Genomic DNA, 57,019 nt, shown 5'->3' with positions numbered 1-57,019 from the left:
TTCATTTTCCTGGAGACCTTCATCATCCGTCCGGGGGTTATGTGGAACGCCGTGGAGGACATCCTGAAGGAAAAAGCCGCCGCCGGCGTGGACGTCCGGGTGATTTACGACGATATGGGCTGCCTGACCACCGTGCCTTCCGGCTTTGTGGTCCGGCTGGAACGGGCCCATATCCGCTGCATCCCCTTTAACCCGGTGGTGCCTCTGGTGTCTTTGGTGATGAACCACCGGGATCACCGCAAAATCGTCTCCATCGACGGCAATATCGCCTACAATGGCGGCACCAACTTTGCCGACGAGTATATCAACGCCGAGGAGCGGTTCGGCTACTGGAAGGACGCCGCCGTCCGGCTGGAGGGCAGCGCCGTCTGGAACTTCACCCTCATGTTCCTGAACTTCTGGAACTCCTTCCGCCCCATGGAGGAGGACTACAGCGCCTTCCGGCCCACCGTGCAGGCCCGGCCCGACGGCGTGATCCAGCCCTATGCGGACAGCCCTCTGGACGAGGAGCGCCTGGCCGAGAGCGTCTATCGGGATATCATCGACCAGTCCCGGGACTATGTCTATATCTTCACCCCCTACCTGGCCATCGGAGAGGATTTGATGAACTCCCTCAAGCTGGCCGCCAAGCGCGGGGTGGATGTGCGGCTGGTGCTGCCGGCCATCCCGGACAAAAAGATTGTTTTCCGGCTCAGCCGGTCCTATTATCTGCCGCTGCTGCGGGCGGGGGTCAAGATCTATGAGTTTACCCCCGGTTTCATCCACTCGAAATGCTATGTCAGCGATGACCGGGTGGCGGTGGTGGGCAGCATCAATATGGACTACCGCAGCCTGTATCTGCACTTTGAGTGCGGCACCCTGCTGATAAACAACAGCCAGGTGGCGGCGGTGCGGGCCGACGCCGAAAAGACCTTTGCCCAGAGCCGCCGGATCACCATGGACGACTGCCGTACCAGCCTCATGGGCACCCTGCTGGACGATGTGCTCCGGCTCGTCAGCCCCATGATGTAAAAAGGTTTGTTCCCTGCGCCTTTTCTTTGGAAAGGGCGCTTTTTGCGTGGCGGGTGTGTATAAAACCGGCGCCGGCCGGGCAGACTACCCGCAAAAGAGCCCCAGCCGGGGCGTCAGCAATCAGCAAAGGGAGCGAAAGAATGAGAGCAAATCAATATCTGGCAGCGCTGGCCGCGGCGGCCCTGCTGCTGACCGCCTGCGGAAAAATGGACGACAGCTCGTCCAGCAGTTCGTCGGGAAGCAAGCCGGGCAGCGGGTCGGCCTCCGGGCAGAAGGATGACGCATGGAAAACCGGTCTGGCCATCCGGACCGAGACCGAGGCGGGGGATAAATCCGGCAAAATCCACTCCATTGCGGCGGCGGTTCTGCTGGATGAGGATGGACGGATTGTCCAGGTGGTGCTGGACGAGCTGGAAGGCAAAATCAGCACCACCGAGGCCGGCGCCGTGACGGTGGCCGAGGACCTGCGGACCAAGCGGCAGAAGGGGGATGAGGATTACCCCCTGTCGGCAGTGTCCTCCATCGGCAAGAGCTGGGCCGAACAGGCGGACGCCTTTGGGGAATACCTGATGGGGATGACCGCCGATGAAGTCAGCCGCCTGTCCACCGATGCGGACGGCTACGCCAAGGATGCAGACCTGCTGTCGGGCTGCACCATCAAGGTGGACGGCTACCGCGAGGCGGTGGAGGCAGCCTGCGCCCAGGCTCAGGCCATGGGCGCCGCCGAGGGGGACAGCCTGGCGCTGGGCATTGAGACCACCGACGCCAGCACCACCCTCCAGGCCACTTCGGACAAGAATGCCATGCCTCAGCTGGACGTGACCGCCGCCGCCCTCACCGTCAACGGCTCGGGCCGGGTCACCAGCGCCGTCTGCGATATGGCGGAGCCTTCTTTGAAGGTGGATGCCAAGGGCATGGTGTCGGGAGACGGCGAGGTCAAGAGCAAACACGTGCTGGGGGATGACTACGGCATGCGCAAGGCCTCGGCCCTGGGCAAAGAGTGGTATGAACACAGCGACGGCTTTGCCGGTTACCTGAAGGGCAAGACCGCCGAGGAGATCGAGAAGATCCCCGACGACGGCAGCGATGCGGACCTGGCGTCCATGTGCACCATCGATATCACCGACCTGCAGAAGGCCGCGCTGCGGGCCATGGACACCCTGCGGAGCTGACCGGACAGCGGCCCCGGCGGGGAGGTAAAAATAGATATTTTTCCGCCCGAAATAAACGCGCAGATTGTCCAAAAAGACGCTTGCTAATTTCAGCATCCTGCACTATAATAGCAACCAATCACACAGCGTCCTGCCCCATTTTGGAGCAGGGCGCTTCAGCGTGTCAGAGACACGCTCCAGGGGGAACCCATTTCTGCCTGCATACGCAAGTCAGAAATTCCTTCCCCCTGGTATCCCCCTGGGGACAAAATTTCGAGCCAAATCGCGCACTAGGCCTTCGGCTACGCACACAATTTGGCTCAAAATTTCCCTGGCGGTATCCAGACCGTACGCACATGTCGTCCGGTCTGGATTTTTCTGTGGCATGAAACGTCCTGCCCCATTTTGGAGCAGGGCGCTTTTCGTGGGGATTTTTTGGAAAAAACGATTGGATGCACCCGCCAAAGGGGCGGGGCCTTCCGCAACGGCGGAAGGGCTAAGGAGGATGTATCTATGACAAAAGACATGACCCAGGGCCAGCCCCTGCGGCTGATCCTGCTGTTTGCGGTGCCCATGATGCTGGGCAGCCTGTTCCAGCAGTTCTACAACATGGCCGACACCATCATTGTGGGCCGGTTTGTGGGTGTGGACGCCCTGGCCGCCGTGGGCAGCGTCGGCGGCCTGAGCTATCTGGTGCTGGGCTTTGTGAACGGCATCGCCTGCGGCTTTGCCATCCCGCTGGCCCGCTGCTTTGGTGCCAAAGATGACACCGAAATGCGCCGCTACACCGCCAATTCCGTTTGGCTGTCCCTGATTTTTGCCGCTGTGCTCACGGTGGTGACGGTGGCTCTGACCCGCCCCATTCTGGTCCTCACCAACACCCCCGCCGACATCATCGACCTGGCGGATGTGTATATCCGCACCATCTTCGCCGGGATTCCCTTCACCCTGCTGTACAACGTCACCAGCGCCTTCATGCGGGCGCTGGGAGACAGCCGCCGCCCCCTGTACTTCCTGCTGGTGGCCAGCGCCCTGAACATTGTGCTGGACATCGTCTTTGTTCTGTTCTTCCACGCAGGGGTCTTTGGCGCCGCCCTGGCCACCGTCATCAGCCAGGCCGTGGCCGGTCTGTGGAGCCTGGCGTACATGGTCAAAAACTTCCGGATGCTGGGCTGGTCCCGGGAAGAAGGCCGCTTCAGCACCGGCCACTGCGCCAAGCTGTGCATGATGGGCCTGCCCATGGGTCTCCAGTGCAGCATCACGGCGGTGGGCAATATCGTCCTGCAGACGGTCGTCAATGGTCTGGGCAGCTCGATTGTGGCCGCCATGACCGCCGGCAGCAAGGCGGGACAGATTCTGTCGGTGCCCCTGGAGAGCATTGGCACCGCCATGACCACCTACACCAGCCAGAACCTGGGCGCAGGCAGCCTGCCCCGGGTCAAGCAGGGGGTGCGGACGGCGCTGGGCATCAGCATTCTCTACAGCATCGCCTCCTTTGTCATCCTGCACTTCTCGGATACCCTGCTGATCGGTCTGTTCCTGGACAGCGCCCAGGACGCCGGCGGGACCATCATGTCCAACGCCCAGGAGTTCCTGTTCTGGAACAGCGTATTCTATATCCCTCTGGCGGTTCTGATTATCTACCGCTATTCCATCCAGGGCCTGGGCTATTCCGGCCTGGCCATGTTTGCCGGCGTGTTTGAGATGTTCGCCCGGGCATTGGTGGGCTTCTGGATGGTGCCGGTGTTCGGCTATTGGGCCGGCTGCATCGCCAGCCCGGTGGCCTGGTTTGCGGCCTGCTTCTTCCTGATCCCGGCCTACCAGGTGGTGATCCGCCGCCTGGACAAAAACCGCGGCGGCAGCCAGTCCGCTGCCGGGCATGCCGGCGTTCGTCTACGCAAGGCCTGAAATTGATACAGAGTCCGTCCGCTCCGGCTGGTGCCGGGGCGGATTTTTTATACTGGTCCCAATTTACAAAATCCGCCCGAAAGGGTATACTTATCTATTATGAGCTTATTAGGGGAAGGGGGCGTCCGCCCATGGAAGACCAGCAGCTGGAACAGCTGGAAGGAACCATTGAGGACATTATTTTTGAGAACAGCGACAGCGGATATGTGGTGTTTGAGCTGTCGGGCGGGGGCACCCTGACGGTGGTCTGCGGCACGCTGGGGGAACTGCACGTGGGCCAGAGCGTGGTGTGCCGAGGCAAGTACGAGACCCACGCCACCTATGGCCGCCAGTTCCACGCCGTCGAGTGCATCACCGATATGCCCAAGGACCTGGACGCCGTCTATGCGTTCCTGGCCAGCCGGTCCCTGCCCTATGTGGGCCCCGCCACCGCCCAGAAGATCATTGAGAAGTTCGGCGCCGCTTCTCTGGACGTCATTGCCAACGAGCCCGCCCGCCTCACCGAAATCAAGGGCATTTCGGCCGACAAGGCCGACCGCATCCAGCAGGAATTCAAGCGGATGTTCGGCATGCGGGAACTGATTGCTTACCTGGCCCAGTTTGAGATCGGGCCCCGGCGGGCCATGGAGGTGTTCCGCACCTTTGGGCCGGGGGCGGCTCAGGCCATCGCGGCCAATCCCTATCTGCTGTGCGGCGAGCCGCTGCAGCTGGATTTTCGCCACGCCGACAGCATCGCCCAGTACTATCAGATGGAAGGGGACTGCGCCCAGCGCCTGGAAGCCGCCCTGCTGCGGACCCTGCGCCACAACGCCGGCAACGGTCACACCTGCCTGCCTCGGGAGCGCCTGGTGGCCACCGCCTCTTCCTTTATCCATCAGCCCCCCGAAAAGCTGACCGACGCCCTGGAAAGCTGTCTGGTCAGCGGGGAACTGGCCTCCCGCACCTGGAACGGCGGGGAATACATCTGCCTGCCTGACCTGCTGGCTGCGGAGGAGGCCATCGCCGACCGGCTGGCGTCCCTGGTCCGCCGGGAGCCCCAAAAGGCCCACCACATTGAGCGGGACATCCAGGTGCTGGAACTGTCCCAGGGCTTCGCCTATGCCCCGGAACAAAAGGAGGCCATCTGCCGGGCCGTCACCGAGAACTGTCTGGTGCTGACCGGCGGCCCCGGCACCGGCAAGACCACCACCGTCAACGCCATCCTAAATATTTTGGAGAGCCAGGCCGAGCGGGTGGCCCTCTGCGCCCCCACCGGCCGGGCCGCCAAGCGTCTGAGCGAGCTCACCGGCCGCAAGGCCTCCACCATCCACCGCCTGCTGGAGGTGGATTATTCGGGGGGCGTGGTCAGCTTTATCCACAACGAAAAGAACCTGCTCAAGTGCGACGTGGTGATTCTGGACGAGATGAGTATGGTGGATGTCCAGCTGTTCCAGAGCCTGCTGGCAGCCCTGCGGCCCAACTGCCGGATCATTATGGTGGGAGATGCCGACCAGCTGCCCAGCGTGGGCCCCGGCAATATCCTCAGTGAGGCCATCCGGTCCGGGGTGGTGCCCACCGTCTGCCTGAAGCGGATTTTCCGCCAGGCCAAGCGCAGCCTGATTGTGGAGAACGCCCACAACATCGTCAGCGGCCGCCCCCTGCAGAAGGGCGGCAAGGAGGACGATTTCTTCTTTCTGGAAGCGGACGGCGAGGTCTGCCAGAAGCTGGTCTGTGACCTGGTGACCACCCGTCTGCCCCGCAGCTATGGTTTTGACCCGGTGCGGGACATCCAGGTCCTTTGTCCCACCAAAATGGGCCCCTGCGGCACCCAGGCCCTGAACAGCCTGCTGCAGGATATGCTGAATCCGCCCGCCCCGGGCAAGCCTCAGCTGCAAAGCGCCTCCCGGGTGTTCCGGGTGGGGGACAAGGTGATGCAGGTCCGCAACAACTACGAGATCATCTGGCACCGGGACGGCGGCGAACAGGGGGTAGGGGCCTACAACGGCGATATCGGCATTGTGGAGTCCATCAATACCCGGGACCGCTCCATGGTGGTGCGGATGGATGACCGCCGCCTGATCTACCCCGCCGAGAACCTCAGCGAGCTGGAAACCGCCTACGCCATCACCATTCACAAGAGCCAGGGCAGTGAGTTTGCGGCGGTGGTGCTGCCGGCGGCCCAGGTGCCGCCCCGGCTGTGCTACCGGAACCTGTTTTATACCGGGGTGACCCGCGCCCGCAAACTCTGCGTGACGGCGGGCCGGCGGGACACGGTGGCCGCCATGATGGCCAATGTCCGCCAGAACCTGCGGTATTCGGGCCTGGCCGCCCTTCTGCGGGAGGCCCTGCCCCCCGAGCAGCAGGCGCTGGAAACAGGGCCAAAAACTGGGGCGTGAGCTGCGCCCCGATGAGAAATTGCTATACTTTTGGCCCTGAGTATGGTATACTGAAAGCTGGATTTTTACAGCTCAACCTGAGCTTTCATCAAGATAGGCTGTTTCGTGGATAGAGAAAGGAACGTTTGGATTATGGCACAGAATGATATCGGGATCGATCTTGGTACAACCACCATCATCATCGCACAGGAGGGCAAGGGCGTGGTCCTGAACCAGCCCAGCATTGTGGCCATCGATACCCGCAAAAATACCGTCCTGGAGGTGGGCGACAAGGCCCTGGCCATGGTGGGCCGCACCCCCAACTACATTTCGGCCACCTTCCCCCTGAAGGATGGCGTCATCAGCGACCACACCATGACCCGTGAGCTGATCTGCCGCTTTGTGAATCAGGTCTACAGCTCCCACATGGTCAAGCCCCGCGTGGCGGTCTGCGTGCCGGCGGCCATCACCGGCATCGAGAGCGACGCCGTGGTGGAGGCCGTGGTGGCGGCCGGTGCCCGTCAGGTCTACCTGATCGACGAGCCCATCGCCGCGGCCCTGGGCTCGGGCATCGATATCACGGTGCCCGACGGCCGGATGATCATTGACATCGGCGGCGGCACCACCGATATCGCCGTCCTGTCCCTGGGCGGCAAGGTCAAGGCCACCAGCGTCCGGGTGGCAGGCAACCACTACGACGACGAAATCCTCAAGCATGTGCGGGCCAAGTTCAACATCGCCATCGGCCAGCGCACCGCCGAGGAACTGAAAAAGCGGGTGGCCTGCTGCCCCCAGAAAACCGATTTTGACGAGACCATGGAGATCAAGGGCCGCAGCCTGCTGACCGGCCTGCCGGTCCGTGTCAATGTGTCCACCAGCGACCTGTATGAGCCGGTCATGATGCTGAGCGAGCAGATCGGCACCGCCGCCCATCAGGTGCTGGAGAAGACCCCGCCCGAGCTGGCCGGCGATATCTACAAGAACGGCGTCATGCTGACCGGCGGCGGCGCCCAGCTCCACGGCCTGCCCGAATACCTGAGCCAGGAGCTGAAGGTGGACGTCTACGTCTCGCCCGATCCGGTCAACTGCGTGGCTCTGGGCACCGCCATGAGCCTGAGCATCGGCGACAAGCTGGAAGTGGGATTCACCGATGCAACCCCCCGCATCGGCCGGCGCTGAGCGTCCCCGGCCTGCAAAAAACAAACGGTCCGCCGGACCAAGTAAAGGAGGATGAAGGATGGATTCCAGTCTGATTATGTTTGTGGTGGTTTTGGGAGCCGTGGTTCTGGCCTATGTGCTGCTGCGGGGCAAAAACCAGATTCCCTCGCCTGAAATCTCTTCCAAGCCGTCCCGGCCGGCGCCCTCGAAAGCCCAGCCCGCTGCGGCTCCGGCTCCCAGCATTGAGCCGGGCATCCCGCCTGAGGTGGTGGCCGTCATCGCCGCTTCGGTCTGCGCCATGAGCGGCGGCCAGTACACCCTTCGGGCTGTGCGCCGGGCCAGCCGGGCCACCTGGGCCCGTGCGGGCGCAGTGGATGTCACCGCACCCTTTTGAACCTTCTGAAAGAAATCAGCACCAACAGCGCCCGCTCCAGAGACTTTGGCCCGGAGCGGGCTTCTTCTGATTCGCGCCGGAGGATGGCACAGAGGCCGCAGGAACGGGCGGATATTACGATACAAGGAGAAGTAGTACGGAATGGCAACCGATTTACAGACAGAATTTTGCTCCCTTCGGGACACTTACATTGAAAAGCAGTTTGGCCGCCTGAACGAGATGCAGCGGCGGGCGGTGTTTACCACCAGCGGCCCGCTGCTGATTCTGGCCGGCGCCGGCAGCGGCAAGACCACCGTCCTGGTCAACCGGATCGCCAACCTGATCCGGTTCGGCAGCGCCCATGGCAGCCGCTGGACCCCCCGTCCCGCGGTGGATGAGGACCTGCGGGCCCTGCGCACCGCCATCATGACCGGCACCGACGTGCCGGCCTGGCTGGACGATATGATGCGCTATAACCCTACCCGCAGCTGGAACATCATGGCCATCACCTTCACCAACAAGGCCGCCGGAGAGCTGAAAGACCGTCTGTGCTCCATGCTGGGGGACGAGGAGGGCAAAGAGGTCTTTGCCTCCACCTTCCACTCGGCCTGCGTGCGGATTCTGCGCCGGTACGCCGAGGAAATCGGCTGGCCCCGCAGCTTCACCATCTACGACACCGATGACGCCCAGCGGGTCATGAAGGCCATCTACAAGGAACAGAGCGTGGATGACAAGTTCTTCCAGGTCAAGGCGGCCCTGAACCAGATCGGCCGCTGGAAAGACCAGCTCATCGACCCCGCCGAGGCCGCCAAGGAGAGCGTGGGCAAGACCAAGCTGGAACTGGCCGCCAAGCTGTACGGCATCTACGAAAAGCGCCTCCATGAGGCCGGCGCCTTTGACTTTGACGGCCTGATTTATTACACCGTCCGCCTGCTGCAGGAGAACGCCGAGGTCCGGGACTACTACCAGACTAAGTACCAGTACCTGCTGGTGGACGAGTACCAGGACACCAGCGTGGCCCAGTTCCGCCTGGTGAGCCTGCTGACCGGCCCCGAAAAGAACATCTGCGTGGTGGGCGACGACGACCAGAGCATCTACCGGTTCCGCGGCGCCACCATTGAGAATATCCTGAACTTTGAGCGGTATTACCCCGGGGCAAAGGTCATCCGGCTGGAGGAGAACTACCGCTCCACCTCCAATATCCTGAACGCCGCCAACTGCGTCATCAGCCACAACACCGAGCGCAAGGGAAAGACCCTCTGGACCAAAAACAGCGAGGGTGCGCCGGTTCATGTCTACCAGGCGGAGGACGAGCGGGACGAGGCCAGCCACATCGCTGAAATCATCGGCCAGCACCTGCGGGCCGGGGGCCATCTGTCCGACCACGCCATCCTCTACCGGATGAACGCCCAGTCCAACCCCATCGAAAACTATTTCACCCGGGCCGGCATTCCCCACAAGATTGTGGGCGGCCAGCGGTTCAATGACCGCAAGGAAATCAAGGACATCCACTCCTATATGTCCATTGTGGCCAACCCCAAGGACGACGTCCGCCTGCGCCGGATCATCAACGAGCCGGCCCGGAAAATCGGCGCGTCCACGGTGGATGCCATCGCCGAGCTGGCCGGTCTGGAAGGGGTCAGCATGCTGGATATCATCAGCCGCGCCGACCAGTACGCCAAGCTGTCCCGGTCGGTGGCGCCCCTGTTCAAGTTCTGGCAGATTTACCGCCAGCTGCAGGACGCGCTGGACACCTGCCCTCTGGACCTGTTCGCCCAGAAGGTCATCGACCTGACCGGCTACGGCCAGATGCTGGAACAGCAGGCGGCCCAGGGCCATGAGGATGCCCAGGACCGGCTGCAGAACCTGGGCCAGCTGGTCAACAACGTCAAAGCTTACTGCGACACCCGCGGGGTGGACGCCAGCCTGGAGGGCTATCTGGAAGAAATCGCCCTCATCAGCGACATCGACAGCTACAACGAGGACGCCGACCAGGTGGTCCTGATGACCATTCACTCGGCCAAGGGCCTGGAGTTCCCCTATGTGTTCCTGGTGGGCATGGAGGAGAGCGTGTTCCCCAGCGAGATGAGCCGCTACTCCCCGGAGGACCTGGAGGAGGAGCGCCGCCTGGCCTACGTGGGCATCACCCGGGCCAAAAAGGAGCTGTATATCTCCCACAGCGTCACCCGGATGCTCTACGGCCGCACCTGCCGCAATGAGCCCAGCCGCTTCCTCAACGAGATCGAGCCCGAATACCTGGAAACCACCCGCAGCCCGTCCCTGGACCGCCCCGCACGCAGCTGGGGCAGCATGGGGGATGGGGTGCCCGGCGGCGCTTCGGGTTACTCTGGGCCGTCCGGATGGGGCCGCACCGCCTCCGGCAGCCGCAGCAGCGGCTACCTCAACCGGGAGTACAACGCCGGCGCAGGCCGTGCCAAGGTGGCCTTCCCGGGCGCACCGGCGGCAGGCATTTCCCGCCCGGCGGCGCCCCGGCCGTCCACTCCCTCCAAGCACTATGAACCGGGGGAGACCGTGTTCCACAAGGTATTTGGCCGCGGTATGGTCACCCGCGTGACCCCGGCGGCAGGGGACAGCATTGTGGAGATTCGCTTTGAGAAGGTCGGCACCAAAAAGATGATGGCAAACCTGGCCCCGCTGACCAAAGGAACGGAGGATTAAACGCCCATGATGACAGTTCGACTGATTGCCCATACCCCGGAGCCCGAGAAGGTGGTGGCCGCGGCGGCCAAGCTGTGCTATTCAGACAGCCACATCACCGACCTGCTGGACGGCCTGGACGACGAAAAAACCGCCCGCTTCCTGAATATGCTCAGCGACCTGGGCCACGCAAGCCCCATTGAGCACGCCAGCTTTACTTTTGGCATCGAGGGGGTCAGCCGGTCCCTGCTGGCCCAGATTACCCGCCACCGGATCGCTTCGTTCAGCGTCCAGAGCCAGCGGTATGTCCGGCTGGATGACTTCCGCTATGTAGTGCCCCCCGCCATTGAGGCGGTGCCCGAGGCCAAGGAGGCTTTCCTGGCCAGCATGGAGGAGGACGCCCGCCGCTACCTGGACCTGGCCCATAAGCTGGAGGAGGGCCACGCCGCTCGCCTGATGGCCGAGGGTGTGCCCGAAAAGGAGGCCCGCCGCAAGGCCGAAAAGATGGCTAACGAGGACGCCCGCTTTGTGCTGCCCAACGCCTGTGAGACCAAGATGGTGGTCACCATGAACGCCCGCAGCCTGCTGAATTTCTTCCGGCTGCGGTGCTGTGAGCGGGCCCAGTGGGAGATCCGGCAGCTGGCCGATGAAATGCTGCGCCTGGTCTACCCGGTGGCGCCCCATCTGTTCCGTACCGCCGGCCCCGGCTGCCTGGAAGGCCCCTGCCCCGAGGGCAAGATGTGCTGCGGCCATCCTGCTGCCGTGCGGGATAAATACCAGGCCCTGCGCGAAGGCGGTGCAGAGGTATGACGACAGAGGGAACCCGGGGCCGCCTGCTGGTGATTGACGGCCTGGACGGCAGCGGCAAGGCCACCCAGGCCCGGCTGCTGGCCCAGCATCTGACCGCCCAGGGGCGGCAGGTGCGCCAGATCAGTTTCCCCAACTATGCCAGCGATTCCTCGGCCCTGGTGCGGATGTACCTGGCGGGACAATTCGGGGACAAGCCCGACGACGTCAACGCCTACGCCGCTTCCAGCTTTTTCGCCGTGGACCGCTATGCCAGCTATAAGACCGACTGGGGCACGTTTTATCAGGAGGGCGGCATCGTCATTGCCGACCGCTATACCACCTCCAATGGGGCCCATCAGTGCTCCAAGCTGCCCCCCGAGGCCTGGGACGCCTATCTGGACTGGCTGTTTACATACGAATACAAACTTCTGGGCCTGCCTGCGCCGGATGCGGTGATTTACCTGCGGGTGGACCCTGCGGTCAGCCAGCAGCTGATGACCAGCCGCTACCACGGCGACGAGAGCAAAAAGGATATTCAGGAACGGGACCTGGAATATCTGGAGCGGAGCCGCCGCGCCGCCGAATACTGCGCCCAAAAGCTGGGCTGGCAGACGGTGGAGTGCACCGAGGCGGGCCGGATGCGGACGGTGGAGGATATCGGCCGGCAGGTTCTGGCCCTGGCGGAGGCTGTGCTGGAATAAACGAAAAACCGAAGAATTTGCAATAAAATCAAGAAAAAGGGGGTATCTTAAAGATGTTTCGGCTGATGGAGCCGTCGGATTGGGCGGCTGTGAAAGAGCTTTGGGCTGCCCAGTGGGATGAGCCCGCCGACCAGGCCGAAAAGGCAGTCCGGCAGTTTGCCGGGGAAGAGAACACCTACCTGGCGGAGGAGAACGGTGTGCTGCAGGCGCTGGTCCTGGCAGTCCCGGTCACTTTGCAGGGGCGGCGGGGCTGCTACCTCTATGGCCTGTGCAGCCGGGATGACAACGACGCCGCTGGCCTGGTGGACTATGTGTTCAGCCAGAAAAGCCGGCAGGGCGCCGACTTTGTGGTGACGGTGCCCTCGGGCCCCCAGCGTTCGGCCTTTTATGCCGCCCGCGGTTTCAGCTGGGCCTTTGGCCTGCGCTGCCTCACCCGGGAGGTCCGCCGCAATCTGTGGAGCCAGGCGGACTTTGACGCCGTCACGGCCAAAAAGCTCTGTGAGCTGCGCCGGCAATACTGCCCCGACAGCGTGGAGGTGGACCCCGCCCGGATGACGGTGGTGCTGGGAGAACTGTATGCCCGCGGCATCACCATCGTCTCCAATGACCACGGCTATGGCCTGTATTTCCGCAGGGAGGACACCCTCTTTTTTGTGGAGCTGATGGCCGACGATGACCGCGCCGCCGAAGTGCTGATGGAAGCCGCCCGCCAGAAGGAAGTGGTGGTGGAGAAAGCGGTGATTACCGTGGGCGCCGCCCAGCCCCTGTTTCTGGGGGAGGGCACGCGGCAGGAATACGGCATGATCCGGTTTGCCTGCGCCCCCTTTGACGTGAGCGGCAGCTATATGCGGCTGATGATGGAAAAGTAAGGCGGGCCCCTCCGGGCCCGGTTCCGGCCTGGCCGGACCTGCACAAGGAAGGAAAACGTTGTATGAAGGACGCGAAAACGAGCAAGCATTCTGCCCCGCACCCCAAAAAGCACACCCTGCGCCGGGTGATTCTGGTCCTGCTGCTGGTTCTGGTGCTGGCGGCGGGGGCGGTGGCCCTGCTGTTCCGCCGGGAAATCACCGGCGGCGGTGCCTCCGGCCAGACCGTCACCGTCACGGTGGATCAGGGCAGCGGTGTGGCCGCCATTGCCCGCAACCTGAAGCAGGCCGGCGTCATCCGCTTTCCGCGGCTGTTCCGCTGGTATGTGGGCCGGCAGGGCGCTGCCTCCAAACTGCAGTACGGCACCTTTGAGCTGGAGCAGGGCGCGTCCTACGACGAACTCATTCAGGCCCTGTCGGTGTACGCGGCCGCCGAGTCCACCCGTCTAACCTTCCCTGAGGGCACCACCGCCATCGCCATTGCACAGCAGATGGAAAAGGCGGGCCTGTGCACCGCGGAGGAATTCCTCACCGAGGCCAACGAGGGCGATTTCAGTGAGTACCGCTTCTGGCAGTATGTCCCCAGCGATGAGGAGGCCCCCGGCCGGTTCATGAAGTGCGAGGGCTATCTGTTCCCCGACACCTATGAATTCCTCAACGACGGCACCGTCCACGACTATGTGGCCACCTTCTACGCCCGGTTTGATCAGATGATTACCGACGAGATCTACGCCAGCCTGGAGGAACAGGGGATGACCCTGCATCAGCTCGTCACCCTGGCGTCCTTCGTCCAGGAGGAGGCCGGCAACGACCAGGACAGCAACGTGGCCCAGGTGTTCCGCAACCGCCTGGCGGAGGGCTCGCCCTATCCGCGGCTGGAGAGCAACGTCTCCAGCTATATCCAGAGCGACGAGGACAACAACTACCTGTGGAACTGGGTGGCCCCCTGGTATGGGGGCTGGGACGCCATTCCCCAGGAGATCATCGACGCCTACGACACCTACAGCCGCAGCGGACTGCCGGCGGGTCCGGTGTCCAACCCCGGCCTGGAAGCCATCCGGGCTGCCCTGAACCCCCAGCCGGATGAGGAGGCCAAAGACGCCTATTTCTTTGTCACCGACCTGACCGGTCACTATTATTACGCCAAAACCCTGGCTGAACATCAGGCCAACGTCAAGACCGCGCGCCAAGTCAACGCCGGCCTGTGAGATGGAACAATCAGAGAGGAACCGTTTTATGCTTGAGATTCCTGAGCTGCTGGCCCCTGCGGGGGACCTGGAGCGGCTGCGCTATGCGGTCTGCTATGGAGCAGACGCCGTGTACTGCGCCCTGCCCGAATTCGGGATGCGGTCTGCACCCGCCAACTTTACCCCCGAGGAGCTGGCCGACGGCGTGATTTACGCCCACGCCCGGGGCCGCAAGGTCTATCTGACCCTGAACACCCTGCCCACCAATGAGGAGGCCGACCGACTCCCCGACGCCATCCGTCAGGCGGCCGCCGCCGGTGTGGACGCTTTTATTGTGGCGGACCTGGGGGTGCTGGACGCCTGCAAGACCTACGCCCCTGACATTGACGTCCATATGTCCACCCAGACCGGCATCACCAACTATGCCTCGGCCATTGCCTGTCACAAGATGGGAGCCAAGCGGGTGGTGCTGGCCCGGGAGCTGAGCCTCACCGATATCGCCGTCATCCGGGACAAGACCCCGCCCGAGCTGGAGCTGGAAGCCTTTGTCCACGGCGCCATGTGCATGAGCGTGTCGGGCCGGTGCCTGCTGTCCAATTACCTCACCGGCCGGGATGCCAACCGGGGCCAGTGCGCCCAGCCCTGCCGCTGGAAATACTACCTCACCGAAGAAACCCGCCCCGGCCAGCTCTACGAAATTGGGGAAGGGGAGGGCGGCAGCTATATCCTGAACGCCAACGACCTGTGCACCGCCCCCTTCCTGGATCTGATCTGCAAGGCCGGCGTGGACAGCCTCAAGATTGAGGGCCGGGCCAAGACCTTCTACTATGTGGCCAGCGTGACGGCGGCCTACCGGCGGGCGCTGGACCAGTACCTGGCTGACCCCTTCGCCGAGGACTTCGACCTGGCCCCGGAGGTGTTCACCGAGCTGACCCGCACCAGTCACCGGCCCTATTCCCCCGGCTTCTACTTTGGCGCCGACAAGGCCCATCAGAATACGTCCAGCGCCGCCTACATCCGGGAATGGGAGTTTGTGGGCACGGTGGACGGCTGGGAAAACGGCGTTGCCTCCTGCCAGCAGCGGGGCAAGTGGTCTCTGGGTGACACCATCGAGGCCCTGACGCCCGACGGTTCCAGCATCCCCCTGACCCCCGCCTGGATTCGCAACGAGGCAGGGGAGGAGGTCACCTCCACCCCCCACGCCATGGAAAAGTACACCATCCCCACCCCCGAGCTGCCTCCCATGAGCCTGCTGCGCCGGCGCACCGCCGAGGGTTAACGATTCCAATACATGAAAAAACAAGCTGCCCCGCTCTCCCGGAACCAGTCCGGAAGGGCGGGGCAGCTCGCTGTATAAGGAGAAAGAAAATGACGTTTTAGAGGCTGTCCAGAGCCTGACGGGCGCGGCGGACCGCTTCAGGGTCGGTCTGCCACAGCTCAAATTCCTCAAAGCCCGGCAGGCCCATGGGCACGCCCGGCCGCCGGAAGATCATCCGGCTGGGAATGGTCTTTTTGCCCGACAGATGGTAGGACAGGATGCCGGTTTCCCGGGCCAGCAGGGGAATGTTGTCAGCGTGGACGCCCGACCCGGCCAGAATCTCAATCCGTCCGGCGGCCTGCTGCTGCATCCGGGCCAGAAGCGCCCGGCCGGTATAGGCATCGGCGGCCTGGCCGCTGGTGAGGATGGTGTCCAGGCCCAGGGCGCAGGCTGCTTCCAGGCAGGCCGAAGCGTCCTGACAGACGTCGAAGGCCCGGTGCAGGGCCAGAGCCACCGGCCGGCCCTCGGCGGCCCGGCGGGCGGCGGCGCAGATCCGCTCCATGGCGGGGACATTCAGCGCGCCCTCGGGGGTCAGTACCCCGGTGACGATGCCGTCCGCCCCGGCCCGAACCAGCTCGGCGGCCAGCTCTTCCATCTGGGCCAGCTCCCAGTCGTCGTAGCAGAAATCCCCGGCCCGGGGCCGCAGCAGGGCCCGCACCGGCAGGCCGGTCTCGGCCTTGACCTGGCGCACCAGGGCCAGACTGGGGGTGGTGCCGCCGATGGACAGGTCGGCGCAGAGTTCCAGGCGGTCGGCTCCGCCCTCCCGGGCGGCCCGGGCGCTGGCAGTGCTGTCCACACAGATTTCCAGAACTTTACGGGACATATGGGTCCTCCTTGGGATAGGATAGGCGCCCGCCGGCCCGAATATGCAGCCGGCGGGGCCAAATCTTGTTCAGGGGGCAGAAAACTCAGCGGACGCTCTCCAGGAAGCGCACGAAGCCGGCCTGGCCAGCCTCATCCCGCTTGTAGACGCCGGCGTCGGCCAGAACCTCGGCGAACACATGGCCGATCTCCTCCTCCACGATGGCGTGGACGTTGTCGGCGTTCAGGTCGGGGTGCTTGGCCAGCAGTTCACCGGCCCACTCGGCGTGCTTCTGGATGGCTTCGCCGTACTGGTCCACCGGGGTCCGGTTGACCAGAGCGGTCTCCAGCTCGGCGATTTCGCCCTTCAGACGGCTGGGCAGAACGGCCAGGCCCATGACCTCGATCAGGCCGATGTTTTCCTTCTTGATGTGGTGGAGCTTGGCGTGGGGATGGAACACACCCAGAGGATGCTCGGGGGTGGTGATGTTGTTGCGCAGCACCAGATCCAGCTGGAACTTGCCGTCCCGCATCCGGGCGATGGGGGTGATGGTGTTGTGGGGCTCGCCGTCGGTCTCGGCAAAGACAAAGCAGCTTTCGTCCGAGTAGCCGCGCCATGCCGCCAGAATCTTGTCGGCCAGGTCCACCAGCTTCTCGTCGTCGGCGCAGGTCAGGCGGATGCAGCTCATGGGCCAGCGGACAATGCCTGCCTCCACGTCCTCATAGCCGGGGAAGGTCCAGGTCTTTTCGATGGGAGCCTTGGCCATGGCGAACTCATAGCAGCCGCCCTGGAAGTGGTCGTGGCTCAGGATGCTGCCGCCCACGATGGGCAGGTCGGCGTTGCTGCCCACAAAGTAGTGGGGGAACTGGGCCACAAAGTCCAGCAGCTTGCGGAAGGTGGCCCGCTCGATCTTCATGGGGGTGTGCTCGCTGTTGAAGACGATGCAGTGCTCGTTGTAGTAGACGTAGGGGCTGTACTGCAGGTTCCAGTCGCTGTCGTTGATGGTGATGGGGATGATGCGGTGATTTTCACGGGCGGGATGGTTCATCCGGCCGGCATAACCCTCGTTTTCACGGCAGAGCTGGCACTTGGGGTAGGCGCTCTGGGGGGCCAGCTTGGCGGCGGCGATGGCCTTGGGGTCCTTTTCCGGCTTGGACAGGTTGATGGTGATGTCCAGGTCGCCGTAGGGGGTCTTGGTGACCCACTTCATGTCCTTCTTGATGCGGTAGCGGCGGATGTAGTCGGTGTCCTGGCTGAAGGCGTAGAACCAGTCGGTGGCAGCCTTGGGGCTTTCTTCCTCGTACTTCTCCCAGAAGTTGGCCCGGACGATGCTGGGCCGCGGGGTCAGAACGCCCATCAGCTTGGTGTCGAACAGGTCCCGTGCCACCGAGTTGTCCTCGCAGATGCCGCGGGCCACCGCGTCGTCCACCAGGGCGGTGAGGATGGACTCCAGGTCGATGTAGTAGCAGTCGCCCTCGGGCTCCTCAAAGCTGTCCAGCTGCATGGTCATCAGGAGCTGGTTGCGGATGTAGATTTCGTCGTCGGGCAGGATCAGCCCGGTGTCCAGCCCGTAGTTGACGAGCTGCTGAATTGCATTGTAAATCACAGTACAGCGCCTCCTTCAGGACGGATGGAAAGAACGTGGCAGCGGCCCTGGCCGATGATGGCCTCGATGCCGGCTTTGAAGGTGTCCAGTTTGTCCAGGGGGACAAAGGCCTGGACGGTGCCTGCGAATCCGCCGCCGTGGACACGGACGGCGCCCTCGCCGGCCAGCAGATGCTTGGCGGCGGCGATGGTGACGGCCACCTCCTGGTGGGCGGTGTAGCCTGCGGGGATGACGTTCTGCAGGTACTCCCAGCTGCTGCGGCCCGACTCGTTCACCAGGCTCAGGAAGGTCTCAAAGTCGCCGGACCGGAGGGCGGCCACCTGACGGGCCACGCGGTCGTTGTCGGCGTAGATGTGGAAGGCACGCAGGACGGCGCGGTCACCGCAGGCAGCGCGGCAGGCGGGAATGTTGGCCAGGAAGGTCTCAAAGGGGACGTCTCGCAGCACTTCGCCGCCGCAGACCTTGGCCACGCCACGGCAGTCGGCGGGGATGGCGGCGTACTCATCGGTCAGGTCGGCGTGGTCGGCGCCCGAATCCAGGATGCACAGAGCCAGGCCGGCCTTGGAAAAGTCCACGTCCACCGGCTCCACCACCGGGTTGGCGGGATCGGCAAAGTCGATGGTGATGATGTTGCCCACGCTGGAAGCCATCTGGTCCATCAGGCCGCAGGGCTTGCCGAAGTAGACGTTCTCAGCCCACTGGCCGATCTGGGCGATGGCGATGGGGGAGACCTTCTCCTCCATGAACAGCTCATTCAGGATGGTGCCGATCAGCACCTCAAAGGCGGCACTGGAGGAAACGCCGCTGCCCTTGGGCACGTTGGAGGTGACATACACGTCCAGGCCCGACAGCTTGGCGCCCCGCTGGGCAAAGGCTGCGCACTCGCCCCGCAGGATGGCGGCGCTGGTGTTCTCCTCTTCCTTGCGGGCTTCCAGGTCGTTTAGGGCGATGGTGCACAGAGGATAGCCCTCGCTCTGGACCCGCAGTTCGCCCCGGTCGTTGGGGCCGGCGGCGGCGATCATGTCGATGTTGACGCTGCCCGCCAGCACACGGCCGTGCTGGTGGTCGGTGTGGTTGCCGCCGATCTCGGTGCGGCCCGGCGCACTGAACAGCGCTGCGGCGCTGTGGGGACCAAACGCTGCCTCCAGACCGTCCAGGGCGGCGGCGTAGCGGGCAGCCTGGGGCGCGGTCTCACTGGGCGCGCAGCAGTAGAGGGAGGCCAGCCGGGCGGCGTGGACACCGTCCGCCAGCTCCTGCTTCCAAATACGGACATCCTTCATTCTCGTTTCCTCCTTATACAGTGCAGGGGGCCTGTTGTCCGCGGCCCCGGCGGTTTTCGTACAATTTAATAATAAAGAATTTGGACGCAAAATAACATGTATTATTGTTGCGTTTTGATGAAAAGTTGCAGAAAAACCATGTCCTGGCATTCGAGAAGGTTTTCACAAAAAAATTCTGACCTCAAAAAAGCTTTTAGCGCCTTCGTCAAATGCGGCCGGCGGCAGGACGGCCCTATGTTGGATACAGCCCTGCGGCCGGGGCCGGACGGTGATATATTTTATATGGAGAAAAGCGACGGAATAAAAAATCCGCCGCAGCGCACAGAGCGCCGCGGCGGAGCAAACCGTTTTAAGGATTGGGAAAAGAATCAGCTTCGCTCCGGGCCGCACGGAGGGCCGGGAGCGCAAAGGAAAATACAGCACAAAGGCACACACAACCAGGGGCAGCGAAAAAACTCACTGTCCAGGGAAGGAATGCTTGTCCAGGCACAAAATGGGCGGGCGTTACAGCTGCTCAAAGAGATCGAACATACCGCCGACCAGTTCCTGGCTCAGATTGAAGACAGCGCGCACTGCGGTGAACAGCAGGGCGGGCACAAAGGTAAAGGAGATCGCAAAGACCGAGGATCCACGGTAAAAGTCGGTCAGATGCAGGCTGTCAAGGAAGTCGACAAGTGCATCTCGAACCGGGCCGCCGCCTTGGATCGTACGCTGCTCGGACGGAGTGATCTCTGCATAGTGTGCGGGCATGCGAAGATTCTGCATAGGAAAGCTCCTTTCTGTTGGAATGGGGTGGCAGGCACCGCCTGCCATGGGTTAAAGGTTAGAGGCAGTTATTACGCTGCGGCGGGCAGAGCACCCTGACTCTCAGCGGTGGCAGGAGTAAAGAACGCATCCTGGAAGGCCTTGATGAGGGGATCGATCAGAGCAGTGTAATAATAGGATGCCATGCTCAGACCATAGATACCGCCCAGCAGGCTGGCCACGCCCAGAAAAGCCCACTGAGAGCCATTCAGGGAGGAGAAGAAGTCCTTCATGAGCTTGTTGCCGGTGGTGGTCGTGGTGCCGACGAAGGCATTGGCCACCATCGAGACACCGGCGGTAAAGAACGAGCCGCCGATGAACATCAGGCCGTTGACCAGCACATTGACGCCGAACTGAATCAGCTGTTCCTGGGTGATGTTAAAGAGTGCACCACCGTCCAGATAGACCATCTCTTCCTGCGGGACAAGCGCATAGTGGGCGGGCATGGCGATCACACCCGATGAAGTTGTATATTCCATAAGTAGGGCTCCTTTCAAGGTTGGCCCCCGCAGCGGTTCGCGGGAACTGAGTTACCTGAATTATAGCATATTCATCAAAAAACAACAAGGCATCGCAGAGCTTGGTTTGGACAGGCTTTGTGAGGTTGTTGTGAAAAACACAAGCCAAAAACAACGTTCCTGCGAACATCAACTGCAAAACATGCCCAAAACAACCCGCGAAAAAATGTTCCTTTGCAATCTTTTTGCACAAAAAGAAAAGAGCCAGCCCGGACGCGCTTTTTGGCGGTCGAGACCAATTTTTGCCTTTGCAGACGGAAACCGCCGCACAGCTCCCGGAGGAACCGTGCGGCGGTTTCACATGCGCAAAATAAGGAGAAAGAAATAGAAGAAATCAGGGGAGGTTAGGTTGCAGCCGGGGCCCGGTCGTACAGGCTGGTGAGCCCGGCGATGGTGTGGGCCAGATCCTGGGTCAGGACGGCGGCATCCAGCCGCCACTGCCAGTTCCCGCCCTGGGTGCTGGGGGTGTTGATGCGGGCCTCGGGGCCCAGATGGAGCCAGTCGGCCATGGGGATGACCGCCAGCGCTGACACGCTGGACAGACAGGCGCAGATCATGGCGTCAGTGAGATCCTCGGGGGTGCAGCGCAGATACCGGCAGGCGTAGTCGATGTCCTCGGGGCTGGCGGACTGCTGCCAGCCCTGGGTGGTGATGTTGTCGTGGGTGCCGGTGTAGACCACGCTGTTGGCGGTGTAGGTGTAGGGGAGGTAGTTGCCCGGCTCCCGGCTGTCAAAGGCAAACTGCATGATCTTCATGCCGGGGCAGCCGCTGGCAGCCAGCAGGGCTTTCACCTCGTCGGTCAGATAGCCCAGGTCCTCGGCGATGACGGCGTCCCGGCCCACGGCCTGGTGCATGGCGTCGATGAAAGCTAGGCCCGGGCCCTTGACCCATTCGCCGCCGTGGGCGGTGGTGTTGCCCGCCGGAATGGAGAAGTAGCTCTCAAACCCGCGGAAGTGGTCGATCCGCACCAGGTCGTAGATGGAGGTGGCGTGGCGCATCCGGCGCTTCCACCAGGCGAAGTCCTCGGCGGCGTGGCGTGGCCAGTCGTAGAGGGGATTGCCCCACAGCTGGCCGTCGGCCGCAAAGGAATCGGGGGGACAGCCGGCCACCCGGGTCAAATGAACCTGACCGTCGGTCTGGAACAGCTCGGGCCGGGTCCACAGGTCGCTGGAATCGGGGCTGACATAGATGGGGATATCTCCGATGAGCCGGATGCCCTTGCGGTTGGCGTAGGCCTTGAGGGCGCCCCACTGGTGATAGAAGAAGAACTGAACCGCCTTGTAGTAGTCGCAGCGATCGGCCAGCCGGGCCTGGGCTGCGGCGATGGCGTCGGGCTGGCGGCACCGCAAATCATCGGGCCAGTCGGCCAGACCGGCCTGACCCTGTTCCTCTTTGATGGCCATGAACAGGGCGTAGTCCTCCAGCCAGGAGGCCTGTTCCTCACAGAAACGCTGGTATGCAGGGGAGGGGGCAGCCAGGAGCCGTTGGGCGGCCCGGGCCAGAATGAGGGGACGCTGGTTGTACAGGGCCCCGTACTGGATGGGCCCCACCTCCTCGGCGGGGGGAAGCTCTTCCGCGGTCAGAAGCCCCTGCTGGGCCAGCAGGCCGAAGTCGATGAAGTAGGGGTTCCCGGCAAAGGCGGAAAAACTCTGGTACGGGCTGTCCCCGTAGCCGGTGGGGCCGATGGGGAGAATCTGCCAAAAGGTTTGTTTTGCCTCGGCGAGGAAATCCACGAACCGGTAAGCCTCATGGCCCAGCGTGCCGATGCCATAGGGACCGGGCAGACTGAATACCGGCATCAGGATGCCGCTTGCACGCATGAAAACTCCTCCTTAACCCTTGACGGCGCCGGCGATGACGCCCTCGATGATGTATTTCTGGCAGGCCACATACAGGATGATGATGGGGACAATGGCGATGATGATGCAGGCCATCATGGGAGCCAGCTCCACGCGGCCGTAGCCGCCGCGGAAGTACTGGATGGCCATGGGGATGGTGCGGTATTTCTTGATGTCCAGCACCAGGGTGGGCAGCAGGTAGTCGTTCCAGACCCACATGGTTTCCAGAATGGCGGTGGAGATCATGGTGGGCTTGAGGATGGGGAACACGATCTTGAAGAACAGCTGAATGGGGTTGCAGCCGTCGATCATGGCCGATTCCTCGATTTCGATGGGAACGCTCTTCATAAAGCCGGTGAACATAAAGACCGCCAGGCCGGCGCCGAAGCCCAGATAGATGATGCAGATGTTCCAGGGGGTGTTGAGCTTGAGGGTGTCGGCGGTCTTGGACAGGGTGAACATGACCATCTGGAAGGGAACCACCATCGAAAAGACGATCAGCAGGTTCATGCCCTTGGACAGGGCGTTGTGAACGCGGGTCAGATACCAGCCGCACATGGAGCAGCACAGCAGGATCAGAAAGACGCTGGTGACGGTGATGACCAGGCTGTACAGGAAGCTGGACAGGAAGTTCATCTTGACGATGCCGTAGATGTAGTTGCCCAGACCGGCGAAGTTCTCAGCGGTGGGCAGGGCAAAGACGGTGGATGTGGTAAAGGTGCCCTCCACCTTCAGGCTGTTGATGAAGATCAGGACGATGGGATAGACCCACAGCAGGCAGAGGATCACCATGATGGCCGTCAGGATGTTGTTGGACAGGCGTTTGGTCTTGGACATCAGGACTGCACCTCCTTCGAACGGGTAAAGCGGAGCTGAATCAGGGAGATGGCCACCACGATCAGGAAGAAGACCACGGCCTTGGCCTGGCCGATGCCCTTCCACTGGGCGCCGCTGCGGCCGTAGAAGGTGGAGTAGATGTTCAGGGCCAGCATCTCGCTCAGGTTGGAGGGCTCGCCGCCGGTCAATGCCACGTTCTGGTCGAACAGCTTGAAGCTGTTGGTGAGGGTCAGGAAGGTGCAGATGGTGATGCTGGGCATCACCAGGGGAACCTTGATCTTAAAGAGGATTTCCCGGCCGGTGGCGCCGTCGATCTTGGCGGCCTCAATCAGGTCGTTGGGCACGCTCTGGAGGCCGGCGATGTAAATAATCATCATATAGCCGATCTGCTGCCAGCACATCAGGATCACCAGGCCGATGAAGCCGTAGTGTTCGTCCAGAGCCAGCAGGGGCTTGCCCAGGTTGGCCAGGATGCCGTTGAGCAGAATCTGCCAGATGTAGCCCAGCAGGATGCCGCCGATCAGGTTGGGCATGAAGTAGACGGTGCGGAACAGGTTGGTGCCGCGGATGCCCCGGGTCAGGACCAGAGCGATGGCGAAAGCAAAGACGTTGATGAAGACGGTGGACACCACAGTGAAAGCTGCGGTGAACCAGAAGGCGTGGATGAAAGTGGAGTCCTTAAAGACCTGGATGTAGTTGTCGAAGCCCACAAAGGTGGTCTTGGACACGGTGGTGAACCGCTGGAAGGAAAGGTAAATGCCCCAGATGAACGGCCAGATAAAGCCGATGATAAAGGCCAGCAGGGTGGGCAGGACAAAAACCGGCCAGTATTTGCTGATGGTTTTCTGCATGGATGATACCTCCTGGTACAGATGAAAGGGTGCAGGGACGCAAAAAGCAGGGGCGGGCCTGCTGCTGCCCGCCCCTGCCGATGGTCCTTGCTGTCACAGCGGGCAGCCGGAGAAGGATCAGCCGTTGGCCAGCTGATACTCGGTGGCCCAGTTGTCCACGAAGGCGCTGACCACGTCGTCCCAGGTGCCGGTGCCGGCTGCGTAAGCAGTCAGAGCGCTGCCCAGCATGTTCTTCCACTCCTCGGAAGGCATGGTGGAGAAGCACCAGTCAACGGGGGTCTTGCCAGCGGCGACGTATTCGTCCGAGATGGCGTTCAGGGGGTTGGTGGGAGCCTTTGCGCTCTTGAAGGGGATGACAAAGCCCATGTCGTCGGCCATGGCGGCGGTGCCTTCCTCGCTGGAGACACACCAGTGGATGAAGTCCAGAGTGGCCTGGATGTCTTCCTCAGAGGAATTGTTGTTGACGCACCAGAAGTTCTCCGAACCGGTGCACAGGCCCTGGTTCTCCTCGCCGTCGGCGCCGATGTAGATGGGGATCATGCCCAGATTGTCGTCGCCCAGATCCTTGATGTCGGTGTAGGCCCAGGTGCCGTTCTGATAGAAGACAGCCTGTTTGTTGACGAACTCAGCCACAGCGTCGTTGCCGGTCTTGCTGGCCAGGACAGTGGGGTCACAGGTGGAGTCGGTGATGTACAGATCGAAAATCTGCTTGTAGTTGTCCAGATAGGTGCCCTTGATGGCGTCGGTGGAGGAGATGCCGTCGGCCTTGTACTCATAATAGATGGGCAGGTTGGCCAGATGGGTCTTGTAGCGCCAGTCGGAGGAAGCGTCCATGCCGGCGGAGGTGAAAGCGCCCTGGATGCCCAGCTCGTCCTTGCGGGCCTGGATGTCGTCGGCCACAGCCTTCAGGGTGTCAAAGCTGGTGATGTCGTCCTGAGTGTAGCCGGCGGCGGTCAGCAGCTCTTTGTTGTAGATGATGCCGTAGGTCTCGATGACGTAGGCGATGCCGGCCACGGCGTCGCCGTCCTTCAGGGCGAAGGAATCGCTGGTCAGCTCGCTGTACAGAGCCGAGCCGGACAGATCGTAGCAGTAGTCCTTCCAGTTGGCCAGACCCACGGGGCCGTTGACCTGGAACAGGGTGGGAGCCTCGCTCTTCTCCATCTCGCTCATCAGGGTGGTCTCGTACTGGTTGGCGGCGGCGGTCACGACGGTGACGGGCACGCCGGTGGACTCGGTGTACTTGGCGGCCAGGTTCTGCCAGGCCTCATCCTGCTCGGGCTTGAAGTTCAGATAGTAGACCTTGCCGCTGGCAGCAGGAACGGTGGAACCAGCGGTGCTGGAACCGGTGGAAGCGGCGGTGGAACTGCTGGAAGAACCGCAGGCGGCCAGAACACCGGCAGCGGATACAGCGCCGGCGGCCTTCAGGAAGTTGCGGCGGGAAATCATCTTTTTCATAGTTCTTCTCCTTCGTCATATCGTGTGAAAGGTGTGTATGTCCGTTCTGCCCAACCCGGGCAGAAAAGAGTCGAAATCATACGGCGGAACCGCCGCGGGGCGGGCGAACGCTTTCGCCCTCCTGAATGGTGGGGGCCAGAATCACCGTCTGGGCTGGGGTGCCGTGCTCGATCTGGCGGATCAGCAGCTCCACGCACCGCAGTGCCAGCTCGCCGGTGGGCTGCACCATGGAGGCCAGAGCCGGCACGCAGTACCGGGACATGGAGATGCCGTCGAAGCCGATCACCGAGATGTCGTCGGGCACCTTGTACCCGGCGCTGGCCAGAGCGCGGATGACGCCGATGGCAATAACGTCGCTCATGGCAAAGACGGCGGTGAACTGGGCCCGGCGGGCCAGCAGCCCGTTCATGGTGTTGTAGGCCGACTCAAAGCTGTAGTTGGACAGGCCGTACAGCCGGGGGTCCAGGGTGAGGCCGTTGTCCTCCATGGCCTGCTGTGCGCCCAGTCGGCGCATCTTGCTGGGATGGCTGGAAAGCGGTCCGCCGATGACACAGATTTTCCGGTGTCCCTGGGCGATGAGGTAGGTGACGGCCTGATAGGCAGCCGCCTGGTCGTCCACACCCACCATGGACAGGTTGGGGAAGTTCAGCTCATCCGACACCACCGTGGCCAGAACGGCCGGGATGGTGATGGAATCAAAGCTCTGGCGGAAATTATCCACGTTGCCGCCCAGGAAAATCATGCCCTTGGGCTTGATTTCCCGGAGGATTTTCTCGGCGGCCTCCATCTCGTTGGCGTTTTCATCCAGATAGGAGACGATGCCGCTGTAGCCGTACAGCCCCACCACCTGCTGCAGGTGGACCAGAAAGTCGGCAAAAAACATGTTCTGGGTGCCCTTGACCACAAAGACCACGCTGCGGGACTGCTGGATTTTCAGCTGGCGGGCGTTGGTGTTGGGCACGAAGCCCACCTCCCGCATGATTCGCAGCACGTGCTCCTTGGTTTCGGGGCGGACGTCGGGGCGGTCGTTGATGACCCGGGAAATGGTGCTGACCGAGCAGCCGCTGATCCGGGCGATGTCCTTGATCGTCATGTGCAGCAGCTCCTTCCTCCGGTCGGCGTTGGTTTTGTTTGCGGGATCGTTTACGGAAACGTTACCGACAAGCTTATTATGGCACACATGCCCAAAAAATGCAAGAACACACTGAAAAGTTTGTGAATATCATTCCATGGCGCAGATGGTTTTTGTGCAGTTTGAAATGACGTAAACGCAGGAAGCCCGGAAATTGCGAAAATTCCCGGTAATTATGTGAAAATTTCAGTTCGCGCCAGCTGTGTGCCTTGTACACAACGATACTGTGTGAAATTTTGAGAGCGCATCGGAGCACTCTCCCCGGGCCTCCGGTGCCCTTCCCGGAACCGGCAAAAAGGCCGGTCCGTGGCAGGGGCTTGCCTGACTAAAGGCTTGGTGGTATACTGTCCCCAGCGGACAGTGTGGCCCCTGCGGCGCGCTGTCTTTTTTGATTGGAAAGGGAAGGTGTTCTGGTATGAAAAAGCCCGTCATTGGCCTTGTGCCCATTGTGGACCCGGCGCAGAACCGCTATGGGATGACGCCGGCCTATTGCAAAGCGGTGGAGGGGGCAGGGGGCCTGCCCCTGATGCTGCCGCTGACGGCGGATTCGGACGACCTGGCCCAGCTGGTGGAGCTGTGCGATGGCATTCTGTTCACCGGCGGGCCGGATATCCACCCTGCCCGCTATGGCGAGGAGACGCTGCCCGCCTGCGGCACGATTGTCCCCGAGCGGGACGCTATGGAGGATGCCCTGCTTCAGGCGGCGCTGGCGGCGGACAAGCCGGTGCTGGGCATCTGCCGGGGAATTCAGGTCCTCAATGTGTCTCTGGGCGGCACCCTCTGGCAGGATCTGCCCAGCCAGTACGGCGAGACTGTCGGCCACAGCCAGCCGGAGCCCTATGACCAGCCCTGCCATGCTGTGACAGTGCTGGCAGATACCCCGCTGGCGGCCCTTCTGGGAGAAGGGGAGATCGCTGTCACCAGCCGCCATCATCAGGCCATCAAGGAGCTGGCAGGGCCCCTGCGGGCCATGGCCGCTTCGCCGGACGGACTAGTGGAAGCGGTCTGGATGCCGGGCAAACGGTTTGTCTGGGGTGTTCAGTGGCACCCCGAGAGCATCTTCTCCACCAGCCCGGAGAGCCAGAAGCTGTTCGCCGCCTTTGTGGAGCAGTGCAGATAAGGAGAAGGTATGGAAGCGCGTCCGTTGACCCTGCGGGACAAGCAAACGGTTTGCGGCTGGCACTATCCGGGCCGGTACGCCGTCTATGACCTGCCCTCCTGGGAGGAGATGGCCCGCCGGCAGATGGGGTTTGCCGACCCGGCCCAAGACTCGAACTACTATGGTTTCTGGGAGGGGGACGCCCTGGTGGGCTATGTGAACCTGCGCCCGGAAGAGGGCGGGGTTTTGGTGGGCATCGGCGTGGACCCTGCCCGCTGCGGCCAGGGTCTGGGCCGCCGGATGCTCCGGCAGGCCGTTCAGATGGCAGCGCAGCGCTGGCCCGACAAGAGGCCCTGTCTGGTGGTCCGCACCTGGAACAGGCGGGCGGTCCGCTGCTATCAGGCGGCGGGGTTCCAGGTGGAAGGAGAGCCCTTCCGCCTGATCACCCCGGCAGGGGAAGGGGAATTTTATCGGATGACCTGGAATCCCCCGCAGGAATAACCCCGCAGCACAGCAAAAAGGAAAAGCCGAAGGGCGGCCCTGGAAAGGACCGCTCTTCGGCTTTTGGCTTAGAGTTGAGAACAATGGGGTTCGGCCGGGAACATCAGAACCAGGCCGGAGTCACAGTGGGAACATAGCCGCACAGCTTGGGAATGAACAGGCTGATGTCGGGGATGAAGGTGATGAGCAGCAGGGCCACGATCATGCACAGATAGAAGGGCAGGGTGGCCTTGACGACGGCGCCCATGGGGCGCTTGGCCACCGCCGAACCGATGAACAGGACCGAGCCGACCGGCGGGGTCAGCAGGCCGATGCCGCAGTTGAGCATGACGATGATGCCGAACTGGATGGGGTCGATGCCGATGGAGGTGGCGATGGGCAGCAGGATGGGGGTGGCGATCAGGATGATGGGGGCCATATCCATGATGCAGCCCAGGAACAGCAGGATCAGGTTGATGAGCAGGGCCAGCAGGATCGGGTTATCGGTCACGCTGGTGATGGCGTTGGCCGCCAGATCAGGCACGTGCAGGGTGGTCATGCAGTAGCCGAACACGTTGGAGGTGGCGATTAGGATCAGGACGATGGACAGGGTGTGGACGGCGCTGTCCAGCTCTTTCCAGACGCCCTTGAGGTCGAGGCCCTTGTAGACAAAGAGGGCGACGAACAGGGAGTAGAAGACGGCGATGGCGGCGGACTCGGTGGCAGTGAACCAGCCGGCGGCCACGCCGACCACGACGATGATGATGGCGCCGGCCGCCCAGATGGACTGGCCCAGCTGGCGGATCAGGTTCTTGATGCTGAACTTGTCGCCGCGGGGATAGTTGTTTTTGACGGACAGGATGTAGACGCCCACCATCAGGCTGACGGCCAGGACGCCGCCGGGAAGGTAGCCGGCCAGGAAGAGGCTGCCGACCGAGATGCCGCCGGCGGTGGTGGCGTAGATGACCATGTTGTGGCTCGGGGGCACCAGAATGCCCTCGACCGACGAGGTGATGGTGATGGCGGTGGAGAAGTCGGCGTCATAGCCCTGGTCCACCATCATGGGGATGAGGATGGCGCCGAGGGAGGCGGTGTCGGCCGCGGCCGAGCCCGAAATGCCGCCGAAGAAGTAGGAGTCCAGAACGTTGACCATGCCCAGGCCGCCGCGCATCCAGCCGACGCAGGCGTTGGCCAGCGCGACCAGTTTATCGGACAGGCCGCCCGACCCCATCAGCATACCCATGGTGATAAAGAAGGGGACGGCCATCAGGCTGTAAGAGCTGATGCCCTTGACCATCTGCTGGCAGACGGTGGCCAGGCTCAGGCCCTGATACATCAGGCAGAAGATCGAGGACAGCGCCACCGAATAGGCGATCGGGAAGCGCAGCAGGATCATGACCAGGAACGAGACCAGTAGGATCGCAATAGCGGGTACGTTAACTGCCATATCACACTTCCTCCTTCAGGCAGATGCCGCGGATCTCCTCATAGATGCACTCCAGCTCAAAGACGATCATGGCGATGCCGGCCAGGGGCACCGGGAAGTACATCCAGAAACGGGAAACGTTGGGCATCGAGACATAGGTGCCGCGGGCGCCGATGGTGGTGGCGTACTGCAGGCCGACCACCAGCATGACAATGCCCAGGACCAGAACGGCCACGTCGGCCAGGATGTTCAGGAAGTGGAGCATCGGCTTGGGAATATAGCGGTCGAACGCATCCATCCGGATGTGCTCTTTATGGCGGATGGCGATGGCCGCCGACAGAACGGCCATGTAGCTCATCAGGGTCAGGACGACCTCTTCGGTCCAGGACGGCGAGGTGATAAACGGGATATAGCGGCCCAGTACCGAATAGCCGGTGATGATGATATCCGCGATCAGCAGCAGCTTGCAGATGGTCATGACGATCTTGTCGGTCACGTCGTAGATCGGGCGCAGCTTATCCATGGCTGCAAAGAATGCTTTCATCAGGATTCCCCCCTTTGCTCAAAATACGCGGGGCGGCATTGAACGGGCCGCCCCGCCCGCATCATTTGGGCGCAGGCTCCGGTCAGGCCATGTCGACCAGCTGTTGATACAGGTCCTCCAGGCCCTTGGTGTTGTCGGTGATGACCTGGGCGCAGGCTTCCTGCCACTCGGTCTTGTCGGGGACGTCGACCACGTTGCAGCCCTCGGCTTTCAGCTCTTCCAGGACGCGGTTCTCCTCGTCCTCGGACAGGCTGGCGTTGAACTCCTGAGCGTACTTGCCGGCCTCCATGATGCAGGCCTGCTGGTTGGCGGTCAGCTTGGCCCATGCGTTATCGGTGATGACAACCTGCACAGCGCCCAGGGTGTGGCCGTCCAGGATCAGGTTGTTGGCCACTTCGGGGAAGGCGTTGGACTTGTAGTTGGCGATGGGCTGCTCGGCGCCGTCCACAACGCCGGTCTGCAGCGCGGAGTACAGCTCGTTGAAGGAGACGACGGTGGGGGTGGCGCCCAGACCCTCGACCAGGCCGTTCATGACGGGGTCATTGGAGACGCGCAGCTTCATGCCGGCCAGGTCGGCGATGCCGGCCACCGGATCGACGGTGAAGAAGTGGCGGAAGCCCTCCTCGCCGTAGAAGATGCCGCGGACGGGCAGGCCCAGCTCCTGGGGCTCGTTCAGGAAGTCGGGGGCGAGGTCGGAGTTGGCGAAGTTCCACCAGTGCTCGCGGGAGACAAAGGTATAAGGCAGGCTGAGCAGCATCGACTTCTGGCAGCCGTAGCTGGTCAGCGCGAAAGCCGAGATACGGGACAGGTCGATGGTGTCGCCGCCGGCCAGGATGTTGTCCAGGACGTCGTTTTCCGAGCCGAGCACGCCCGAAGCCTGCAGGTCGATGGTGATGGACCCGCCGGACAGCTCCTCAACCTTCTCCTTGAAAGCGGTAGCAGTCTGGCCGACGATGGTGTCCAGAGGGTTGACCTCAGCGTAAACCAGGGTGACAGCGGGATCGCTGGCGGCTGCAGCAGCGTCGCCGGCAGCTGCCGAGGAAGCAGTGCTGGTGGCCTGGGATGCAGCGGTGGAGCTGCTGGAAGAACCGCAGGCAGCCAGAACGCTGGCGGCGCCCACGATGCCTGCACCCTTCAGAAAGGAGCGGCGGCTGATGGCACGATGCTCAAAATTGGATTTCATAGTTGTTTCCTCCCTTTATGTTTCCTTCTCAGGATGGGAACGGCATTTACAGGTTTTACCGGCTCCCATCACCGCGCAGATGCGCGCGGCGGCCAATCCGGTCAGTGACTTCAATTTAATATTTTTTTCATGAATCTGCAAGGGGTTTGAAAAAATATACTGGTTTTTGAAAGGAATTACGAATACTTTTTGTGCTTGTTTTCTGTTTTTTGGCTCAACTTTTTGTACAAAACAGGAAAACCGGGCTGCCCTTGGGCAACCCGGCTGGTACAATCTTTTTCAGCTTTTCGATCCGGGAAGAACCGCTCAGGCGGCCTCCTGAATCTTGCGGATGATCTTCTCCTGGTCGGCGTATTCCTCGTAGATGGGGGCCGCCGCCTCCCGGAAGCGGCGCAGTTCGGCGTCGGACAGAGAGGTCACCGTCACGCCGGCCTCCCGCATCTTGGCTTCCGACTCGGCCTCGGCCTGTTTCCACAGTTCCCGCTCCAGTAGCCCCGCCTGGCGGGCGCAGTCCTCCACGATGGAAGGGTAGGAGGGGTCCAGGTCGGCCAGCTTCTTCATGGCCTCGGCGCTGGCCAGCATCAGTTCGGGAATGCGGGTGTGGCCGTCCAGCAGCATATACTTGGCCACCTCGTAGTGGCCGGTATAGTCGTAGCTGGGCCAGTTGTTTTCGGCCCCGTCGATGTCCTTCTTGGCCAGGGCGCTGTAGACGTCGTCGTAGGCCAGCCGCACCGGGACCGCCCCCAGATCCTGGATGATCTCCTCCATCAGGCTGGACTCCGCCACCCGGATGTACAGGCCCTTCAGGTCGTCCAGACTGGTTACCGGTTCGTTGGTGTAAAAATGCCGGACGCCCGCGTCAAACCAGGTCAGGGCGGTCAGGCCGATGGAGTCCTGAATGGAGGCCAGAAAGGTTTCCCCGATGGGGCCGTCCAGCACCCGCCACATGTGATCGCTGTCTTTATAGAGGAAGGGGAGCTGCAGGACGTACAGTTCCGGCATGAATTCGCCCAGGGACATGACCGAAATGCGGGAAAAGTCGATGCCGCCGTATTCCATCTGCTCCACCACGCTGTCCTCGCTGCCCAGAACGCCGTTGCTGTAGACCCGGATCTGGACCCGGCCGCCGGTTTTCTCCTCCACCAGATCGGCAAAGGCGTAGGCGGCCTCGGTGGTGGGGTAGCCCTCGGGCTGGTTTTCGGCGTAGCGCAGGATCAGATCAGGCATGTCCTTGGCGTCGGCGGCAGGGTCCGGCGTGGTGATGGCCAGTACCAGGCCAAAGAGAAGGACTGCCGCAATGGCCAGCAGCGCCAAATGCCACCGCCGCATCATGGAGCCTGCTCCTTGTGGCGGCGGGCTGCCTCCCGCCGGTACTGGGTGGGGGTCAGGCCGGTCTTTTTCTTGAAAGCCCGGGCAAAATAGCTGGCGTCCTCATAGCCTACCATGCCGGCCACCTCGGCGGTGGGGCGCAGCGGGTCGGTCAGCAGCTCACAGGCCGCCTGGATGCGCACCTCGGTGAGGTAATCCAGAAAGCCGATGTGCTGATACTTTTTGAACTGGGTGGACAGATAGGCCGGGCTGATGGACAGGATGTCGGCCACGCTGTCCAAGGACAGTTCGTACATGTAGTTCTCCCGCAGGTATTTCTTCACCTGGGCCATCAGCTGGCCCATCTGGGTGTTCTGGACGTCGCTGTCCTCGTCCTCGGGGGTCTGCTCCACCGCCGCCGGCGCCAGATCCGTCAGCCGCCGTTCCACCTCAATCTGGGACAGAGCCCGCCGGATGGCGGCCTCGGCCTCGTCGGGCACCACCGGCTTGAGGATGTAGCCGCAGGCCCCCAGCCGCATGGCCTCGTAGGCGTACTGGAACAGGCCGTAGGCCGTCACAAAAATGATTTTGCACCCGGGCAGCCGGGCCAGAATGGTCCGGGCCGCATCCAGTCCGTTGACTCCCGGCATTTCAATGTCCATCAGGATCAGTTCAGCCCCCAGAAGCAGGGCTGTGTCCACCGCCCGGCGGCCGTTGTCGGCGGTGTGGATTTCCACCTCGTGCTCAAAGCGGCGGGATACCAGGTCGGCCAGGACTTCCCGCTCCATCGCCTCGTCGTCGGCGATCAGGATTTTATACATCGTCGCGCTCCTCCTCCGGTTCGATCAAGGGCAAAAACAGCACCGCCCGGGTGCCGTGGCTGGGGGATGTGTGCAGGTACAGGCGGCCCGGCGGGTCCAGCAGCCGCAGCCGGGCGGCCACATTGCTCAACCCGATGTGCTCGCCCGTCTCGGGCACTTCGTGCAGCCGGCCCCGCACTTTCTGCAAGGCGGCGCGGTCCATTCCCACGCCGTCGTCCCGCACCGCAATGTACAGCAGACGGTACCGGGGCAGCCGCCGGATCACAATTTGCACCGTGCCGCCGGTTTCCCGCGGGATGATGCCGTGTTTGAAGGCGTTTTCCACCAGCGGCTGGACAATGAAGGACGGGACCATGGTTTCGGTCAGGTCGATGTCGTCGGCTATGTGCCAGGTCAGATGCACCCGGTCCCCGAACCGCACATGGTAGATGGCGAAAAATTCCTCGATGATGCGCACCTCGCGGGAGAGGGGAACCTGCAAATCATTGCTGGCCAGACTGTACCGCAGCAGCTGGGACAGGGCAGTGATCAGGGTGCGGGTGCGGGGGGCCTTTTCTTCGTCCGAAACCCGCAGAATGACTCCCAAAGTGTTGAACAGGAAATGCGGGTCGATCTGGCTGCGCAGATGCTGCAGCCGGGCCCGCTCCACTGTGTTCTGCAGCTCCAGGGCCTCGGTTTCCCGGCGGTGGAGCTGGCGCTCAATCTCATTTTTCTCCTGCAGGGTCTTGACCTGCCGGTCCATGGAGTGCTTCATCCAGTTGAACGCGCCGGCCAGCTGGCCGATCTCGTCGCCCGCTTGGGCCACCACCACGTCGGGGGTGTCAAAGTCGCCCTGGCCGATGGCCCGGGAGGCCACAATCATCTGCTGGACCGGGTCCAGCAGCCGAAGCACCGAATACACCACCAGCGCGCCAAAGGCCAGGCAGAGCAGGGAAGCCACCGTCTGCATGGCCTTGATCTGTTCGTTTTGGGCCGAGAGAAGGGTGTAGGTGCTCTGGCCCTCGCTGATGGCGGTCTGGAGCAGCTGGCCGGTGTACTGCTGCAGATAGTGGCCGCAAACTGCAATCTCGGTGTAATATAAGCTGGCCGCCGCGATGGCATCGCCGGTCTTGAGCAGGGCGGCCATCCGGTCCATCAGGACGTCGTAGTTGGCGTAGGTGGTGCGCACTGCCTGGGCCAGAAGGTATTGTTCCTCGCCCACCTCGGCCAGATCGCCGTCGATGTGCCGCAGCCAGGCGTCCGCCGTGGTGGAGCCGCTCTGGAGTGTCTGGGACAGGGCGGTGAGGTCACCGTTTTCCCAGCGGAAACTCTCCAGCGCCGTGAGCTGGCTCTCGATGCCGCTGGAAAACTGGCTGATGGAATGGAAGTTGCCGGTCTGACGGTCCAGCTGGTCCAGAATCACGTTGGACTGGTAGTGATTGACATAGAGCTGCACCAGCAGTGCTGCGAAAAATGCCGCGAAGAACAGCAGGATTCGCCCTTTCAGGGAGATGTGCCGCTGGAACCAGTGCATGGGGCGCCTCCTTTGTTAAATGATGTTTTATTATACAATACCGTCAAAAAATCTGCAAGCCCAATCAAAATGCCCGGTCTGCCTTGCAGCCGGGCCGGTGAAATGGTATCATAAAGGAAAACAAAGACCCCGGAGGTAACCCTATGTCTGGCAAAAATACCGTCCTGTCGGTCCCGGTCCAGCTGGATACGGGCATGTTTCGTGATTTCGCCTTGTTCGATGTGCTCCAGCGCCAGAAACGGTGGAAGCGGCCCCTGCTTTTTGCCGTGCTGATGCTGACTTTTGCGGCCATCTGCTTCAGTCAGGTGGGCGTGCGGGAAGGCGCGGCCCTGCTGGGCGGCGTCCTCACGGCGGTGGCTCTGGGCCTGCCGCTGGTGTATTTTGGGATGTTCTTCCGCTCGGTGAGCCTGCAGGCCAAAAAGATGGGCCTGTCCACCCCCAAGTCGGTGTACCGTGTGGAATTGGGCCCCGACGGCGTCGGCATGTGGCCGGCGGGCCAGCAGGACAAGGCCCAGCCCGCTGCCTCCCACGACTGGGAGAGCGTGTACGGCGCCTGGCGCACCGCCCAGGCCGTCTATCTTTACATCAACGCCACCAAGGCCTATCTGCTGCCGGCGGAGGAAATCCCTGGCGGAGCGGACGCGGCCTGGACCCTGCTGGGCGAACATCTGCCCGCAGAAAAATTGCACGTAACCCGCTGAAAAGGAGGCTTTTGCCATGGAAAAACAGCATCAAAACCAGGTGTGGGTTCCCCACAGTGAAACCCTGCCCGAACCCGCAGGGGAGGGGGTCACCCGCCGCGTGCTGGCCTACGGCCCCGAGCTGATGTGTGTGGAGAACACCTTTGCCGAGGGCGCAGTGGGGGCACTCCACAGCCACCCCCACACCCAGATCACCTATGTGGTGTCGGGCCGCTTCCGGTTCACCATCGGGGATACCACCCGGGAGGTGGGCCCCGGCGACACCATGCTGAAACAGGACGAGGTGCGCCACGGCTGCGTCTGCCTGGAGCCGGGCATCCTGCTGGATATCTTCACCCCCATGCGGGAGGACTTTGTCTGACCCGGGACCTTTGCCTGAATGAAAAAACCGAGAGCCGCAGCGGCAGCCGCTGCGGCTCTCTTTGCGTGCAAGGGTCCTGTTTTGGCCGAATGACGCGAAAAAAGGCAGCAAACAGGCGCCCGTGTGGATGCAGGGCGCCTGCTTGCTGCCCTTTCGGACAGACCAAAAGAATCTATATTGGAAGCTTTAGAGGATGTCGTTTTTACTGCTCGTCCTTGTCAACGGGCTTTTCTTCTGCGGCATGCTCGCAGACGGGACGCTCGGGCTGATAGACGATGCCGCCGCAGGTAGGAGGCCAGCCAAACCGCTCCTCAATGATGAACTGGGACAGCAATTTCTTGCCTGCATTTTCCAGGTGATTCATACACTTAACCTCCATACATCTTTTGCTTGAGTTGTTCAATCCATACAAGCAGCACGCTGATTAAAACGCTGTAAAAGCTGAAAACCAGGACCTGCCGTATTCCCAGAATGAAAGTAACGCCCTGCACCAGCAAAACGCCCAGGAGAATCTCGTTTTTCTTCCGGATATTCGCCTGGACCACCTCCGCCTCAAAATGCAGCTGCGGGGGATAAATCGGAGGGAGCAGGAACGTGATGGCCAGTACCGCCAGATCCAAACTCCACGCGGCGTATGGGCTCGCATGCAGCAGGGCGGGCCCCAGCAGAAACAAAACCAGCAGGGTCATGGCTGTGGTCATGGACAGACAGAGCCAGGCGTAGGGCGCATGCCATCCGCCGATGCGGCTGCGCAGCAGGTACAGGGGCAGCATAAAGACCCAGACGTTCACAAACTGGCCGGACAAAATAAAGCAAACCAGAAGAATCAGAAGAAAACAGATCTGAAGCAGCTTCTTTTCCACTACATACAGGCACCAGGGGGCATTGCTTTCTTCCACCCAGTTGCGGGCTACAAAATACGCTGTAATGCGGGATGAAATCGTATGCAGCATAAGGTGCCCTCTTTCTTTTTTACAAATTTACCACATTTTCTCTGCGAGGTGTTGGTTATGCAGTGAAACTGATGTTTTTTGCAGTGAAACCGGCAAAATGGGCTGAAAAGTCAGGGGATCTGTGCGGAAAAGCAGAACATCCGGTCGGATTCCCGGTAGGAAAAGGCGAAAACCGCGCCCGACTGGTTCAGGATGTTCATGACCGTCCGCAGGCCGTAGCCGTGTTCCTTTGAGCGGTAAGGGGAGATCACCACCTGGTTGTCCAGGATTTTGACGGGAACGACGGTGGTGTTTTCGATGTACAGGAAGCTGCCGTCCTCGGTGACCTGCATCTTGACGGTGATGGTCCGGGGCTGGCCCTCCGGGATTTTATCACAGGCCTCGATGGCGTTGTCGATCAGATTGGAGAGGAGCACCACCAGATAGGTGTCGTCCAGGGAAAAATAGGTCAGGTCGTCCAGCTGCATGGAAAATTCGATGTCCTTCTCCCGGGCCAGGCTGTATTTCTGGCTAAACAGAACATCCGCCACCTGCCGGCCGGTTTTCACGATCAAGGGACTTTTGGTGCTGGTCTGCAGGAGGGACTGGACGTAGGACAGCAGCTTGCTGTCCGGGGCTTCGTGTTCCGCCAGGCCGCAGATCACCGACAGCTGATTCTGGAAGTCATGGGTCATCTTGCGCTGGCTCCGGTATGCATCCGACCAGGCCGCAATGACTTCGTTTTGGGCCTTGATGTTGTGCTGTAAGATGATGTTGTCCTGACGGAGCTGTTCCTGCTGGTTCAGGTGACTCAGGAAGGCCACGGCGAACAGGTTCATGGCCAGAAGCCCGACGGTGCACAGCAGCAGCTCTTTGGCCACAAAGGGAACGGTGCAGTAAATGCGCCACAGAAAAATGGCAATGGACAGGGACATGGCGGGGAAGATAAATATTTTCAGCCAGTTTTGCCAGGTGGTGTTGTCAAACTGAAAATGCCGCCGGACGAACACCCGGAACCCCATGACCACAAACAGGTCCAGCAGTTTGGCGAAATAGCAGAACAGATAATATCCATACGGATCATGGAGCAGGGTTTGCAAGTGAACCCCCGAAACAAAAGCCGCGCCGAGGAAGAACAGATTGTCCGCCGCCGTTATAAAGGAAAGAAACAGGATGGAAACCACGGCGCTTTTGACCAGCGGCGCGGAAAATACCTTGTAAACCCAGGCGGTGCCGATGCAGACCAGCACAAATACTTTCAGAAAGGAGTTCCAGTCCGAAAAGGCCAGGCCGATGCTGTTGAGCAGCACCAAAAACAGAACCGAAAGGATGAACGGAACGCCCTGGAATTTCTTGGTGAAAAAGATCTCGCACAAAAATACCAGCGAGATATTTTCGGTGAAAATCAGGAAGATGTTCAGCAGGTTGTAGATCAGCTCGTTCATAGACGACTGCCCTTCCACATGAGGTATTGACTGCAGATGTCGCGGTAGCTGCTTTCAGATACTTTTAATACTTCGCCATTGCGGAGTTTGACCTGATAATTGGCCAGCCGGCTGATGTAGCACATGTTCACCAAGAAGCTTTTGTGCAGGCGGACAAACCCTTTGTCCTGCAATTTCTTTTCATAGTCGCCCAGCTTTCCGAGGCACTCCAGATGGGGCCCCGGCGACGAAACCCGATGGAGCAGAACCCGCCGGTAGGAAGTGCCCTCAAAGTATAAAATATCCTTTAAGGCAATTTCGGTGGTGGAGTCTTTCAGCTCCACCAGAAGGGTCTCGGTGTCCTCAAACAGCTTGTCCTGAATAGCGTCCAGACAGGCATCGATTTCTTTGACATATTGGTTTTTCATGATGTAGCGGAAGGCATTGACCTTGTAGCCGGTGGGCGCATACTGGATGTATGCGGTGACAAAAACCAGGATGATGTCAGGATAGCGCTGGCGGAGCTGGCAGGCCACCTCAATGCCGTTGATTTCGGGCATGTCAATGTCAAGAAAGGCCACCTGTACGTCGGAAAGATCCTCGTTCAGCACCACTTGGGGAGAGGAGAAAATCCGGCAGCTGAGGGGCCAGTCCCGTCTGGCGCATCCTGTGCTGATCTGGTCATACAGCTCTCCGGCAAAGACGGCGTCGTCATCGAGAATTATGATTTTCATGGGGGATCTTTCCTTTCTGTTTTGATTCTGGACCGGTCTGGTTTTGAAGCGCCGGCGAAATAAAAATGTGCTTTTTCGCGGCGGGCAGGCCCCCTGCACGCGGGGACGGTTCTGCTTATGCGGCCATGCGAAAAAGACAGGGCTGTTTGGTCGGCCCGACGGAATTCAAAACCCAATTTAACATACAGCTTAAACCCTCGTTTTGTCAATATTTTTGCAATTCTGCTGATCTTTAACGCAAATTGCCGCCGAAATCGCGTTAAAGTTAAGAAAAATTCTGATGATTCGCTCAAAGTGAGGTGGAAAAATGAAAATATATGATTTCAATGGGAAAAAGAACATCTGCGGGGAGCGTATCCGGGAGGCGCGCTTAAAACTCCGTTTTTCCCAGACCAATCTGGCGGTGCGTCTGAAGCTGGAAGGGGTAGAGCTGGAGCGGGATTCCATCAGCCGGATTGAGATCGGAACCCGCTTTGTTTCCGACTATGAACTTCGGGCTTTTGCAAAGACCCTCAACGTTTCTCCGCTGTGGCTTTTGGGGATGGAATGAGCCAAAAAACCATTCGATTTTATTCGACAGAATTTGCATCTGTTTCACCGGCAAAGGGAAGAAAACGGGAAGCTTTTTCTGCATCCTGAACGGCCGTTTTTTCACCGTCGTTTTGGGCAAAAACCAGGTGTTTTTTGCGGCGGTTTATGCTGCGCTCCGGCGGCTGCCGGGCAGGAAAAGCCGTTTTGACAGAGACGCTATTGTTGATTCACTGCATGAAAACCGCCTCTTGCGGCAAAGAAACAAAAAATCCCCCGAAATCTGTTATGATAGGTAGCACGATGAGAGAGGACCTCTTTTGTCGCGAATTCGCAAGATAGGGTGGTACGGCCATGGAACCGGTTCAAAACAGTTTGCTCAATCCAAAACAGCAGTGGCGCAAGGCGCAGAGAAAGCGGACGGGTGAGAAAAGCGCCTCCGCGGTTTTTCTGTGGGGACGGCGGGTGGTGTTTGAGGAGCGGGCCGTCTTTCAAAACGACGCCGTCATCCGTATGCCGAAAGAGTTTGCAGAGCGCGCCCCGGAGGAAGGAAACCCGCTCTTTTGGGCCGGCACCCAGCCCCAGCATCTGTTTTCCAGCAGCCGTCTGCATTTCACCCTGGCGCTGAGCTGGACGTTCAACCGGATTTCCAACGAGAATATCGCGGACATCACCAAGGTGATCCGGCCCCTCGTGCCCCGCATTTTCCCCGAAAGCATCGTCCTCAGGGAAGAAACTTTCCTCAAAGAGGAGGGCAGCGTGTCGGTTTTGTACATTGCATCCCCCGCCGCCGGCGGGGCGCGCGGGAATGTCCTGTTTTTTGCGTCGGCTGAAAACCGGCTCCTGATGGGCAATATTGCCTTTTCCATGCAGGACGCGGACCGCCTGGAACCCATCGCCCTGGAAATGGCACGATCCTTCCGCTGGACCCGGAAGCGCAGGTCCTGAATGAGAATCGATGCCCCCGCTTGCCGGGCCTGGAGGCCGGGAGGCGGGGGCGTTTTTGGGTAAAAGGTCCGTACTCCGTCGGTTTGAAAAGCTGCCTGGGGCGGGACGATTGACAACCGCGGCGGACAAGAGTAGTATTACGGTTGGTTGACCTCATTGTTCCCGAAGGGGAGAGAAGGCCCCGGCTTTTGCCCGGGCAGAGGAAGTAAAACATCCAGGAGGTAACAGGACATGAAAAACGCAAGACCCATCACTTCGGAGATGATCGCCGCCTTTAAGGCGAGCTATGACGCCGACAAGTCGGCCCGTGTGCTGACTGCGGCAGTTTCCCACAATCCGCTGAGCAAGGTGGCTCTCGACCCGATGGCCGCCGCCAAGATGGACAACAGCTTTTCCATCGAGGTAAAGACCCGCGGCATCACCGCACAGAAAAAGAGCGGCCGCTGCTGGCTGTTTGCATCCATGAACGTGATGCGTGAAATCGTGGCGGAAAAATGCAATCTGGAGAAGTTCGAGCTGTCCGGCAACTGGCTGGGCTTCTGGGACAAGTTTGAGAAGATCAATTTCTTCCTAGAGAGTGTGCTGGACTGCGCCGACCTGCCGGTGGCAGACCGGACCCTGGACTGGGTGCTGAACGGCATCAACGACGGCGGCCAGTGGGACATGATGGTCAGCATCATCAAAAAATACGGCATCGTGCCGGCTTCGGTCATGCCTGAGACCGAGCAGTCCTGCGGCACTATGGAGCTGATGCGGCTGCTGAACACCAAACTGCGCAAGGACGCCGTGGAACTGCGGGCCCTGGCAGCTGCCGGCGGCGACACCGCCGCCCGCAAGGATGAGATGCTGGCCGAGCTGTTCAAGGCACTGTGCATCTGCTTTGGCCGCCCGGTGGATCAGTTCGACTTTGAGTACACCGACAAGAACGGCGTGTACCATGTGGACCGCGGCCTGACCCCGGTTTCCTTCTATGAAAAGTACATCGGCCTGGCTCTGGAGGACTACGTCAGCGTCATCCACGCTCCCACCCAGGATAAGCCCTTCGGCAAGACTTATACCGTCAAGTATCTGGGCAATGTGGTGGAGGGCTCGGTCCGCCACCTGAACCTCCCCATGGAGGAAGTGAAGGAGCTGGTGATCGCCCAGCTGAAGGCCGGCGAACCGGTGTGGTTCGGCAGCGACTGCAGCAAGTTTGGCAACCGTGACGGCGGCATCTGGGACCCCAACTGCTTCATCTACGGCGACGTTCTGGGCGGCATGGATCTGGACATGACCAAGGAGGAGCGCCTGGACTACCGCGACAGCGCCATGAACCACGCCATGATCCTCTGCGGCGTCAACCTGGACGCCGACGGCAAGCCCAACCGCTGGAAGATTGAGAACAGCTGGGGCGAGGACGCCGGCCGGAAGGGCTACTTTGTGGCCAGCGACGCCTGGTTTGACGCATTTGTCTATCAGGCCGTGGTGAACCGCCGGTTCCTCACCGACGCCCAGCGCCAGGCCCTGGACGCCGAGCCCATCGAGCTGGCTCCCTGGGACCCCATGGGCTCTCTGGCATAACCCTGAATCAACCTGACCTGTCCTAAAAATCCAGCGCGCCCCGGACGCAGACCGCCCGGGGCGCTTTTTTGCGCCTTCGGGACAGAGGGGCCGGTTGGGAAGCCTGGGTCCAGCAAATACCCGCCCCGATTGAACCCAAACAGTCCTTGTGCTATAATATCGATGTAGTTTTGAAAATACAACGGTGCGGCCCGGCCGCCGCGCCGGGAGGGGGATATGGGTTGATACGAAAACAGGACCGGCTGGTGATTACCTTTTTCACCACCACCGATGCCATGGCCATGGAACATCTGTGCAGAGAGCGGCAGGCGGACGGGCGGATTATTCCGGTGCCCCGCAGTATCACCGCCGGCTGCGGTCTGGCCTGGTGCGCGGCCCCCGAGAGCGAAAAACCGCTGCGGGCCCTGATGGAAGCGGAAGGCATCCGGTTCCAGGGGGTGTACCGCTGCCTGGTGTAAAGGAGGCGCGGCATGATTTATCTGGACAACGCAGCCACCACCCTGCGCAAACCCGAATGCGTGGTGGAGGCGGTGACCCGGGCCCTGTGCAGCATGGGAAACCCCGGCCGCAGCGCCCATGACGGAGCGCTGAGCGCCTCCCGCACCGTGTTTGAGGCGCGGCTGGCCCTGGCGGAACTGTTCGGGGCCGAGAGCCCCGACCGGATCGCCTTCACCGCCAACGCCACCGAGGCCCTCAACATCGCCATCAAGGGCATCCTGAATCCCGGCGACCATGTCATCACCACCGCCCTGGAACACAATTCGGTATTGCGGCCTCTGTATGAGATGGAGGACAAGGGGGTGGAGCTGACCATCCTGCCGGCGGACCGGCAGGGCCGGTTGAAGGAGGCAGATTTTGAGGCCGCCATCCGGACAAATACCCGGGCCATCGTCTGCACCCACGGCTCCAACCTCACCGGAAACCTGGTGGATATCGGCCGGGTGGGACAGATCGCCCGGAGTTATGGCCTGCTGCTGGTGGCAGACGCCTCCCAGACGGCGGGAGTCTTTCCCATCAACGTTCAGAAGATGCAGATCGACATCCTCTGCTTCACCGGTCACAAGAGCCTGCTGGGCCCCCAGGGGACCGGCGGCCTCTATGTGCGGGAAGGGGTGGAGGTCCGGCCATTGCTCAGCGGCGGCAGCGGGGTACAGACCTATCTGCGCCGCCATCCGCCCCAGATGCCCACCGCTCTGGAAGCCGGTACCCTCAACGCCCACGGCATCGCCGGGCTGCTGGCCGCGGTGCGGTATCTCCGGGCCGCCGGCCTGGATGCCATCCGGGAGAGGGAACTGGACCTGATGGAACGTTTTTACCGGCAGGTGTCGGCCATCCCGGGAGTGACGGTGTACGGGGACTTTTCCCGGCGGATGCGCTGCCCCATTGTGGCCCTCAACATCCGGGACTACGATTCGGGTGAGGTGAGCGACGCCCTTTCGTCGCAGTACGGCATCGCCACCCGCCCCGGCGCCCACTGCGCGCCCCGGATGCATCAGGCTCTGGGCACTGTGGAACAGGGAGCCGTCCGGTTCAGCTTTTCCCACTACAACACCGAAGAAGAAATTGAAATCGCTGTTTCCGCCCTGCGGGAACTGGCACAGGAGGAATAAATCATGGAAAAAATCATCGACTGCCGGGGCATGGCCTGCCCTCTGCCCGTGGTCAACGCCAAAAAAGCCGCCGAGGAACTTGCCGCCGGGGACCGGCTGACGGTTCTGGTGGACAATGAAGTGGCGGTGCAGAACCTGCAGCGCTTCTCCTCCCACAAGGGATACGTCTCCACCGGAGAGAAAAAAGGCGACAAGGAATACGCCGTGGTCATGACCATCACCGGCGAGGGTGCGGCCCCGCAGCCGGAGGAGGTGGACTGCCATCGGGATACCCGCCAAAAGGGGATGCTGGTGGTGCTGTCGGGCAATACCATGGGCACCGGCGACCCCAAGCTGGGTGCCGCTTTGATGAAGGCTTTTGTGTTTGCCCTGACCAAACAGGACCAGCTGCCCGAGACGGTTCTCTGCTACAACACCGGCGCCTACCTGAGCTGTGAGGGCTCGGAGGTGCTGGAAGATCTGAAACTGCTGGAGTCGGAGGGGGTCACCGTCCTGACCTGCGGCACCTGCCTGGACTTCTACGGCATCCGGGACAAGCTGGCGGTGGGCGGCGTCACCAATATGTACGAGATTGTGGAGCGGATGGAATCCGCCGGCCACATCGTCAAGCCGTGACACGCCCCGAATGGAAAGCCCGGCGGAGGAAAAAGAGATGAACCATGAAAGAAAGCGCGCGGTTGTTTCGGGCGTCGTGTTTGTTGGAGTGTATGTTTTGTCCGGGGCCCTCATCCGCTGGCGCAGCTACGATATGTACCTGGAAGCGCTGAAAGTGCTGACCGCCGTGATCGGCGCGGGCTGCTACTGGATTGGAAGCAGAGAAGGATGAGCGGCCGGGCGGAAGGAGAGATAAACCTATGGAAACACAGGTCAAACTGACCAAACTGGCGGCCTGCGCCGGCTGCGGGGCCAAGATGGGGGCCGGGACCCTGGCCAAAATGCTGGACGGATTCAAAACCCATGCCGACCCCCGCCTGATTGTGGGGTACGACAAGAGCGACGACGCCAGCGTCTATGTCCTCAGCGAGGAACAGGCCCTGATCCAGACCACCGACTTTTTCCCGCCCATTGTGGATGATCCCTACCTCTATGGCCGGATTGCCGCCACCAACGCCCTGAGCGACGTCTACGCCATGGGCGGCGAGCCCAAACTGGCCCTGAATATCCTGTGTGCGGCGGAGACCATGAAGGACGAGACCATCCGGGAGATTCTGCGGGGCGGCTACGATGCCGCCTATGAGGCGGGGGCCATCATCACCGGCGGCCATACCATCAAGGGGGCCGAGCCCATCTATGGGCTGGCGGTGTCGGGGTTTGTCCGCCCTGACAAGGTGCTGACCAATTCGGGGGCCCGGCCGGGAGATGTGCTGCTTTTGACCAAGCCCCTGGGGGTGGGCATCCTGACCACCGCCGCCAAGGCCGATATGGTGCCGGGCGAGGTGATGGACCGCATTTATCAGCAGATGGCCACCCTGAACAAAACCGCCCGGGATATCATGGTGGAGTATCCGGTCCACAGCTGCACCGACATCACCGGCTTTGGCCTGCTGGGCCACAGCTATGAGATGGCCCAGGGCAGCGGCTGCACCCTCCATATCGAGGCGGGCCGGGTGCCCTATCACCCCAAGGCCCTGGAAATGGCCGAAATGGGCCTGATCCCGGCGGGGGCCTACCGGAACCGGGAGTACGCCCAGCCGGGGGTGAAGCTGTGCGGGGAAATTCCCCTGGCGGTGCAGGATATCCTGTATGACCCCCAGACCAGCGGCGGGCTGCTGATCGCCCTGCCGGCCCGGGCGGCAGAGGAATGCCTGGCCCGGCTGCAGGAGAAGATTCCCCAGGCGGCCCGGATCGGCTATGTGACCGAAATGCAGGAGAGCGCAATCAAGTTGGAGTGAACGATGAAGGATTTGGTGATTGTACGGGGCGGGGGAGACCTGGCCACCGGAACGATTTATAAGCTGCGGAAATGCGGTTTTCCGGTGCTGGTGCTGGAGATTGCTTCCCCCTCCGCCATCCGGCGGAACGTGGCCTTTTGCGAGGCGGTGTATCAGGGCAGCCAGCAGGTGGAGGATATGACCTGTTATCTGGCCGGCACCGTAGAGGAAGCCCGGCGGCTTGTGGAACAAAATCAGCTGGCGTTGCTGGTGGACCCGGCAGGGGACGCCATCCGGCAGCTGAAGCCCCTGGCGGTGGTGGACGCCATTCTGGCTAAGCGGAATCTGGGCACCCATCGGGGGATGGCCCCCATCACGGTGGCTCTTGGCCCCGGCTTTACGGCCGGCGTGGATGTGGACGCGGTGGTGGAAACCCAGCGGGGCCACAATCTGGGCCGGGTGCTGTGGCAGGGGGCTGCCGCCCCCAACACCGGCGTCCCCGGCATCATTGCCGGCTACGGCAGGGAACGGATGATCCACAGCCCGGCGGCGGGCGTGCTCCGCAATGTCTGCAAAATCACCGACACCGTCCGGCGGGATCAGGTGATCGCCGTGGTGGAAACCCCGGCGGGGGAAGTGCCGGTGAAGGCCACTCTGGATGGATTGCTGCGGGGCCTGATCCGGGACGGCTACCCGGTGACAGAGGGGTTCAAAATCGCCGACATTGACCCCCGGGCGGAGGAATATCAGAATTGCTTTACCATCTCGGACAAGGCCCGCTGCATTGCAGGAGGCGTTGTGGAGGCCGTGATGTGTTTGAAAGGGGAGCGCGGACAATGATTCAAGCAGTAGTAGGCTCCGGCGGAAAGACCACCCTGATCCACCGGCTGGCGGAGGAATACCGCGCCCAGGGGAAAAAGGTGTTTGTGACCACCACCACCCATATGCGGGCCGAGCCGGACACCCTGCTGACCGATGACCCGGAGCCCATTCTCCGGGCGCTGGAACAGACCGGCTATGCCATGGCCGGGATTCCGGAAGGGGAGAAAATCCGGGCTCTTTCCCCGGCCACCTATGCGGCGGTCTGCGCCCGGGCCGATGAGGTGCTGGTGGAGGCGGACGGCTCCCGGGGGCTGCCCCTGAAATATCCCTCGGACCAGGAGCCGGTGATCCCGGACAATGCAGAGGAAATCCGGGTGGTCTGCGGCCTGAACGCTCTGGGCCGCCCCGCCCGGGAGGTGTGCCACCGGCTGGAACGGGTGACCGCCTGTCTGGGGATTCCGGAGGATGCCGTCATCACCCCCGCCCATGTGCAGCGGCTGGTAACCGAGGGTTATCTGCGCCCCCTGCGGGCGGCTTTCCCGGACAAAAAGGTCACCCTGATGCCCCGGACGGACGGCTCGCTGTACCAGCGGGCAGTGGCCAGCCTGCTGGTGCGGGAACAGGATGTGTCGGTCCTGCAAAAAGAGTGGTTCTGCCCCCAGCCCCGGCTGATCGTCTGCGGCGGCGGCCATGTGTCCCGGGAAGTGGCGGCTCTGGCCGCCCGGCTGGATTTCACCACCCGGGTGATCGACGAGCGGCCCGAACTGCTGACCAGAGAGCGGTTCCCCACAGCGGAGGAGCTGATCTGCGATTCCTATGACAACCTGGCCCGTCATTTGGACCCCGGGGCCTGCTATGTGGTGGTCACCCCCAACCACAAGGCGGATTTGCAGTGTGTGGAAACCATCCTGCCCACCGACTATGCCTATCTGGGGATGATGGGCAGCCGGCGGAAGGTGGAGTCCACGGTGGAGCAGCTGCGCCAAAAGGGATTTTCTCAGGAGCGGATCGACACCATTTTTGCTCCCGTCGGCCTGGAAATCGGGGCGGTGACCCCGGCGGAAATCGCCCTCAGCATCCTGGCGCAGATCGTCCAGCAGAAAAACAAAAACCACATGGCTTCGGCGGACCGGAGCCTGCTGGAAACCCGGGAACAAGGGGTACTGTGCATCGTGGTGGAAAAACACGGCTCGGTTCCCCGCGGGGTGGGCAGCATGATGCTGGTGACCCCGGACCAGACCCTGGGCAGCATCGGCGGCGGAGAAGGGGAGTACCGCGCCATCTGCCACGCCCGGGCCCATGGGGGATACGATGTCCAGACCTACACCCTCCACGGCGGCGCAGCCGGCGGCCTAGATATGGTCTGCGGCGGCAGCATGAAGGTGCTGTTTGTGCCGGTGTAAAAAAGCTTTCCTCACTGAAACAAGAGGGCTTGCTGTCTGCTGTCCGCAGGCGGCAGGCCCTTTGGTCTGCGGAGGCGGGATGCAGCGGGAAAGTTTGCAGGCCCCGGATGGACGGGTGAAACCCGGCGTGCTATAATAGCCTTACATTCAACCCATGAGAAAAGAGGGATTGTCTATGAAAGATGCCATCTCCGCACTGCGTGTTCTGGAACATCAGAACTACGCCTACCGCTATGCACAGAGCGTCATTAACTTTGACGGCGAAACCGTCGCCCCGGCGGACAGCGCCGACGGCCGGGCTGAGGCCATCGAGGTGCTGAGCCGCGCCCAGTTTGAGCTGCTGACGGCTCCGTCGGTGGATCAGCTGCTGGATCAGGCGGACGCCGCCGCAGACGCCGCCCCCGACGGGGAACAGGTTCACGCAGAGGTGCGGGAACTGCGCCGGACCCTGAGCCAGATCCGGCCCATTCCGGCGGAAGAGTATGCCGCCTTTGAGCGTCTGACCCAGGAGGCGACGGCCGCCTGGGCCAAGGCCAAAAAGGCCAGCGACTTCTCGGTTTTTGCCCCGTACCTGGAGAAACTGGTGGCGGGCCGCCGCCGCCAGGCCCAGCAGATCGCCCCGGGCAAAGATCCCTATGAAACCCTGCTGGACCAGTACGAAAAGGGCCTGACCATCGAGAAGTGCGACCAGTTCTTTGCCACCGTCCGGGGAGCCATTGTGCCTCTGCTGGAGGCCATCCAGACCCGGGGCAGTGCCATCCGCACCGATTTTCTGGATCAGGAGTGGCCGGTCAGCGGCCAGCGTGTCCTCTCCCAAAAGGTGATGGAGCTGTGGGGCCTGGACCCGCAGCGCTGTGTTTTGGCCGAGAGCGAGCACCCCTTCACCGACGGCTTCAATACCCGGGATGTGCGGATCACCACCCACTATATGCCCCGGGATCTGCTGTCCAACCTGTATTCGGTGGCCCATGAGGGCGGCCACGCCCTCTATGAGCTGCACGTGGACCCCAAACTGGATTACACCGTGCTGGCCGGCGGCGCTTCCATGAGCCTGCATGAGAGCCAGAGCCGCCTGTTTGAGAACATGGTGGGCCGCAGCAGGGGCTGCATCCATCTGCTGTGGCCGGCCATGCAGGAGCAGTTCGGCGGCCAGCTGGCCGGCGTGACCGAAGAAGAACTGTACCGCGCCGCCAACCGGGCCGAGCCCGGCCTCATCCGCACCGAGGCGGACGAGCTGACCTACTGCCTGCACATTATGGTCCGCTATGAGCTGGAAAAGGCCCTGATCCATGGGGAGCTGGCAGTAGCTGACCTGCCCGCCGCCTGGAATGCAAAATATAAGGAATACCTGGGCCTGGATGTGCCCGACGACGCCCACGGCGTGCTGCAGGACATCCATTGGGCCGGCGGCAGCTTTGGTTACTTCCCCAGCTATGCTCTGGGCAGCGCCTATGCGGCCCAGGCCATGGCCGATCTGGAACGGTCCATCGACTTTGACGGGATGTACGCCTCCGGCGACCTGGCTCCCCTGCGGGAGGCCCTCGCCCGGCGCCTGTGGCACTACGGCAACCTGAAGGAGACTTCCTGGCTGGTGGAAAGCCTCTGCGGCGGCCCCTTCAATCCTCAGTATTACGTGGACTACCTGACCCGCAAGTACACCCAGCTCTATAACCTGTAATCGGAAAGAGAAGCTGCCTTCCGGCGCGTTTTGGCCGGCTGGACGTGCACAAAAAGACCCGGAACCGTTGGGTTCCGGGTCTTTCTTTGCAATGTTGGGATGAAATATTCCGGCTCCAATAAAACCGAGCAACTGCCCGGACACAACAAAAAATCCGCTTCGCTTCGGGAATGGATTTCGTTTGGTGGAGATAATCAGGATCGAACCGCTGACCGCTTGCATGCCATCGGAGCGCTCGCTCGAGCAGTGCTTGGAAGATGCGATCTTTCAGGATGCCGAAGAAATATTCCGCCATGGCGAGGCGGATGGCTGTTACTCCGCTTTAAAAGATGGCCTTTGACGCTTTGCATCGGTATATGACCGCCTCCGTCCGCTGATACCAGTGGGCCGCACGGTTTTTCGACGGAAACAGGTGAAAAGGGGGTTGACAAAACGGTGTTTTCTATATAATTACCAATGGTAACTATATGAGGAGAGCAAAAATGGAACCGAAAACCATCAAAGCACTGCTGGATGCCTGTTATTTGGCCAAGCGCTGCCGGGATTTGCTTCCGGCGCTGCCGGAAGGCGTGACGCCGGCATACATCACATATCTGGATGTAATCCAAACGCTGCAGCAACAGGGCCGGCAAGTCAAAATCTCGGATATCAGCGATGCGCTGAATCTTCCTCGGCCGGGTGTGACCCGGACGGTGAAGGAAATGGAGGCCAAAGGCTATCTCTATAAGAGCGCTTCTCCACGGGATGGACGGATTACCTACATTTCGGTCACGGAGGCGGGGAAGAACCTGTCCCGGATCTACGATGAACAGTATTTCGCCCGTTTGGCGCCGCTTTTGAGCGGCATTTCGGAAGAAGAGGCCGGCTGCACCATTCAAACGATTCAAAAATTCTATCGCGTCATGTCGGAAGGAGGCGTTTCTGTTGAATAAGAAAAGTGCAGATTTTACCCAGGGCAGTATACTCCAGAAACTGCTCTGGTTTATGGTTCCCATTCTGGGAGCCCTGATTTTACAGGCCGCCTATGGAGCAGTGGATTTGCTGGTTGTAGGGCGGTTCGGGTCCACATCGGGGCTGTCGGCTGTCTCCACGGGAAGCCAAATCCTGAATCTGGTCACATTTGTTGTGACGCAGCTTGCCATGGGCATCACGGTCTTGATCGCACGGTATCTGGGCGAAAAAAAGCCGCAGCAGGTTGGGTCCGTCCTGGGAGGAGCAATTCTTGTTTTTGCGCTGATCTCGGTGGGCTTGTGTGTTGTATTGGTGGGTTTTGCCAGGCCCATCTCTGTGCTGATGCAGGCGCCGGCAGAGTCTCTGGATCTGACCGTAAGCTATGTGCGCATCTGCGGAAGCGGCATTTTCTTTATCGTTGCCTATAATGTGCTCTCCGCTATCTTTCGTGGAATGGGAGACAGCCGTTCTCCGCTTTTGTTTGTTCTGGTGGCCTGCGTGGTCAACATCCTGGGAGATCTGCTGTTGGTGGCAGGGCTCCAGATGGATGCCGCCGGAGCGGCTCTCGCTACAGTATTTGCACAGGCGGTCAGTGTGGTCTGTGCGGTGATATTGCTGATCAAAAAGGAGCTTCCGTTCTCTTTCAGTCCGAAAGAAATCCGGCTGAATCTGCAGTGCCGCAAATTCCTGGCCATTGGATTGCCTTTGGCTTTGCAGGAATGCTTGACGCAGCTGTCCTTCCTGGCGCTGTGCGCTTTTGTGAATCGCCTGGGCCTGGAGGCTTCTTCCGGGTATGGCGTAGCCAGCAAGATCGTCAACTTTGCCATGCTGGTTCCCAGTGCGGTCATGCAGTCGATGGCATCCTTTGTGTCGCAGAATGTGGGTGCAGGCAACCCGAAGCGCGCAAAACAAGCCATGTTTACCGGAATTGGTGTGGGACTTGGTTTTGGCTGTGTGGTTTTTGCCCTGGTCATGCTAAAGGGCGATGTGCTGGCTGGCGTCTTCTCCTCCGATGCAGTGGTCGTCCAAAAGGGCTTTGAATACTTAAAGGGATTTGCCCCGGAAACCATCGCCACTGCGATCCTGTTTAGTATGGTGGGCTACTTCAATGGAAACCAGAGAACGCTTTGGGTTATGATTCAGGGATTGGTTCAAACCCTTCTTGTCCGCCTTCCCATGGCGTATTTCATGAGCATTCAGCCCAACGCAAGCCTGACCCGGATCGGCCTTTCCGCCCCGATCTCCACCGCAGTTGGAATCCTTTTGAACGTGGGCTTTTTCATTTATTTTGTCCGCGAACAAAACAGCGGCAAATACGCAACCAAACTGGAATGACAGGGAAGAACCGAAACCGTATGGCCACCTGCGCCAGCCGCATCCTGGTCAGGCCAACCGCGATGGGAAGGCCCGTGCTGAGGCTGCTATTGCTGTCCATGAGCTGGCGCCCGGCGGCCAGTGCGGTGCGGCATGGTTATATCTGTGTGGGCCGCACCGATGAAGCCAAGGAAAGCAAGCGGTCAAGCGTTATAGAAAAGACCGTTTGATTGGTATGAAAATGTGATTGCGGCCAACCGTAAGAAATTGGAATAACATAAAGAGGCACCCCATTGGCAACAAACAAGTCAAAGTACTTGTGCTGCCAATGGGGTGCTTTATGGTGTTTGGGGTATCTTGGGTAGGGATGGAGCAGCTCATGCAGGAGAATGGATATGTGGCAGGCATCGCCCCCATACGGGTACAGGCTGGAGCGGAGCAATAAGCGCAGGATGGAAGCGCACGCCTTGTTCATTGAACCTGAGGAGTCCGAGGCAGCCAAAACGATCTTTTGACTTTACGGTGGGGAGGATATGGCACCGATCGCATTGCCATATGCCTGGCTCAGCAGAAAATGTGCTGGAATGGATTCTGGGCAACCCGAACCGTAAATTTGGGCTTGTCTCCGTGAAGGATTTCCGTTCTCTCTGCTGCTGTATGATATGTTCGGGTAAAGAAGGGGAAAGTTCTGCGTTCGGCAACACACGTGCTGCCGGCAAACATAAATTGGGCCAAACAATAACCCCGGGAGATTTTGTACACACAATTTCTCCCGGGGAAGGTCAGCTTAGGTTTTTCTGCTCTTGGATCAGGTATGCCCGACGCTCGGGGTGACTTTCGCGGTGATTTCGCTCCTCGAAGTTTGCAAGAGCCTGAAGTGTGCGCCGGCGCAGCAGAGGAGCACCGGACACCTCCAAAGGCATCCGCTTGGCCAGTTCATACAGCGCGTGGGCCATATCATAAAAAGCATCCAGAATGGATTCGTCGCAGCCTGTGGGCACCGCCAGGTCTGCACCGACCACATCGTACACCCAGGTCACATAATTCGCCCGGAAAAGGGGAGTAATCCAGGCGTCTTCGGGTGCTGCGATCAGAGCGTCACTCAGTCTGAGCAGCTCCTGAAGGACATCGCGCAGGGAACAGATGGTCTCCAGGCTGTAGTAACTGGACCAAAAACGGAATCCCAACATGACGGGCGTCTCTGTCATCGTGGCAAAGGCATGGGAGATGGCGTTGACCATCAGAGCTTTGTCGTCTCCGGTCAGCCGGTTTACCAGGGGCTTCCAGATCCCGAAAGCCTGCTCGATGTAGAGTTTTCCCGGTTTGGAAGCCCGCCCGATGGTAGCTCCTTTCAGAAACAGTGCGTTGGCGTCTTCCGGGTCAAAGTCCAGAATCCGCTGTGCGCACCGGGCCGCTTCGGAGAGCTTTCCGCTCTGGTAGGCCTGAAATGCTTTTTCTGTATAGAGTTCAATCAGTTCATTTTCGGTTTCGGTTAAAACAGTCGCCATAGAAACAGGTCCCTCCCTGGATTTCATTCTGCCCGGCGGTTACAGATTGGCACAATGCTTGCCGGCTACTCGGCCGGTGGTCATGGCGTTGCCCATGTTGTTGCCGGCTGACGGGCAGTTATAGGCGTTGCCGAATCGCTGGCCCATGCAGTTGCCCACCGCATACAGGCCGGGAATGACAGCGTCCCGTTTGCAGTTCAGCACCTGCATATCGCCGTTGACCACCAGACCCGTGATGGTGTTGAGGCCGCAGTTGTACAGTCCCTTGCTGTTCTGCATGGATACATAGAAGGGCCCGTTCTCAATAGCGCGCATGGTGTCTGCATTTTTGCAGTAGTCCTGATCGTTGCCGGCGTGGCACAGCTCGTTGTAGCGTTCGAGGGATGCCAGGGCATTTTCGATCACATCCTCGGCCAGGCCAGCGTTGCGCAGCGCTTCCTCGGCGGTGTTGCCGACGTATACGGTGCTCATCATCTTCATGGACTTGTTGGCGATCTCAAGACCGGTGACTTCGCCGGAACCGACCGCCGGGTCCAGCGCTTCCATATCCTTCTGGAAGATATCCATGCCCTCCTGATAGCCCCAGTTGGGTGCGCCGTGGTCCAGGCCGGCCCGCTGGATATAGGCCATATAGTCTTTGTCCATGATGGCGAAGTTGCAGCTGTCTACCGTCGGCATCGGCTGGTGCAGGCACTGCACCAGTGCCAGACCAGCCATGGCCTCGTTCATAAACCGTTTGCCCTGGCAGTTCAGCCACAGGCAGGGGGTGGTGCCCCACGGACCGAAGCCCAGGTTGGGGCAGTTTACCGCGATCGGACGGGGATGGGTCTCGATCATGCCGCCAGCCCAGCAGCCCAGTTTGTGCCCCACGCCGGTGCAGTCGGTCATGCCGCCGACACTTTCACGGGGAATGCCGATGCGCTCAGCGTATTCGCCCACCTCCGAGCAGAGCTCCCATACCATATCAACGTTTCCGCCGAAATCGCCGGTGGCGAGGATCACGCCCTTGTTGGCGTTGAACTGGATATAGTTGCCGTCGCTGTCCTGGCCAATGACGCCGGTGACGGTTCCGTCTTCCGCTTGGGTAAGGACCACCGCGCTGGTGCCGCAGTACCAGGTGGCGCCCAGGTCTTCTGCTTCATCCCGGCAATAAGTCTCCAGCTCGCTCAGGCGGCTCAGGCCAGTGAGCTGTTTCTTGCCTACGGGCTGCTGGTTTATGGTGCCGATGGACTGGAAGGTGGAAGCCCACATCTTGTAGCCCTCGCTCTCCACCGGATAAGAACTGCCGTCGGGGAGATTGTAGCCGATCTGCACGATGCACTGGCCGCCTGCATAGTCAAATACATCCGAGGTGTCCGGCACCAGGGAGGCCAGGTTGTCCATCATCTCGCCGGAATTGTAGACAAAGGTCCGAATGACGTCGGTATCGCAGCGGCCATTGGCTCGGCGGACATATTCGTTGACGATCTCTTCCAGGTCATAGGGCCCAAAACCCCAGCTTTCCAGAAGCTTGGAGTTATAAGAGCAAATGTCGTCGCCGCGATAAATGATTTCGCCGTCTGCATGGCTTTCCAGCACGGCCACCGAGGCGCCCTGCTGTGCGGCCACCAGTGCGGCCTGCGTGCCCGCATGGCCGCCGCCAACAACAACCACGTCGGCGGTGTAAGTCTGGGCGATATCGGCGTCGTCAATCACAGGGGCTTCGCCCAGCCAGTCCTCGTCGCACATGTAACCGAAGGGACGGGCTGTTGCAGCGACGGTTTCAAACGACTATACAGACTGACCCTTGGCCTGGGCGATGCACTTGGCGGCAGCCTCTTTTACGGCATTGGTGGTGACGGTTGCACCGGAAATTGCGTCGATTTCGCTGCTCTGCGCATCCAGAATGGCCTGTTTCAGGGTGTCGCCGGCCGCCTGGCCGATGGAAGCCGTTTCGTTGGATAAATCCAACTGTACATCTGTGATTTTTTCCGTATCAAAGGTCATGGTCACGGAAACCTGACCAATTCCTTTTGCGCTTGCGGAATAAGTGCCGGGGATATAAGTGCCGGCCGAAGAGGACGCACCTGCACTGCTGCTTGCACAGCCGTTCATGGAGCCCAGGGCCGCCAGACCCAGTCCGCTTACGGCAGCGGCTCTCAAAAAACTGCGGCGCGAAATGGAACTTTTCACAAAAATCTTCCTTCTTTCGTGTGTTTGAATGCGAATCGGGCGGGCGTTCCCGGGTGGCCCGCCGGATTTGCTGGAGGATGTGACCACTGCAGGCAAAAGCGCTTTGTGTTTTCTGCTGTTATAATTTTAACATATAAAACCGGCCGCTGGAAATAGAAAAGAAGGATAACCTTATAACAAAATGGCATAAAGAAGATGCACGATGTGCCGCAATATGGTATACTGAAAAAAAGATGAAAGGGGCGTTTAGAGATGACACTGCAGCAGCTGCGTTATTTTTTGAGTGTTGCCGACAGCTTGAGTTTCACCAAGGCGGCGAAAGAAAACTATGTTTCCCAGACAGCTGTTACCCGTCAGATTCAGATATTGGAGAGGGAACTCGGCGCGCCCCTCTTTGCGCGCAACACAGCCCATGTAAAGCTGACCGCTGCAGGCGCTTATTTCTGTACTGCGTGTCAGGAAATCGTCCGTATTTGGGAGCGCGCTGCAATCGATGTGCGCCATATTGCCCGAGACCACACGATTACGCTTGCGCTGCCTACGGCTGTTGAGCAGGAGATTGTGGTAGGCCCGGTACGGGACTTTCGTGCAGAGCACCCGGAGGTTTCTTTTTCCTTTGTGAGCGGTGTGCGGCAGGAACTGATCAATGATCTCGTAGAAAGCAAGATTGATCTTCTGATCTCCATGGCCCTGGATCTGCCGGACTTGAGCGGCCTTCAAAAACTTTCTCTTCCTCCTGCACACGCGGTGCTGATGATGAGCTCGCTTCATCCGCTGGCGAAATATCCTTGTGTTTCTCCTTCCCAGCTGGAAGGTGAGCACTGGTTGCATCCTGCTCCAGCAGCATTGCGCCTACCCAGGAACGGATGAATGCATACTACCGAAAACTGGGACTTGGCAAAAACGCGGTCGTTTATACGGACACCTTTTCCAGCATGGTTTTGATGGTGGAAACCGGAATCGGAGTGGCTGTCGTCCCCTCCAATCTGCGAAATCGTCTTTCTACAGGGCTTTGCTTTGCGGAACTGGAAGGACCCCGGCAGCAGATGAAGTTTGTCGCCCTTTGTATGCCGGACAATCCAAATCCCTGCGCTCAGGATTTTTTTGCGTTTCTGTCCCGATATAAAAAAGCAGATGAAATGGGATGAAGGAACGAAAGGCCAGGGGCGGCAGGATCCATCAGCTGTTGCTTGCTGGGTTTGTCAGCTGAAAAAATGCGGCGAAGGCTGTTTGCCGCATCTGGGTATGTTGGGTGCAGTTGGCGGGGCGGTATATAACCAGTGAATGGATGTCCGGGCTGCCTGCGAAGAAGGGTGGAGTCTCCTTCGATCTTTGGAAAATCAGCATCCCTAATCTCCGGGGCGGAGCTCTATGATACCGCTGGCCCGGGCCATTGGAAAAATTGCAGAATAAAGTGAATTGTCAAACTAAGTGCAACAGGAATTAAGCTCGAAGTCCCATAATTCCTGGGCAGAATGGAAGTTAAGAACCTTGCGAGGCCTGGCGTTAATCAACGCCAGGTTTCGTTTTA

Annotated in this window: 54 protein-coding genes (1 of these 54 cut by a window edge); 31 read left to right on the top strand and 23 right to left on the bottom strand. The window is 60.8% G+C overall.

Annotated features, from left to right (window positions below):
• The 12 genes from cls to B5G28_RS06850 all read left to right on the top strand — a co-directional run.
• A protein-coding gene (cls, locus tag B5G28_RS06905; RefSeq protein WP_087247220.1) for a cardiolipin synthase crosses the window boundary here: on the top strand, nt 1-1,011 show its 3' portion. Its footprint begins 516 nt before the window's first position; 1,011 of the gene's 1,527 nt are visible here — the last part of the coding sequence; its start codon lies off the left edge, out of view; the stop codon is at nt 1,009-1,011.
• Nucleotides 1,012-1,151: 140 nt separating this feature from the next.
• Entirely contained in the window at nt 1,152-2,183 is a 1,032-nt protein-coding gene (locus B5G28_RS06900) for a hypothetical protein (RefSeq protein ID WP_087247218.1), read from the top strand.
• A gap of 492 nt (nt 2,184-2,675) precedes the next feature.
• Nucleotides 2,676-4,070: an MATE family efflux transporter gene (locus B5G28_RS06895; protein WP_087247217.1), complete on the top strand. Its 1,395-nt coding sequence runs from the start codon at nt 2,676-2,678 to the stop codon at nt 4,068-4,070.
• Nucleotides 4,071-4,201: 131 nt separating this feature from the next.
• Nucleotides 4,202-6,445 carry an ATP-dependent RecD-like DNA helicase gene (locus tag B5G28_RS06890; protein ID WP_087247215.1) on the top strand — a complete coding sequence of 748 codons (2,244 nt, stop codon included), beginning with the start codon at nt 4,202-4,204 and terminating at the stop codon, nt 6,443-6,445.
• Nucleotides 6,446-6,577: 132 nt separating this feature from the next.
• Nucleotides 6,578-7,603 carry a rod shape-determining protein gene (locus B5G28_RS06885; protein WP_087247213.1) on the top strand — a complete coding sequence of 342 codons (1,026 nt, stop codon included), beginning with the start codon at nt 6,578-6,580 and terminating at the stop codon, nt 7,601-7,603.
• A gap of 58 nt (nt 7,604-7,661) precedes the next feature.
• Nucleotides 7,662-7,976, top strand: a complete 315-nt coding sequence (locus tag B5G28_RS06880) for a hypothetical protein (RefSeq protein ID WP_087247211.1) — start codon at nt 7,662-7,664, stop codon at nt 7,974-7,976.
• 141 nt (nt 7,977-8,117) lie between these two features.
• Complete coding sequence (locus B5G28_RS06875; protein ID WP_087247209.1) at nt 8,118-10,634, top strand: UvrD-helicase domain-containing protein; 2,517 nt, start codon at nt 8,118-8,120, stop codon at nt 10,632-10,634.
• A gap of 6 nt (nt 10,635-10,640) precedes the next feature.
• Nucleotides 10,641-11,423, top strand: coding sequence for an FAD-dependent thymidylate synthase (gene thyX / locus B5G28_RS06870; protein ID WP_087247207.1), 783 nt, complete (start codon nt 10,641-10,643; stop codon nt 11,421-11,423).
• A complete protein-coding gene (locus B5G28_RS06865) occupies nt 11,420-12,103 on the top strand; it encodes a deoxynucleoside kinase (RefSeq protein WP_087247205.1) in 684 nt (227 codons plus the stop codon). Before thyX ends, B5G28_RS06865 begins: the two co-directional genes overlap by 4 nt.
• 53 nt (nt 12,104-12,156) lie before the next feature.
• A complete protein-coding gene (locus B5G28_RS06860; protein ID WP_087247203.1) occupies nt 12,157-12,972 on the top strand; it encodes a hypothetical protein in 816 nt (271 codons plus the stop codon).
• 62 nt (nt 12,973-13,034) lie between these two features.
• On the top strand, nt 13,035-14,177 hold the full coding sequence (gene mltG / locus B5G28_RS06855; RefSeq protein WP_087247201.1) for an endolytic transglycosylase MltG: 1,143 nt from the start codon (nt 13,035-13,037) through the stop codon (nt 14,175-14,177).
• 28 nt (nt 14,178-14,205) lie between these two features.
• On the top strand, nt 14,206-15,435 hold the full coding sequence (locus B5G28_RS06850) for a U32 family peptidase (protein ID WP_087247199.1): 1,230 nt from the start codon (nt 14,206-14,208) through the stop codon (nt 15,433-15,435).
• Nucleotides 15,436-15,532: 97 nt separating this feature from the next.
• Here B5G28_RS06850 and B5G28_RS06845 read toward each other — a convergent pair whose 3' ends face one another.
• The 10 genes from B5G28_RS06845 to B5G28_RS06800 all read right to left on the bottom strand — a co-directional run bounded on the left by B5G28_RS06845 (nt 15,533) and on the right by B5G28_RS06800 (nt 26,558).
• Entirely contained in the window at nt 15,533-16,297 is a 765-nt protein-coding gene (locus tag B5G28_RS06845) for a copper homeostasis protein CutC (RefSeq protein ID WP_087247197.1), read from the bottom strand.
• A gap of 85 nt (nt 16,298-16,382) precedes the next feature.
• Entirely contained in the window at nt 16,383-17,882 is a 1,500-nt protein-coding gene (gene galT, locus B5G28_RS06840) for a UDP-glucose--hexose-1-phosphate uridylyltransferase (RefSeq protein ID WP_087247195.1), read from the bottom strand.
• On the bottom strand, nt 17,879-19,162 hold the full coding sequence (locus B5G28_RS06835; protein ID WP_087247193.1) for a galactokinase family protein: 1,284 nt from the start codon (nt 19,160-19,162) through the stop codon (nt 17,879-17,881). Before B5G28_RS06835 ends, galT begins: the two co-directional genes overlap by 4 nt.
• Nucleotides 19,163-19,666: 504 nt before the next feature.
• On the bottom strand, nt 19,667-19,927 hold the full coding sequence (locus B5G28_RS06830) for a hypothetical protein (RefSeq protein ID WP_087247191.1): 261 nt from the start codon (nt 19,925-19,927) through the stop codon (nt 19,667-19,669).
• A 71-nt stretch (nt 19,928-19,998) separates the two neighbouring features.
• The gene (locus tag B5G28_RS06825; RefSeq protein WP_143405375.1) at nt 19,999-20,445 is read right to left on the bottom strand and encodes a hypothetical protein; all 447 of its coding nucleotides are present in this window, start codon (nt 20,443-20,445) and stop codon (nt 19,999-20,001) included.
• 383 nt (nt 20,446-20,828) lie between these two features.
• Nucleotides 20,829-22,304 carry a 4-alpha-glucanotransferase gene (gene malQ / locus B5G28_RS06820; RefSeq protein ID WP_087247187.1) on the bottom strand — a complete coding sequence of 492 codons (1,476 nt, stop codon included), beginning with the start codon at nt 22,302-22,304 and terminating at the stop codon, nt 20,829-20,831.
• Nucleotides 22,305-22,316: 12 nt separating this feature from the next.
• Nucleotides 22,317-23,159: a carbohydrate ABC transporter permease gene (locus tag B5G28_RS06815; RefSeq protein WP_087247185.1), complete on the bottom strand. Its 843-nt coding sequence runs from the start codon at nt 23,157-23,159 to the stop codon at nt 22,317-22,319.
• Nucleotides 23,159-24,010 (bottom strand): sugar ABC transporter permease, encoded by an 852-nt coding sequence (locus B5G28_RS06810; RefSeq protein ID WP_087247183.1) that lies wholly within the window; start codon nt 24,008-24,010, stop codon nt 23,159-23,161. Before B5G28_RS06810 ends, B5G28_RS06815 begins: the two co-directional genes overlap by 1 nt.
• 117 nt (nt 24,011-24,127) lie before the next feature.
• A complete protein-coding gene (locus B5G28_RS06805; protein ID WP_087247180.1) occupies nt 24,128-25,465 on the bottom strand; it encodes an ABC transporter substrate-binding protein in 1,338 nt (445 codons plus the stop codon).
• A gap of 76 nt (nt 25,466-25,541) precedes the next feature.
• The gene (locus B5G28_RS06800; protein WP_204228828.1) at nt 25,542-26,558 is read right to left on the bottom strand and encodes a LacI family DNA-binding transcriptional regulator; all 1,017 of its coding nucleotides are present in this window, start codon (nt 26,556-26,558) and stop codon (nt 25,542-25,544) included.
• 454 nt (nt 26,559-27,012) lie between these two features.
• Between B5G28_RS06800 and B5G28_RS06795 the strand changes: the two genes are divergently transcribed.
• Together B5G28_RS06795 and B5G28_RS06790 are read left to right on the top strand one after the other, a co-directional pair.
• Nucleotides 27,013-27,717: a gamma-glutamyl-gamma-aminobutyrate hydrolase family protein gene (locus B5G28_RS06795; protein WP_087247178.1), complete on the top strand. Its 705-nt coding sequence runs from the start codon at nt 27,013-27,015 to the stop codon at nt 27,715-27,717.
• A 9-nt stretch (nt 27,718-27,726) separates the two neighbouring features.
• A complete protein-coding gene (locus B5G28_RS06790; protein ID WP_087247176.1) occupies nt 27,727-28,197 on the top strand; it encodes an N-acetyltransferase in 471 nt (156 codons plus the stop codon).
• 103 nt (nt 28,198-28,300) lie between these two features.
• Here B5G28_RS06790 and B5G28_RS06785 read toward each other — a convergent pair whose 3' ends face one another.
• From B5G28_RS06785 to B5G28_RS06760, 6 genes are all read right to left on the bottom strand, one after another.
• Complete coding sequence (locus tag B5G28_RS06785) at nt 28,301-29,623, bottom strand: TRAP transporter large permease (protein WP_087247174.1); 1,323 nt, start codon at nt 29,621-29,623, stop codon at nt 28,301-28,303.
• 1 nt (nt 29,624) lies between these two features.
• Nucleotides 29,625-30,146, bottom strand: coding sequence for a TRAP transporter small permease (locus B5G28_RS06780; RefSeq protein WP_087247172.1), 522 nt, complete (start codon nt 30,144-30,146; stop codon nt 29,625-29,627).
• 82 nt (nt 30,147-30,228) lie between these two features.
• Nucleotides 30,229-31,329, bottom strand: coding sequence for a TRAP transporter substrate-binding protein DctP (dctP, locus tag B5G28_RS06775; RefSeq protein WP_087247170.1), 1,101 nt, complete (start codon nt 31,327-31,329; stop codon nt 30,229-30,231).
• Nucleotides 31,330-31,635: 306 nt separating this feature from the next.
• Nucleotides 31,636-32,661 (bottom strand): TRAP transporter substrate-binding protein, encoded by a 1,026-nt coding sequence (locus tag B5G28_RS06770; protein ID WP_242967500.1) that lies wholly within the window; start codon nt 32,659-32,661, stop codon nt 31,636-31,638.
• Nucleotides 32,658-33,458, bottom strand: coding sequence for a helix-turn-helix domain-containing protein (locus B5G28_RS06765; protein WP_087247168.1), 801 nt, complete (start codon nt 33,456-33,458; stop codon nt 32,658-32,660). The genes B5G28_RS06770 and B5G28_RS06765 overlap by 4 nt, the downstream gene beginning before the upstream one ends.
• Nucleotides 33,451-34,971, bottom strand: a complete 1,521-nt coding sequence (locus B5G28_RS06760; protein WP_087247166.1) for a histidine kinase — start codon at nt 34,969-34,971, stop codon at nt 33,451-33,453. Before B5G28_RS06760 ends, B5G28_RS06765 begins: the two co-directional genes overlap by 8 nt.
• A gap of 143 nt (nt 34,972-35,114) precedes the next feature.
• Between B5G28_RS06760 and B5G28_RS06755 the strand changes: the two genes are divergently transcribed.
• Both B5G28_RS06755 and B5G28_RS06750 read left to right on the top strand, forming a co-directional pair.
• A complete protein-coding gene (locus B5G28_RS06755; RefSeq protein WP_087247164.1) occupies nt 35,115-35,672 on the top strand; it encodes a hypothetical protein in 558 nt (185 codons plus the stop codon).
• Between the two features lie 16 nt (nt 35,673-35,688).
• Nucleotides 35,689-36,033 carry a cupin domain-containing protein gene (locus B5G28_RS06750; RefSeq protein ID WP_087247162.1) on the top strand — a complete coding sequence of 115 codons (345 nt, stop codon included), beginning with the start codon at nt 35,689-35,691 and terminating at the stop codon, nt 36,031-36,033.
• A 202-nt stretch (nt 36,034-36,235) separates the two neighbouring features.
• Here the strand turns inward: B5G28_RS06750 and B5G28_RS14660 are convergent, their stop codons facing one another.
• The 4 genes from B5G28_RS14660 to B5G28_RS06735 all read right to left on the bottom strand — a co-directional run bounded on the left by B5G28_RS14660 (nt 36,236) and on the right by B5G28_RS06735 (nt 39,123).
• Nucleotides 36,236-36,397 carry a hypothetical protein gene (locus B5G28_RS14660; RefSeq protein ID WP_158098177.1) on the bottom strand — a complete coding sequence of 54 codons (162 nt, stop codon included), beginning with the start codon at nt 36,395-36,397 and terminating at the stop codon, nt 36,236-36,238.
• A gap of 4 nt (nt 36,398-36,401) precedes the next feature.
• Nucleotides 36,402-36,986: an accessory gene regulator B family protein gene (locus B5G28_RS06745; protein ID WP_087247160.1), complete on the bottom strand. Its 585-nt coding sequence runs from the start codon at nt 36,984-36,986 to the stop codon at nt 36,402-36,404.
• A 110-nt stretch (nt 36,987-37,096) separates the two neighbouring features.
• A complete protein-coding gene (locus B5G28_RS06740; RefSeq protein ID WP_087247158.1) occupies nt 37,097-38,410 on the bottom strand; it encodes a GHKL domain-containing protein in 1,314 nt (437 codons plus the stop codon).
• Entirely contained in the window at nt 38,407-39,123 is a 717-nt protein-coding gene (locus B5G28_RS06735; protein ID WP_087247156.1) for a LytTR family DNA-binding domain-containing protein, read from the bottom strand. Before B5G28_RS06735 ends, B5G28_RS06740 begins: the two co-directional genes overlap by 4 nt.
• A gap of 307 nt (nt 39,124-39,430) precedes the next feature.
• Here B5G28_RS06735 and B5G28_RS06730 point away from each other — a divergent pair, with 307 nt between their 5' ends.
• The 13 genes from B5G28_RS06730 (at nt 39,431) to B5G28_RS06670 (ending at nt 51,829) form a co-directional block, all read left to right on the top strand.
• The gene (locus tag B5G28_RS06730) at nt 39,431-39,673 is read left to right on the top strand and encodes a helix-turn-helix transcriptional regulator (protein ID WP_087247154.1); all 243 of its coding nucleotides are present in this window, start codon (nt 39,431-39,433) and stop codon (nt 39,671-39,673) included.
• 332 nt (nt 39,674-40,005) lie between these two features.
• Entirely contained in the window at nt 40,006-40,599 is a 594-nt protein-coding gene (locus B5G28_RS06725) for a hypothetical protein (protein WP_144265493.1), read from the top strand.
• A gap of 231 nt (nt 40,600-40,830) precedes the next feature.
• Nucleotides 40,831-42,159, top strand: a complete 1,329-nt coding sequence (locus tag B5G28_RS06720; protein ID WP_087247150.1) for a C1 family peptidase — start codon at nt 40,831-40,833, stop codon at nt 42,157-42,159.
• A 221-nt stretch (nt 42,160-42,380) separates the two neighbouring features.
• On the top strand, nt 42,381-42,617 hold the full coding sequence (locus tag B5G28_RS06715) for a DUF3343 domain-containing protein (protein ID WP_087247148.1): 237 nt from the start codon (nt 42,381-42,383) through the stop codon (nt 42,615-42,617).
• Between the two features lie 12 nt (nt 42,618-42,629).
• On the top strand, nt 42,630-43,769 hold the full coding sequence (locus B5G28_RS06710; RefSeq protein WP_087247146.1) for an aminotransferase class V-fold PLP-dependent enzyme: 1,140 nt from the start codon (nt 42,630-42,632) through the stop codon (nt 43,767-43,769).
• Between the two features lie 3 nt (nt 43,770-43,772).
• Nucleotides 43,773-44,384: a sulfurtransferase-like selenium metabolism protein YedF gene (gene yedF / locus B5G28_RS06705; protein ID WP_204228826.1), complete on the top strand. Its 612-nt coding sequence runs from the start codon at nt 43,773-43,775 to the stop codon at nt 44,382-44,384.
• Nucleotides 44,385-44,421: 37 nt separating this feature from the next.
• Nucleotides 44,422-44,595 (top strand): hypothetical protein, encoded by a 174-nt coding sequence (locus tag B5G28_RS06700; protein ID WP_242956743.1) that lies wholly within the window; start codon nt 44,422-44,424, stop codon nt 44,593-44,595.
• A gap of 28 nt (nt 44,596-44,623) precedes the next feature.
• Entirely contained in the window at nt 44,624-45,661 is a 1,038-nt protein-coding gene (gene selD, locus B5G28_RS06695) for a selenide, water dikinase SelD (RefSeq protein ID WP_087247140.1), read from the top strand.
• A 3-nt stretch (nt 45,662-45,664) separates the two neighbouring features.
• Nucleotides 45,665-46,480, top strand: coding sequence for a selenium-dependent molybdenum cofactor biosynthesis protein YqeB (gene yqeB / locus B5G28_RS06690; protein ID WP_087247138.1), 816 nt, complete (start codon nt 45,665-45,667; stop codon nt 46,478-46,480).
• Entirely contained in the window at nt 46,477-47,865 is a 1,389-nt protein-coding gene (yqeC, locus tag B5G28_RS06685) for a selenium cofactor biosynthesis protein YqeC (protein ID WP_087247136.1), read from the top strand. Before yqeB ends, yqeC begins: the two co-directional genes overlap by 4 nt.
• A 175-nt stretch (nt 47,866-48,040) precedes the next feature.
• A complete protein-coding gene (locus tag B5G28_RS06680; RefSeq protein ID WP_158099593.1) occupies nt 48,041-49,543 on the top strand; it encodes a carboxypeptidase M32 in 1,503 nt (500 codons plus the stop codon).
• Nucleotides 49,544-50,025: 482 nt separating this feature from the next.
• Nucleotides 50,026-50,475: a MarR family transcriptional regulator gene (locus B5G28_RS06675; protein ID WP_087247132.1), complete on the top strand. Its 450-nt coding sequence runs from the start codon at nt 50,026-50,028 to the stop codon at nt 50,473-50,475.
• On the top strand, nt 50,468-51,829 hold the full coding sequence (locus B5G28_RS06670) for an MATE family efflux transporter (RefSeq protein ID WP_087247130.1): 1,362 nt from the start codon (nt 50,468-50,470) through the stop codon (nt 51,827-51,829). Before B5G28_RS06675 ends, B5G28_RS06670 begins: the two co-directional genes overlap by 8 nt.
• Nucleotides 51,830-52,590: 761 nt before the next feature.
• On the opposite strand, the gene B5G28_RS06660 is transcribed toward B5G28_RS06670, so the two are convergent.
• The 3 genes from B5G28_RS06660 to B5G28_RS06650 all read right to left on the bottom strand — a co-directional run bounded on the left by B5G28_RS06660 (nt 52,591) and on the right by B5G28_RS06650 (nt 55,488).
• The gene (locus B5G28_RS06660; protein WP_087247126.1) at nt 52,591-53,316 is read right to left on the bottom strand and encodes a hypothetical protein; all 726 of its coding nucleotides are present in this window, start codon (nt 53,314-53,316) and stop codon (nt 52,591-52,593) included.
• 39 nt (nt 53,317-53,355) lie between these two features.
• On the bottom strand, nt 53,356-55,011 hold the full coding sequence (locus B5G28_RS06655) for an FAD-binding protein (protein ID WP_204228824.1): 1,656 nt from the start codon (nt 55,009-55,011) through the stop codon (nt 53,356-53,358).
• Nucleotides 55,012-55,086: 75 nt separating this feature from the next.
• Nucleotides 55,087-55,488 (bottom strand): FMN-binding protein, encoded by a 402-nt coding sequence (locus B5G28_RS06650; protein WP_087247122.1) that lies wholly within the window; start codon nt 55,486-55,488, stop codon nt 55,087-55,089.
• Nucleotides 55,489-55,740: 252 nt separating this feature from the next.
• Here B5G28_RS06650 and B5G28_RS06645 point away from each other — a divergent pair, with 252 nt between their 5' ends.
• On the top strand, nt 55,741-56,358 hold the full coding sequence (locus tag B5G28_RS06645; protein ID WP_087247120.1) for a LysR family transcriptional regulator: 618 nt from the start codon (nt 55,741-55,743) through the stop codon (nt 56,356-56,358).
• Nucleotides 56,355-56,636, top strand: coding sequence for a LysR substrate-binding domain-containing protein (locus B5G28_RS15140; RefSeq protein WP_087247118.1), 282 nt, complete (start codon nt 56,355-56,357; stop codon nt 56,634-56,636). Before B5G28_RS06645 ends, B5G28_RS15140 begins: the two co-directional genes overlap by 4 nt.
• Nucleotides 56,637-57,019 lie beyond the last annotated feature (383 nt).

This window comes from Faecalibacterium sp. An77 (assembly GCF_002161315.1).
Taxonomy (GTDB): Bacteria; Bacillota; Clostridia; order Oscillospirales; family Ruminococcaceae; genus Faecalibacterium.
This window is presented reverse-complemented; position numbering and strand designations above follow the sequence as displayed.

Bases quoted from the DNA above. Each gene is read 5' to 3' on its own strand.
- B5G28_RS06900 (WP_087247218.1), top strand. From the start codon at position 1,152: ATGAGAGCAAATCAATATCTGGCAGCGCTGGCCGCGGCGGCCCTGCTG.
- B5G28_RS06815 (WP_087247185.1), bottom strand. From the start codon at position 23,159: ATGTCCAAGACCAAACGCCTGTCCAACAACATCCTGACGGCCATCATG.
- malQ (WP_087247187.1), bottom strand. From the start codon at position 22,304: ATGCGTGCAAGCGGCATCCTGATGCCGGTATTCAGTCTGCCCGGTCCC.
- B5G28_RS06710 (WP_087247146.1), top strand. From the start codon at position 42,630: ATGATTTATCTGGACAACGCAGCCACCACCCTGCGCAAACCCGAATGC.
- B5G28_RS06680 (WP_158099593.1), top strand. From the start codon at position 48,041: ATGAAAGATGCCATCTCCGCACTGCGTGTTCTGGAACATCAGAACTAC.
- B5G28_RS06700 (WP_242956743.1), top strand. From the start codon at position 44,422: ATGAACCATGAAAGAAAGCGCGCGGTTGTTTCGGGCGTCGTGTTTGTT.
- B5G28_RS06740 (WP_087247158.1), bottom strand. From the start codon at position 38,410: ATGAACGAGCTGATCTACAACCTGCTGAACATCTTCCTGATTTTCACC.
- thyX (WP_087247207.1), top strand. From the start codon at position 10,641: ATGATGACAGTTCGACTGATTGCCCATACCCCGGAGCCCGAGAAGGTG.
- dctP (WP_087247170.1), bottom strand. From the start codon at position 31,329: ATGAAATCCAATTTTGAGCATCGTGCCATCAGCCGCCGCTCCTTTCTG.
- B5G28_RS06785 (WP_087247174.1), bottom strand. From the start codon at position 29,623: ATGGCAGTTAACGTACCCGCTATTGCGATCCTACTGGTCTCGTTCCTG.
- B5G28_RS06875 (WP_087247209.1), top strand. From the start codon at position 8,118: ATGGCAACCGATTTACAGACAGAATTTTGCTCCCTTCGGGACACTTAC.
- B5G28_RS06660 (WP_087247126.1), bottom strand. From the start codon at position 53,316: ATGGCGACTGTTTTAACCGAAACCGAAAATGAACTGATTGAACTCTAT.
- B5G28_RS06760 (WP_087247166.1), bottom strand. From the start codon at position 34,971: ATGCACTGGTTCCAGCGGCACATCTCCCTGAAAGGGCGAATCCTGCTG.
- B5G28_RS06795 (WP_087247178.1), top strand. From the start codon at position 27,013: ATGAAAAAGCCCGTCATTGGCCTTGTGCCCATTGTGGACCCGGCGCAG.
- mltG (WP_087247201.1), top strand. From the start codon at position 13,035: ATGAAGGACGCGAAAACGAGCAAGCATTCTGCCCCGCACCCCAAAAAG.
- B5G28_RS06735 (WP_087247156.1), bottom strand. From the start codon at position 39,123: ATGAAAATCATAATTCTCGATGACGACGCCGTCTTTGCCGGAGAGCTG.
- B5G28_RS06800 (WP_204228828.1), bottom strand. From the start codon at position 26,558: ATGACGATCAAGGACATCGCCCGGATCAGCGGCTGCTCGGTCAGCACC.
- B5G28_RS15140 (WP_087247118.1), top strand. From the start codon at position 56,355: ATGAATGCATACTACCGAAAACTGGGACTTGGCAAAAACGCGGTCGTT.
- B5G28_RS06675 (WP_087247132.1), top strand. From the start codon at position 50,026: ATGGAACCGAAAACCATCAAAGCACTGCTGGATGCCTGTTATTTGGCC.
- B5G28_RS06810 (WP_087247183.1), bottom strand. From the start codon at position 24,010: ATGCAGAAAACCATCAGCAAATACTGGCCGGTTTTTGTCCTGCCCACC.
- B5G28_RS06865 (WP_087247205.1), top strand. From the start codon at position 11,420: ATGACGACAGAGGGAACCCGGGGCCGCCTGCTGGTGATTGACGGCCTG.
- B5G28_RS06765 (WP_087247168.1), bottom strand. From the start codon at position 33,458: ATGTATAAAATCCTGATCGCCGACGACGAGGCGATGGAGCGGGAAGTC.
- B5G28_RS06805 (WP_087247180.1), bottom strand. From the start codon at position 25,465: ATGAAAAAGATGATTTCCCGCCGCAACTTCCTGAAGGCCGCCGGCGCT.
- B5G28_RS06845 (WP_087247197.1), bottom strand. From the start codon at position 16,297: ATGTCCCGTAAAGTTCTGGAAATCTGTGTGGACAGCACTGCCAGCGCC.
- yqeC (WP_087247136.1), top strand. From the start codon at position 46,477: ATGATTCAAGCAGTAGTAGGCTCCGGCGGAAAGACCACCCTGATCCAC.
- yedF (WP_204228826.1), top strand. From the start codon at position 43,773: ATGGAAAAAATCATCGACTGCCGGGGCATGGCCTGCCCTCTGCCCGTG.
- B5G28_RS06725 (WP_144265493.1), top strand. From the start codon at position 40,006: ATGGAACCGGTTCAAAACAGTTTGCTCAATCCAAAACAGCAGTGGCGC.
- B5G28_RS06780 (WP_087247172.1), bottom strand. From the start codon at position 30,146: ATGAAAGCATTCTTTGCAGCCATGGATAAGCTGCGCCCGATCTACGAC.
- B5G28_RS06880 (WP_087247211.1), top strand. From the start codon at position 7,662: ATGGATTCCAGTCTGATTATGTTTGTGGTGGTTTTGGGAGCCGTGGTT.
- yqeB (WP_087247138.1), top strand. From the start codon at position 45,665: ATGAAGGATTTGGTGATTGTACGGGGCGGGGGAGACCTGGCCACCGGA.
- B5G28_RS06645 (WP_087247120.1), top strand. From the start codon at position 55,741: ATGACACTGCAGCAGCTGCGTTATTTTTTGAGTGTTGCCGACAGCTTG.
- B5G28_RS06830 (WP_087247191.1), bottom strand. From the start codon at position 19,927: ATGCAGAATCTTCGCATGCCCGCACACTATGCAGAGATCACTCCGTCC.
- B5G28_RS06750 (WP_087247162.1), top strand. From the start codon at position 35,689: ATGGAAAAACAGCATCAAAACCAGGTGTGGGTTCCCCACAGTGAAACC.
- selD (WP_087247140.1), top strand. From the start codon at position 44,624: ATGGAAACACAGGTCAAACTGACCAAACTGGCGGCCTGCGCCGGCTGC.
- B5G28_RS06835 (WP_087247193.1), bottom strand. From the start codon at position 19,162: ATGAAGGATGTCCGTATTTGGAAGCAGGAGCTGGCGGACGGTGTCCAC.
- B5G28_RS06790 (WP_087247176.1), top strand. From the start codon at position 27,727: ATGGAAGCGCGTCCGTTGACCCTGCGGGACAAGCAAACGGTTTGCGGC.
- B5G28_RS14660 (WP_158098177.1), bottom strand. From the start codon at position 36,397: ATGAATCACCTGGAAAATGCAGGCAAGAAATTGCTGTCCCAGTTCATC.
- B5G28_RS06730 (WP_087247154.1), top strand. From the start codon at position 39,431: ATGAAAATATATGATTTCAATGGGAAAAAGAACATCTGCGGGGAGCGT.
- B5G28_RS06770 (WP_242967500.1), bottom strand. From the start codon at position 32,661: ATGATGCGGCGGTGGCATTTGGCGCTGCTGGCCATTGCGGCAGTCCTT.
- B5G28_RS06720 (WP_087247150.1), top strand. From the start codon at position 40,831: ATGAAAAACGCAAGACCCATCACTTCGGAGATGATCGCCGCCTTTAAG.
- B5G28_RS06860 (WP_087247203.1), top strand. From the start codon at position 12,157: ATGTTTCGGCTGATGGAGCCGTCGGATTGGGCGGCTGTGAAAGAGCTT.
- B5G28_RS06890 (WP_087247215.1), top strand. From the start codon at position 4,202: ATGGAAGACCAGCAGCTGGAACAGCTGGAAGGAACCATTGAGGACATT.
- B5G28_RS06755 (WP_087247164.1), top strand. From the start codon at position 35,115: ATGTCTGGCAAAAATACCGTCCTGTCGGTCCCGGTCCAGCTGGATACG.
- B5G28_RS06885 (WP_087247213.1), top strand. From the start codon at position 6,578: ATGGCACAGAATGATATCGGGATCGATCTTGGTACAACCACCATCATC.
- B5G28_RS06825 (WP_143405375.1), bottom strand. From the start codon at position 20,445: ATGGAATATACAACTTCATCGGGTGTGATCGCCATGCCCGCCCACTAT.
- B5G28_RS06895 (WP_087247217.1), top strand. From the start codon at position 2,676: ATGACAAAAGACATGACCCAGGGCCAGCCCCTGCGGCTGATCCTGCTG.
- B5G28_RS06850 (WP_087247199.1), top strand. From the start codon at position 14,206: ATGCTTGAGATTCCTGAGCTGCTGGCCCCTGCGGGGGACCTGGAGCGG.
- B5G28_RS06745 (WP_087247160.1), bottom strand. From the start codon at position 36,986: ATGCTGCATACGATTTCATCCCGCATTACAGCGTATTTTGTAGCCCGC.